The 57,161-nt window shown below is 70.5% G+C and carries 50 protein-coding genes and 4 tRNA genes (2 of these 54 only partly in view); 36 read left to right on the forward strand and 18 right to left on the reverse strand.

Going from position 1 to position 57,161, the window contains the following annotated elements; all coding sequences use genetic code 11:
- Positions 1–136: the 5' end (the start) of an ATP-binding protein gene (locus tag BXA11_RS20500; RefSeq protein WP_076436858.1), read on the reverse strand. It extends 1,298 nt beyond the left edge of the window; 136 of the gene's 1,434 nt are visible here — the first part of the coding sequence; its start codon is at positions 134–136; the stop codon falls past the left edge of the window.
- Positions 137–321: 185 nt separating this feature from the next.
- Between BXA11_RS20500 and BXA11_RS20505 the strand changes: the two genes are divergently transcribed.
- Entirely contained in the window at positions 322–1,209 is an 888-nt protein-coding gene (locus BXA11_RS20505) for a PhzF family phenazine biosynthesis protein (protein ID WP_076436860.1), read from the forward strand.
- 123 nt (positions 1,210–1,332) lie between these two features.
- Here BXA11_RS20505 and BXA11_RS20510 read toward each other — a convergent pair whose 3' ends face one another.
- Positions 1,333–2,766 (reverse strand): glycoside hydrolase family 6 protein, encoded by a 1,434-nt coding sequence (locus BXA11_RS20510; RefSeq protein WP_143734416.1) that lies wholly within the window; start codon positions 2,764–2,766, stop codon positions 1,333–1,335.
- Between the two features lie 360 nt (positions 2,767–3,126).
- On the opposite strand from BXA11_RS20510, the gene BXA11_RS20515 reads away from it, so the two are divergent.
- From BXA11_RS20515 to BXA11_RS20545, 7 genes are all read left to right on the forward strand, one after another.
- Positions 3,127–5,196, forward strand: coding sequence for a putative bifunctional diguanylate cyclase/phosphodiesterase (locus tag BXA11_RS20515; protein WP_076436989.1), 2,070 nt, complete (start codon positions 3,127–3,129; stop codon positions 5,194–5,196).
- A 283-nt stretch (positions 5,197–5,479) separates the two neighbouring features.
- Positions 5,480–5,779 (forward strand): Asp-tRNA(Asn)/Glu-tRNA(Gln) amidotransferase subunit GatC, encoded by a 300-nt coding sequence (gene gatC / locus BXA11_RS20520; protein ID WP_076436864.1) that lies wholly within the window; start codon positions 5,480–5,482, stop codon positions 5,777–5,779.
- Positions 5,776–7,266, forward strand: coding sequence for an Asp-tRNA(Asn)/Glu-tRNA(Gln) amidotransferase subunit GatA (gatA, locus tag BXA11_RS20525; RefSeq protein ID WP_076436866.1), 1,491 nt, complete (start codon positions 5,776–5,778; stop codon positions 7,264–7,266). Before gatC ends, gatA begins: the two co-directional genes overlap by 4 nt.
- Before the next feature lie 25 nt (positions 7,267–7,291).
- Positions 7,292–8,512 (forward strand): AAA family ATPase, encoded by a 1,221-nt coding sequence (locus BXA11_RS20530; RefSeq protein WP_076436868.1) that lies wholly within the window; start codon positions 7,292–7,294, stop codon positions 8,510–8,512.
- Positions 8,512–9,150 (forward strand): DUF4276 family protein, encoded by a 639-nt coding sequence (locus tag BXA11_RS20535; RefSeq protein ID WP_076436870.1) that lies wholly within the window; start codon positions 8,512–8,514, stop codon positions 9,148–9,150. Before BXA11_RS20530 ends, BXA11_RS20535 begins: the two co-directional genes overlap by 1 nt.
- Positions 9,143–10,651, forward strand: a complete 1,509-nt coding sequence (gene gatB / locus BXA11_RS20540; RefSeq protein WP_076436872.1) for an Asp-tRNA(Asn)/Glu-tRNA(Gln) amidotransferase subunit GatB — start codon at positions 9,143–9,145, stop codon at positions 10,649–10,651. Before BXA11_RS20535 ends, gatB begins: the two co-directional genes overlap by 8 nt.
- 270 nt (positions 10,652–10,921) lie before the next feature.
- Positions 10,922–12,886, forward strand: coding sequence for a VanW family protein (locus BXA11_RS20545; RefSeq protein WP_076436874.1), 1,965 nt, complete (start codon positions 10,922–10,924; stop codon positions 12,884–12,886).
- 35 nt (positions 12,887–12,921) lie between these two features.
- On the opposite strand, the gene BXA11_RS20550 is transcribed toward BXA11_RS20545, so the two are convergent.
- Entirely contained in the window at positions 12,922–14,088 is a 1,167-nt protein-coding gene (locus tag BXA11_RS20550) for a PQQ-dependent sugar dehydrogenase (RefSeq protein ID WP_076436876.1), read from the reverse strand.
- A gap of 65 nt (positions 14,089–14,153) precedes the next feature.
- Here BXA11_RS20550 and BXA11_RS20555 point away from each other — a divergent pair, with 65 nt between their 5' ends.
- From BXA11_RS20555 to ilvC, 5 genes are all read left to right on the forward strand, one after another.
- The gene (locus BXA11_RS20555; RefSeq protein WP_076436878.1) at positions 14,154–15,074 is read left to right on the forward strand and encodes a 2-hydroxyacid dehydrogenase; all 921 of its coding nucleotides are present in this window, start codon (positions 14,154–14,156) and stop codon (positions 15,072–15,074) included.
- A gap of 300 nt (positions 15,075–15,374) precedes the next feature.
- On the forward strand, positions 15,375–18,008 hold the full coding sequence (locus BXA11_RS20560; protein WP_239105089.1) for a putative bifunctional diguanylate cyclase/phosphodiesterase: 2,634 nt from the start codon (positions 15,375–15,377) through the stop codon (positions 18,006–18,008).
- 475 nt (positions 18,009–18,483) lie between these two features.
- Positions 18,484–20,289, forward strand: a complete 1,806-nt coding sequence (locus BXA11_RS20565) for an acetolactate synthase large subunit (protein WP_076436880.1) — start codon at positions 18,484–18,486, stop codon at positions 20,287–20,289.
- 55 nt (positions 20,290–20,344) lie between these two features.
- Positions 20,345–20,869, forward strand: a complete 525-nt coding sequence (ilvN, locus tag BXA11_RS20570; RefSeq protein WP_030506098.1) for an acetolactate synthase small subunit — start codon at positions 20,345–20,347, stop codon at positions 20,867–20,869.
- Between the two features lie 139 nt (positions 20,870–21,008).
- The gene (ilvC, locus tag BXA11_RS20575) at positions 21,009–22,001 is read left to right on the forward strand and encodes a ketol-acid reductoisomerase (RefSeq protein ID WP_030506097.1); all 993 of its coding nucleotides are present in this window, start codon (positions 21,009–21,011) and stop codon (positions 21,999–22,001) included.
- A gap of 72 nt (positions 22,002–22,073) precedes the next feature.
- On the opposite strand, the gene BXA11_RS43235 is transcribed toward ilvC, so the two are convergent.
- The 5 genes from BXA11_RS43235 to BXA11_RS20595 form a co-directional block, all read right to left on the reverse strand.
- Complete coding sequence (locus tag BXA11_RS43235) at positions 22,074–22,250, reverse strand: hypothetical protein (RefSeq protein WP_159454816.1); 177 nt, start codon at positions 22,248–22,250, stop codon at positions 22,074–22,076.
- Between the two features lie 9 nt (positions 22,251–22,259).
- Complete coding sequence (locus tag BXA11_RS20580) at positions 22,260–22,793, reverse strand: FHA domain-containing protein (RefSeq protein WP_076436882.1); 534 nt, start codon at positions 22,791–22,793, stop codon at positions 22,260–22,262.
- A 122-nt stretch (positions 22,794–22,915) separates the two neighbouring features.
- Positions 22,916–23,827, reverse strand: a complete 912-nt coding sequence (locus BXA11_RS20585; protein ID WP_239105090.1) for a CAP domain-containing protein — start codon at positions 23,825–23,827, stop codon at positions 22,916–22,918.
- Positions 23,828–24,162: 335 nt separating this feature from the next.
- Positions 24,163–25,605: an MFS transporter gene (locus tag BXA11_RS20590; RefSeq protein WP_083744430.1), complete on the reverse strand. Its 1,443-nt coding sequence runs from the start codon at positions 25,603–25,605 to the stop codon at positions 24,163–24,165.
- A gap of 137 nt (positions 25,606–25,742) precedes the next feature.
- Entirely contained in the window at positions 25,743–26,645 is a 903-nt protein-coding gene (locus BXA11_RS20595) for a hypothetical protein (protein ID WP_076436886.1), read from the reverse strand.
- A 361-nt stretch (positions 26,646–27,006) separates the two neighbouring features.
- Here BXA11_RS20595 and serA point away from each other — a divergent pair, with 361 nt between their 5' ends.
- The 3 genes from serA to BXA11_RS20610 all read left to right on the forward strand — a co-directional run bounded on the left by serA (position 27,007) and on the right by BXA11_RS20610 (position 31,633).
- The gene (serA, locus tag BXA11_RS20600) at positions 27,007–28,596 is read left to right on the forward strand and encodes a phosphoglycerate dehydrogenase (RefSeq protein ID WP_076436887.1); all 1,590 of its coding nucleotides are present in this window, start codon (positions 27,007–27,009) and stop codon (positions 28,594–28,596) included.
- Between the two features lie 755 nt (positions 28,597–29,351).
- Positions 29,352–30,398 (forward strand): 3-isopropylmalate dehydrogenase, encoded by a 1,047-nt coding sequence (locus tag BXA11_RS20605; RefSeq protein ID WP_076436888.1) that lies wholly within the window; start codon positions 29,352–29,354, stop codon positions 30,396–30,398.
- A 143-nt stretch (positions 30,399–30,541) separates the two neighbouring features.
- On the forward strand, positions 30,542–31,633 hold the full coding sequence (locus tag BXA11_RS20610; RefSeq protein ID WP_030506090.1) for a branched-chain amino acid aminotransferase: 1,092 nt from the start codon (positions 30,542–30,544) through the stop codon (positions 31,631–31,633).
- A 115-nt stretch (positions 31,634–31,748) separates the two neighbouring features.
- Here the strand turns inward: BXA11_RS20610 and BXA11_RS20615 are convergent, their stop codons facing one another.
- The gene (locus BXA11_RS20615; RefSeq protein WP_143734417.1) at positions 31,749–32,381 is read right to left on the reverse strand and encodes a hypothetical protein; all 633 of its coding nucleotides are present in this window, start codon (positions 32,379–32,381) and stop codon (positions 31,749–31,751) included.
- A gap of 194 nt (positions 32,382–32,575) precedes the next feature.
- Positions 32,576–33,229, reverse strand: a complete 654-nt coding sequence (locus BXA11_RS20620) for an O-methyltransferase (RefSeq protein ID WP_076436890.1) — start codon at positions 33,227–33,229, stop codon at positions 32,576–32,578.
- Positions 33,230–33,502: 273 nt separating this feature from the next.
- Between BXA11_RS20620 and cimA the strand changes: the two genes are divergently transcribed.
- The 4 genes from cimA (at position 33,503) to BXA11_RS20640 (ending at position 37,621) form a co-directional block, all read left to right on the forward strand.
- Complete coding sequence (gene cimA, locus BXA11_RS20625; RefSeq protein ID WP_030506087.1) at positions 33,503–35,077, forward strand: citramalate synthase; 1,575 nt, start codon at positions 33,503–33,505, stop codon at positions 35,075–35,077.
- 388 nt (positions 35,078–35,465) lie between these two features.
- Positions 35,466–35,849, forward strand: a complete 384-nt coding sequence (locus tag BXA11_RS20630) for a group I truncated hemoglobin (protein ID WP_083744431.1) — start codon at positions 35,466–35,468, stop codon at positions 35,847–35,849.
- Positions 35,850–36,971, forward strand: coding sequence for a globin domain-containing protein (locus BXA11_RS20635; RefSeq protein ID WP_076436894.1), 1,122 nt, complete (start codon positions 35,850–35,852; stop codon positions 36,969–36,971). It begins immediately after the preceding gene.
- On the forward strand, positions 36,968–37,621 hold the full coding sequence (locus BXA11_RS20640; RefSeq protein ID WP_076436896.1) for a DivIVA domain-containing protein: 654 nt from the start codon (positions 36,968–36,970) through the stop codon (positions 37,619–37,621). The genes BXA11_RS20635 and BXA11_RS20640 overlap by 4 nt, the downstream gene beginning before the upstream one ends.
- A 32-nt stretch (positions 37,622–37,653) precedes the next feature.
- Here the strand turns inward: BXA11_RS20640 and BXA11_RS20645 are convergent, their stop codons facing one another.
- Positions 37,654–39,324: a heparinase II/III family protein gene (locus tag BXA11_RS20645; protein WP_076436899.1), complete on the reverse strand. Its 1,671-nt coding sequence runs from the start codon at positions 39,322–39,324 to the stop codon at positions 37,654–37,656.
- 130 nt (positions 39,325–39,454) lie between these two features.
- The gene (locus BXA11_RS20650) at positions 39,455–39,895 is read right to left on the reverse strand and encodes a nuclear transport factor 2 family protein (protein WP_076436901.1); all 441 of its coding nucleotides are present in this window, start codon (positions 39,893–39,895) and stop codon (positions 39,455–39,457) included.
- Between the two features lie 90 nt (positions 39,896–39,985).
- Here BXA11_RS20650 and BXA11_RS20655 point away from each other — a divergent pair, with 90 nt between their 5' ends.
- Together BXA11_RS20655 and BXA11_RS20660 are read left to right on the forward strand one after the other, a co-directional pair.
- The gene (locus BXA11_RS20655) at positions 39,986–40,528 is read left to right on the forward strand and encodes a TetR/AcrR family transcriptional regulator (protein ID WP_076436903.1); all 543 of its coding nucleotides are present in this window, start codon (positions 39,986–39,988) and stop codon (positions 40,526–40,528) included.
- A 75-nt stretch (positions 40,529–40,603) separates the two neighbouring features.
- Positions 40,604–41,203, forward strand: a complete 600-nt coding sequence (locus tag BXA11_RS20660; protein WP_076436905.1) for an HD domain-containing protein — start codon at positions 40,604–40,606, stop codon at positions 41,201–41,203.
- Positions 41,204–41,256: 53 nt separating this feature from the next.
- Here BXA11_RS20660 and BXA11_RS44680 read toward each other — a convergent pair whose 3' ends face one another.
- Positions 41,257–41,649 (reverse strand): antibiotic biosynthesis monooxygenase family protein, encoded by a 393-nt coding sequence (locus tag BXA11_RS44680; protein ID WP_030506079.1) that lies wholly within the window; start codon positions 41,647–41,649, stop codon positions 41,257–41,259.
- Positions 41,650–41,733: 84 nt separating this feature from the next.
- On the opposite strand from BXA11_RS44680, the gene BXA11_RS20670 reads away from it, so the two are divergent.
- Positions 41,734–42,504 (forward strand): fumarylacetoacetate hydrolase family protein, encoded by a 771-nt coding sequence (locus tag BXA11_RS20670; protein ID WP_076436907.1) that lies wholly within the window; start codon positions 41,734–41,736, stop codon positions 42,502–42,504.
- A gap of 28 nt (positions 42,505–42,532) precedes the next feature.
- Entirely contained in the window at positions 42,533–43,861 is a 1,329-nt protein-coding gene (gene gltX / locus BXA11_RS20675; RefSeq protein ID WP_239105094.1) for a glutamate--tRNA ligase, read from the forward strand.
- Here the strand turns inward: gltX and BXA11_RS20680 are convergent.
- Complete coding sequence (locus BXA11_RS20680) at positions 43,758–45,107, reverse strand: MATE family efflux transporter (protein WP_076436911.1); 1,350 nt, start codon at positions 45,105–45,107, stop codon at positions 43,758–43,760. The two genes, gltX and BXA11_RS20680, sit on opposite strands and share 104 nt — an antisense overlap.
- 55 nt (positions 45,108–45,162) lie before the next feature.
- Here BXA11_RS20680 and BXA11_RS20685 point away from each other — a divergent pair, with 55 nt between their 5' ends.
- Positions 45,163–45,702, forward strand: a complete 540-nt coding sequence (locus BXA11_RS20685; protein WP_076436913.1) for a PadR family transcriptional regulator — start codon at positions 45,163–45,165, stop codon at positions 45,700–45,702.
- A gap of 3 nt (positions 45,703–45,705) precedes the next feature.
- On the opposite strand, the gene BXA11_RS20690 is transcribed toward BXA11_RS20685, so the two are convergent.
- Positions 45,706–47,688, reverse strand: a complete 1,983-nt coding sequence (locus tag BXA11_RS20690; protein WP_076436915.1) for a M3 family metallopeptidase — start codon at positions 47,686–47,688, stop codon at positions 45,706–45,708.
- A gap of 226 nt (positions 47,689–47,914) precedes the next feature.
- Here BXA11_RS20690 and BXA11_RS20695 point away from each other — a divergent pair.
- From BXA11_RS20695 to BXA11_RS20720, 6 genes are all read left to right on the forward strand, one after another.
- Positions 47,915–47,986 (forward strand) — tRNA-Gln (locus tag BXA11_RS20695).
- A 43-nt stretch (positions 47,987–48,029) separates the two neighbouring features.
- A tRNA-Glu gene (locus tag BXA11_RS20700) sits at positions 48,030–48,102 on the forward strand.
- A gap of 13 nt (positions 48,103–48,115) precedes the next feature.
- Positions 48,116–48,188 (forward strand) — tRNA-Glu (locus tag BXA11_RS20705).
- A gap of 13 nt (positions 48,189–48,201) precedes the next feature.
- Positions 48,202–48,274 (forward strand) — tRNA-Glu (locus BXA11_RS20710).
- A 358-nt stretch (positions 48,275–48,632) separates the two neighbouring features.
- Positions 48,633–49,070 (forward strand): MerR family transcriptional regulator, encoded by a 438-nt coding sequence (locus BXA11_RS20715; protein WP_076436917.1) that lies wholly within the window; start codon positions 48,633–48,635, stop codon positions 49,068–49,070.
- Positions 49,067–50,047 (forward strand): NAD-dependent epimerase/dehydratase family protein, encoded by a 981-nt coding sequence (locus BXA11_RS20720; RefSeq protein WP_076436920.1) that lies wholly within the window; start codon positions 49,067–49,069, stop codon positions 50,045–50,047. The genes BXA11_RS20715 and BXA11_RS20720 overlap by 4 nt, the downstream gene beginning before the upstream one ends.
- A 16-nt stretch (positions 50,048–50,063) precedes the next feature.
- Here the strand turns inward: BXA11_RS20720 and BXA11_RS20725 are convergent, their stop codons facing one another.
- The 3 genes from BXA11_RS20725 to BXA11_RS20735 all read right to left on the reverse strand — a co-directional run bounded on the left by BXA11_RS20725 (position 50,064) and on the right by BXA11_RS20735 (position 53,518).
- The gene (locus BXA11_RS20725) at positions 50,064–50,780 is read right to left on the reverse strand and encodes an MgtC/SapB family protein (protein ID WP_239105095.1); all 717 of its coding nucleotides are present in this window, start codon (positions 50,778–50,780) and stop codon (positions 50,064–50,066) included.
- Between the two features lie 106 nt (positions 50,781–50,886).
- Positions 50,887–52,590: a hypothetical protein gene (locus BXA11_RS20730; protein ID WP_076436922.1), complete on the reverse strand. Its 1,704-nt coding sequence runs from the start codon at positions 52,588–52,590 to the stop codon at positions 50,887–50,889.
- A gap of 211 nt (positions 52,591–52,801) precedes the next feature.
- Positions 52,802–53,518: an IclR family transcriptional regulator gene (locus BXA11_RS20735; RefSeq protein WP_030506070.1), complete on the reverse strand. Its 717-nt coding sequence runs from the start codon at positions 53,516–53,518 to the stop codon at positions 52,802–52,804.
- 140 nt (positions 53,519–53,658) lie between these two features.
- Here BXA11_RS20735 and leuC point away from each other — a divergent pair, with 140 nt between their 5' ends.
- The 5 genes from leuC to BXA11_RS20760 all read left to right on the forward strand — a co-directional run.
- Positions 53,659–55,044 carry a 3-isopropylmalate dehydratase large subunit gene (leuC, locus tag BXA11_RS20740; protein ID WP_076436924.1) on the forward strand — a complete coding sequence of 462 codons (1,386 nt, stop codon included), beginning with the start codon at positions 53,659–53,661 and terminating at the stop codon, positions 55,042–55,044.
- 32 nt (positions 55,045–55,076) lie between these two features.
- Entirely contained in the window at positions 55,077–55,664 is a 588-nt protein-coding gene (gene leuD / locus BXA11_RS20745) for a 3-isopropylmalate dehydratase small subunit (RefSeq protein WP_076436927.1), read from the forward strand.
- Positions 55,643–55,903, forward strand: coding sequence for an SCO5555 family protein (locus tag BXA11_RS20750; RefSeq protein ID WP_076436929.1), 261 nt, complete (start codon positions 55,643–55,645; stop codon positions 55,901–55,903). Before leuD ends, BXA11_RS20750 begins: the two co-directional genes overlap by 22 nt.
- Positions 55,904–55,956: 53 nt before the next feature.
- Positions 55,957–56,253, forward strand: a complete 297-nt coding sequence (locus tag BXA11_RS20755; RefSeq protein ID WP_030506067.1) for an HU family DNA-binding protein — start codon at positions 55,957–55,959, stop codon at positions 56,251–56,253.
- A gap of 225 nt (positions 56,254–56,478) precedes the next feature.
- Positions 56,479–57,161, forward strand: partial view of a SpoIIE family protein phosphatase gene (locus BXA11_RS20760; RefSeq protein WP_204053784.1) — the 5' portion only. The gene runs 1,378 nt beyond the window's last position; only the first 683 of its 2,061 coding nucleotides appear in the window; its start codon is at positions 56,479–56,481; its stop codon lies off the right edge, out of view.

Consider the following 57,161-nt stretch of genomic DNA (forward strand, 5'->3'; position numbering starts at 1 on the left):
CCAGTCGCGATTTCCCCACCCGGCGTCGACCGGTCATGATCACAGCGCTCCCGCGAGTGCCGACCGATCCCTCCGTGACGTGCCGCAACTGTCGATCAATTAGCTCAAGATCGGCGGCTCTCCCCTTGAATTCCATTGATCACTTCGATCATACGTAGAACCAATCTTACGTAGATTCGATCTTACTTTGTTGGCAGCCGGGAGGCGACCGGCGGATGGCGTCCGAAAGTGGTGGTGGGCCGCCTCCACGGCCTGGGCGCCGCCGAACGACCGGCCTTGCCTCCGGGGAACAGCGGTATCTCTTGTGCCGTTCCATGGGACATGTCGACTTCTGCCGTTCCGATAACCCCGGTCCTGCACTACGCGGCTTTCACCACCGATCCCGACGGCGGCAACCTGGCCGGAGTGGTGCTCGACGCCGCCGGGCTGGATGAGGCGGCCATGCTCGCCATCGCCGCCGAGGCGGGCCATCCGGAGACAGCTTTCCTCCGCGCGCATCCCTCGCAACCCGCCGAGAACGGCCGGACCTTCGCCGTCCGATATTTCAGCCCGAAGATGGAGGTGCCGTTCTGCGGGCACGCCACGGTGGCATCGGCGGTCGCGCTCGCGGAACGGATCGGCCCGGGTGACCTGGTCTTCGAGACGCAGGCCGGAGCCGTACCGGTCACGGTGGTGGCGGATGACAGCGGCGTGCTGTGGGCGACCCTGACCAGCGTGGAGCCGTACGTCGAGCCGGTCGGCGACCTCGACGTGGCGCAGGCGCTCGACGCGCTGAAGTGGCGGCTCGACGAACTCGATCCCGGACTGCCCCCGCGGATCGCCTTCGCGGGATCGCGCCATCTGGTCCTGGCCGCCGCGACGCGCGAGCGCCTCGCCGATCTGAACTACGACTTCTCCCGGCTCGCGCAGTACATGACCGATCGGGATCTCATCACCCTGCAACTGGTGTGGCGGGAGTCGGCGGACACCTTCCAGGTGCGTGATCCGTTCCCCGTGGGTGGAATCGTGGAGGACCCGGCCACCGGGGCCGCCGCAGCTGCTCTGGGGGCGTACCTGCGGGAGCTCGGCGAGGCTGGTCCCACCGCGGTGCTGACCCTGCACCAGGGCGTCGACATGGGACGGCCGGGCCGGCTCCGGGTGGAACTACGGGACGGGGATACCAGGGTCCGGGTGTCCGGCGCGGCGGTCCGCGTCACGGCCGGCGGCTGATCAGGCTGCCCATCTGAGCCGCAAGCACTACCGGTCGGTCGCCATGCCGGTCTTCCCTAGTGAAAACGGCGTGCCGTACGGGTGGGGAGGCCCGTACGGCACGCCTGGACTATGCGGTGGGGATCAGCTGGTGGTGCAGACCAGGGGGGACGGCGTGGACGGGGTCCCGCTGGAGCTGCCGAGGAAGCCGAACGTGGCGTTCCCGCCAGGGGCGATGTTGCCGTTCCAGTTCAGGTTCGAGGCCGTGATGCTGCCGCTGCTGCCTGTCAGGTTGGCGTTCCACGACTGGGTGATGGACTGCCCGCTGGGCATCGTCCACTTCACGGTCCAGTTGTTGATCGCCGAGTTGCCCGCGCTGGTCACGGTGACCTCACCCTGGAAGCCGCCCTGCCACGAGCTGACGACCTTGTAGACCGCCGTGCAGCCCCGGTCGCCGGTGAAGGTCGGAGAGGCCGACGGGGACGGCGACGGCGACGCGGAGGGCGAGGCCGACGGAGACGGGGAGGGCGACGGCGAGGGGGACCTGGTCGGCGACGGAGACGGCGACGGAGACGGCGAGGGGGACCTGGTCGGCGACGGCGACGGCGACGGCGAGGGGGTGTACGGGGCGGCGATCGCCAGGTCGTAGGCCCGCTGCGGCACGAACTGCCCGGCGGGGCCGATGCAGCCGTCGGACTCGCCCGGGGGCTTGACCCACAGGTACGCGGCGATCGCCGAGTCACCGGTGTTCGTCGTGCTCCAGGTGCCGGTGGCGCGGCCGGCCGGGTCACACCACTCGCTGCCCGCAGGGCCGTTGCCGTTGCGGCTGGTGTCGACCACGGCCTTCAGCCCGGACACCCCGGTGGCCGAGAGGACGCTCTTGGCGTAGGAGACCAGGCCCGAGGTGAAGCGGTAGTTGGAGACGTTGACCGAGATGCCGTCCGCGCTGTTGGCGATGTCGGCGCCGCGCAGCCGGTTGGCCATGTCGGAGGCGCCCACCCAGGCGTCGTGACCCGCGTCGAAGAAGACCTTGACGTTCGAGGAGGTGGCCTTGAACTTCTTCCCGGCGTACGCCATGGAGGCCTGGACCTCGGCCTGCTGGGAGGAGTTCATGCAGTTCGGCATGATCGACAGGGCGTCGGGCTCAAGGATGATGTAGGCGGGCCGCCCGCCGAGACCCGCGGCGACCTGGTCGATCCAGGCGCGGTACGACGAGTGGTCAGGCGCGCCGCCCGCGCTCGCGCCGCCGCAGTCGCGGTTCGGCATCTCGTACACGACCATGATCGGGATCTTGCCGGCGGAGGCGGCGGCTCCGACGTACGCGTCGACCTGGCTGCGCACGGTCGAGGGGTTGTAGCTGGCGAACCACCGGCCCTGCGGGACGGCGGCGATGCGGTCCCTGATCACCGCGGCCTTGCTGTCACCGGGGTTGGCGGCCACCCATTTGGCCGCGTTCGTCGTCGGGTCCACGTAGAAGGCGGAGTCGGCGGCCTGCGCGGCCGAGGAGGCGAGCACAGACGCTCCCACCGCGGCCGTGGCGACCACTGCGAGCACAGCCGCCGTCAATCTGCGAGACATGGAAATCTCCGTCCGGTAATGTGGGAGCGCTCCCACAGTTCTCTCGGATGGTATGGAGCCAGTGCTGGTCCAAGAAGGGCCACGCGGAGTTTGTCTGGGCGGTCAACCTAATAGGCGCAGGCGGGCGGGGGATCGGTCCTGTGGACCAGTTGAAACTTTCACCGCAACTCCGGTCAGACCGTGATATCTCCAGAAATCATGGTGACGGAGTGTGCCCAAGCGGTTTCGCGAAGTGGCCCAGAGGCCGTACCCTCCCATAGTGACCTCTTGGGGGGTTTCTTACCGATGACGCTTTCACGCGGTCTCATGCCGCTCGCCGGGGTACCTCGAGTCCTCCTGCCCGCCGTCGACCTGGGCGAAATGTCCACGCCCGTCGACACTCGGGACACCGGACCGCGCCCTGGCTCGCCCCTGTGGGCCTACCTCACGGCGGTCACCGCCGTCGGCGGCACCGCGCTGGCGATCGCGCAGGTACGGCTCGGCTTCGGCGAGCTGGGCGAGCTGGCCCGCACTCCGCTGTTCTGGATGCTGACCGTCCTGGTGGTGCTGGGCGAGCTGCGCCCGGTCATGTTCAGTTCCTCGACGCTCGTCGGGGGCACGCCGGCCTCCACGATGTTCACCTTCGCGGTGGTGATGTACCAGGGCCTGCCGACGGCGGCGCTGATGCAGGCGGTCGCCGTGGTGGTCAGCGGACTGGTGCACCGCAGGGCCTGGCATCGGGTGCTGTTCAACCTTGCCCAGGTGACCCTGGCCTGCACGGCGGCCGCGGCGGCCTTCGCCGCGTTCGGCGCGCATCCGGCGCCCTTCGCCCCCTGGACGCCCGACGGCGGGGACATCCCGGCCATCGCGCTGGCCGCGGGGGCGTACTTCGCGGTCCGCGCGATCCTGGTCTGCCAGGCGGTGGCGTTGCACGAGCGCCGGCCGCTGGGCCGGGTGATGAAGGCGTCGATCGGCCCGCAGGCCCTCGTCTACGGTGCGCTGCTCGGGCTCGCGCCGCTCGTCGTGGTCGTGATGGCGCACTCCACGGCTTTGGTGCCTCTCTTCGTCGCGCCGCTGACCGCGGTCTACTTCACCGCGACGCTCTCGCTGCGCCGCGACCACCAGGCCACCCACGACGGGCTCACCGGCCTGCCGAACCGCAAGATGCTCATCCTGCGCACCGAGGAGGCCCTGGCCGAGGCGCGCGAGCACGAGCGGGTGGGGCTGCTCCTGCTCGACCTCGACCGTTTCAAGGAGGTCAACGACACGCTCGGCCATCCCGTCGGCGACCGGCTGCTGCAGATCGTGGCCCACCGGCTCACACACAGCGTGCGGCCGGGCGACGTGGTCGCCCGGCTCGGCGGGGACGAGTTCGCGGTGCTGCTGCCGTCGATCAGGGACGCCCACGCGGCCAGGGAGGTCGCCTCGCGGCTGCGGGTCGCGCTGACCGAGCCGGTACGTCTTGAGGGCATGACCTTCGATCTCGACGCGTCGATCGGCATCGCGCTCTATCCCGACCACGCGCCGGACTTCGAACTGCTCATGCAGCGCTCCGACGTGGCGATGTACCTCGCCAAGGAGGGCCGCACCGGCGTCGAGTTCTACCTGCCGGGCAAGGACCGCAACTCGCCGGAACGGCTCAGCCTGCTCGGCGACCTGCGCCGGGCGATCGACGCCGACGAGCTGGAGCTCCACTATCAGCCCAAGGTGAGCCTGGACGACGGCAGGGTCGAGAGCGTCGAGGCGTTGCTGCGCTGGTGGCACCCGGTGCGCGGGCCGATCTCCCCCGCCGAGTTCATCCCGCTGGCCGAGCAGTCGTATCTGATGCGCGAGCTCACCCAGCACGTCATCGGCCACGCGCTGCGGCAGGCGGCCCGCTGGTGGCACGCGGGCCTCGACGTGCCGGTCTCGGTCAACGTGTCCGCCCGCGACCTGCTGGACTCGAGCCTGCCCGAGCAGCTGGAGTCCGGGCTGGAGAAGCTGGACCTGCCTCCCGAGGCCATCCGGCTGGAGGTCACCGAGCGCATCCTCATGACCGATCAGGCCTACAGCGCCGACACGATCCGCACCCTGGCCGGTCTCGGGATCCAGCTGGCCCTCGACGATTTCGGCACCGGCTACTCCTCGCTGGTCCGGCTCCAGCGGCTTCCGGTCTCCGAGGTCAAGATCGACGCGTCGTTCGTACGGCGGCTCGGGGAGTCGCCGGACGACGAGCGGATCGTCCGCTCGATCATCGATCTCGTACGGTCCCTCGGGCTGAGGTCGGTCGCCGAGGGAGTCGAGTCGCCGGAGGTCGCGACGCTGCTGCGCGAGATGGGCTGCCACGCGGGCCAGGGATGGTGGCTGGCCAAGCCCATGCCCGCGAGCGAGACGACCACGTGGTTGCGCGGCCGGCTCAGCGCGGCCTTCCGGGAGCGCGAGAACGGCGGCGCCCGCCTCGCGCCGCACTGATCAGCCGTACCCGGCGGCCCGACCGGTCAGCCGCGGTGTGTCGTAGCGCTGGGCCGCACGCGCTGGGCAGTCGTCTTGCGCCGCCGTGCCGGGCCGTCCTGCCTGCCTGTCCTGCTTGGCCGCCGGCGCCGCGCCGCACGCGCTGAGGCGCCGAAGCGCATCGGCCACGCTGCAGGAGTCGCATTAAGACCATGTGACGCGGCGTCGTCGGGTCGGCCGCGCTCGGCGACGAGCCCTAGGATGGGAAGGTCCAATCTCCATCATGAAACGGGTTCGACGACTCATGTCCGCCATAACCCGCGATGAGGTCGCTCACCTCGCCCGGCTGTCCCGGCTGGCACTGGCCGACGACGAGCTCGACCACTTCGCCGCCCAGCTCGACCAGATCGTCGGCGCCGTCGCCCGCGTCGCGGAGGTGGCGGCCGACGACATTCCGCCGTCCTCGCACGCGCTTCCGCTGGCCAACGTGTTCCGGCCCGACGACGTACGGCCCGGCCTCACGCCCGAAGGCGCCCTGTCCGGCGCGCCCGCCGTGGAGGACGACCGCTTCCGCGTGCCGCGGATCCTCGGGGAGGAAGAATGAGCCTGATTCGCAAGACCGCCGCCGAGCTCGGCGCGCTGGTCGCCTCCCGAGAGGTCACCGCCGTCGAGGTCACCCAGGCCCATCTCGACCGGATCGCCGAGGTCGACGGCCGGGTCAACGCCTTCCTGCACGTGGACGCCGAGTCCGCGCTGGCGCAGGCGCGTTCGATCGACGAGCGCATCGCCGCCGGTGAGACGCTCGGGCCGCTCGCCGGGGTGCCGATCGCGCACAAGGACGTGTTCACCACGACCGGCATGCCGACGACCGCCGGCTCGAAGATCCTCGAAGGCTGGCGCCCGCCGTACGACGCGACCGTGACCCGCCGCCTGCGCGAGGCCGGCCTGGTGATCCTCGGCAAGACCAACCTGGACGAGTTCGCCATGGGGTCGTCCACGGAGAACTCCGCGTACGGCCCGACACACAACCCCTGGGACCTCGACAGGATCCCTGGCGGTTCTTCCGGGGGTTCGTCGGCTGCGGTGTCCGCCTACGAGGCGCCGCTGTCCACCGGCACCGACACCGGCGGCTCGATCCGCCAGCCCGCCGCGGTGACCGGCATCGTCGGCATGAAGCCGACGTACGGCGGCTCGTCGCGCTACGGGCTGATCGCGTTCGCGTCCTCGCTCGACACACCCGGTCCGTTCGCGCGCAACGTGCTCGACGCGGCGCTGCTGCACGAGGCCTTCTCCGGCCACGACCCGCTCGACTCGACCTCGATCGACGCGCCGGTTCCGCCGGTCGTCGAGGCCGCGCGGAACGCCGACGTGGCGGGCATGCGGGTCGGCGTGGTCAAGGAGTTCGGCGGGGAGGGCTACCAGCCCGGCGTCCTCGCCCGGTTCAACGAGGCCGTCGAACTGCTGGAGTCCCTCGGGGCCAAGGTCGTCGAGGTCTCCTGCCCGACCTTCTCCTACGCGCTGCCCGCGTACTACCTGATCGCGCCGTCGGAGTGCTCGTCCAACCTGGCCCGGTTCGACGCCATGCGGTACGGCCTGCGCGTCGGCGACGACGGCACCCGCAGCGCCGAGGAGGTCATGGCCCTGACCCGGGCGGCCGGTTTCGGGCCCGAGGTCAAGCGGCGCATCATGCTCGGCACCTACGCCCTGTCGTCCGGCTACTACGACGCCTACTACGGGCAGGCCCAGAAGGTCCGCACGCTGATCATGCGCGACTTCGAGGCGGCGTTCCATCAGGTGGACGTGCTGGTCTCGCCGACCACGCCGACCACCGCGTTCCCGATCGGGGAGCGGGCCGACGACCCGATGGCGATGTACCTCGCCGACCTGTGCACGATCCCGACCAACCTGGCCGGCAACGCGGCGATCTCGGTGCCGTGCGGCCTGGCCGACGAGGACGGCCTGCCGGTCGGACTGCAGGTCATGGCCCCGGTCCTGGCCGACGACCGCTGCTATCGGGTCGGCGCCGCCGTGGAGAAGGCCTTCGAGAGCCGGTGGGGCGGCTCGCTGCTGTCCCGCGCGCCCGCGCTCTAGTCGCCGAGAGGAGGGGAACGGCGGCATGATCACCCGCATCGAGATCGACGGCTTCAAGTCGTTCGAGAACTTCGCGCTGGATCTGCCTCCGTTCCTCGTGCTCATCGGCACCAACGCCAGTGGCAAGTCGAACATCCTCGATGCGCTGACGTTCGTCGCGACAGCCGGGACCCGCGGTGTCGACGCCGCCGTGTCGGAGGTGCGCGGCGACGCGCGGGGACTCTTCCGCAAGCGTGGCGACGGCACCCGCGTCGACCGGATGCGTTTCGCTCTGGAACTCCTTCTCCCGGCGCAGCGCTCCTCGCCGAGCAGCCGCTGGCGTTGGGAGGTGCGATTCGCGTGGGCAGTGCCCGAAGGCGGGCTCGAAGGGATCACGATCGAGACGCAGCGGCTCGTCTCGTTGTCGTCGCCTGACCGGGTCATTCCCCTCGTGGAGGGCGAGTGGGTCGTGCGGGAGGGAAGGCCCGCGCTGGACGCCTTCTCCGGTAACCACAAGCAGGACGGGGAGATCGTACGGCGGATCAAGCTTGAGCTCACCGAGGTCAGGTCGCTGCATCTGGAAGCGGGCTCCCTGCGCGGGGCGAGCGAGCTCGGCGGACCCCGTCGCATGGACTCCACCGCCAGGAATCTTCCGAACTACCTGAGATTCCTGGCGCGTGAGACGGCATCGGAGAACAGGCCGCTTGGCGTGGTCGGTGAGATCAAGATGCACCTCGTCGGACTGGTCAGGGAGATCAGCGACTTCGAGATCGTCGAGGACGAGCGCCGAAGGGACGTCAGGCTCGAGTTCGCGTCCCCCTACGACCGGGGGCTGGACGCCGAGTTCGCCTCCGACGGCACGTTGCGCATGCTGGCCATCCTGGCGGCCTTGCACGACGGTGGAACCGCCGTCATCGAGGAGCCGGAGAACGGCGTCTTTCCGGAGAGACTCCGTCAGCTGCTCGGTCTCGCCCGGGAGTTGGTCACGGAGGAAGACGAGGCAGCGACGTCCGGCCCGGACCGGCCTCTGCAACGGCAGGCCCTGTTCACCAGTCACTCTCCAGTGGTGCTCGACGTGGTACCGCGGGAGAACATCGCGTTCCTCGACATGACCACCGTGTTGGAAGACGGGATCGCCAGCCGAGTGAGCCGGGTGCGGCGACTGCGAGAGGACGCCGGGCCGGTGCGGGTGGACGGCGAGCGGTGGCCGCGCGTGACGGATTCCGAACTCGGCAGGTTCCGGGCCGGAGTGGAGGAACCGGTCTGATGTGGAGCCTTAGCCGCGTCCTGATCAGAGAAGGGCCGTCGGACGACTGGTTCCTGCCGATCCTGCTGCGCAGGGCCCTGGAGGAACTGGTGGTCGAGTTCTTCCCAGCCTGCCGTGAGGTTCAGGAGGTGCGGCCCCTCCCGGAGGCGGGCAATCAGCATCCGGAGACGATGATCAAGACCTTGAAGGAGGAGCGGGGGACCTTCGACGTGGTTCTCTATCATCACGACGGCGCCCCACCGGCCAAGTCGCAACTCGTCCTGGGACGTATCCGGCAGGCGTACAGTGCGAGTGACCTCGGCGAGCCTCTGGTCGCGGTCGTGCCGATGAGGGAGACGGAGGCCTGGCTCCTCGCTGATCGGACAGCCCTTGTGAGAGCGCTGAATCTGCGTCGGCTCAATCGGGAACCCGTGTCCGGATCCGAGGTCGAGTCCTGCCCCGATCCCAAAGTGGTCATCGATGCGCTGCTGAGGGACGAGGCGGGGCTGAACCCGAAGAAGAAAGGCGCGCTCCGAAACTTCTATCTCTCGGTAGCGGAGAACGCCGGCATCGCTGAACTGCGGAAGGTGCCCGCCTTCCAGCAATGGTGGAATGACATGATCGAAGCATTGGAAGGACTGGGTTACCAGCATGGCTGATACCGCGACGCTCATGCCGTACGACGAGGCGCTGGAGCGCTTCGAGCCGGTGCTGGGGCTGGAGACGCACGTCGAGCTGGGCACCGCCTCGAAGATGTTCTGCGGCTGCCCGACGACCTTCGGCGCGCCGCCGAACACGCAGGTCTGCCCGGTGTGCCTGGCGCTGCCCGGCTCGCTGCCGACGGCCAACGAGAAGGCGATCGAGTCGACGATCCGGATCGGCCTCGCTCTCAACTGCACCATCGCCACGTGGTGCAGGATGGCCCGGAAGAACTACTTCTATCCGGACATGCCGAAGAACTACCAGATCAGCCAGTACGACGAGCCGCTGTGCACGGACGGCTACCTGGACGTCGAGGTGGACGGGAAGATCGTCCGCGTCGAGATCGAGCGGGTGCACCTGGAGGAGGACACCGGCAAGTCCACCCACGTCGGAGGCGCGACCGGGCGGATCCACGGGGCCGACTACTCGATCGTCGACTACAACCGGGCCGGCATCCCGCTCGTGGAGATCGTGACCAAGCCGATCGAGGGCACCGACCGGCTCGCGCCCGAGGTCGCCCGCGCGTACGTCACCGAGCTGCGCGAGGTGATGCGCTCGCTCGGCGTGTCCGATGTGCGGATGGAGCAGGGCTCGCTGCGCTGCGACGTGAACGTCTCGCTGATGCCGCGCGGCTCGTCAAAGTGGGGCACCCGTACGGAGACCAAGAACGTCAACTCGCTGCGCAGCGTCGAGCGCGCGGTCCGCGGGGAGATCGAGCGCCAGGCGGCCATCCTCGCCGAGGGCGGCCGGATCGTGCAGGAGACCCGCCACTTCCACGAGGACACGGGGCAGACGACCTCCGGGCGGTCGAAGGAAGAGGCGCAGGACTACCGCTACTTCCCCGAGCCCGACCTGCTGCCGATCGCGCCCGACCCGGCCTGGGTCGAGTCGCTGAAGGCGGCGCTGCCCGAGCTTCCGTCGGCGCGGCGCAAGCGGCTCCAGCAGGAGTGGGGCGTGTCCGACCTGGACATGGCCGCCATGCACAACGCCGACGCGATCGACCTGGTCGAGGCGACGGTGGCCGCGGGTGCTCCCGCCGCCGACGCGCGCAAGTGGTGGATGGGCGAGCTGGCCCGGCGGGCCAACGAGTCGGCCACGGCGCTCGCCGACCTGCCCATCACCCCGGCGCAGGTCGCCCGGGTGACCGAGCTGGTCGCCTCCGGCGCGCTGAACGACAAGCTGGCCCGCCAGGTGCTGGAGGGCGTGCTCGCCGGCGAGGGCGGCCCGGACGAGGTCGTGGGGAAGCGCGGCCTCCAGGTGGTCAGCGACGAGGGCGAGCTGTCGTCGATCATCGACCAGGTGCTGGCGGACAACGCCGACGCCGCGGAGAAGGTGCGCGGCGGAAAGGTCGCCGCCGTGGGCGCGCTGGTCGGCGGCGTCATGAAGGCCAGCCGGGGCAAGGCGGACGCGGGCCGGGCCCGTGAGCTGATCCTGGAGAAGCTGGGCGTCCAGGGCTAGGGAGCGCCTGACGAGCGCGCCGGGGAGTCGGGGAGAACCCGGGAAGAGCTCAGCGATGCGCCGTGAATAGCAGGGCGTGAAGAACGGCCGGTCACGGTTCCGCGTGGCCGGCCGTCGGCCTTCCCCGGCCCGCTCCGGTCAGGGCCGGCCTGGCCGCGGCCGGACCGCTCCAGGGGTTAGTGCGGAAGGTGTTACTTCGCCACATATCCAGCGGAGGGTGTTTTAGGGTTAACTGATCGTCGTTGACCTTGAGCCGGAGGAGACCGAGGCGTGCGCAACGCCGGAGCGTCCGTCGACCCGCCCACGGATCCGTCCGGGGCGGCGTCCGCGCCTCCGCGCAAACACCCGGTGCGCCGCGTCACCTCGCTGCCCCGCGGAGTCTCGGCCCTTCCCCAAGGGGTGTCGGCCGACATCTTCGCCGAACCTCCCGCTCCCGCCGCTCCGGCAGCCAAGCCGTCCGGCAACGGAAACCTGCCGCCGGCGGCTCCGCCGGTCGAGCCGTGGCGGGTCCCGGAGCGCCCGGCGCGTGAGGAACCCGTCGTCGTCTCGCCGCCGGACGCCGACCTGCTCGACCCCCTTCCGCAGGGCCGTACGCTCCGCCGTGCGCTGATCGGCCTGGCGGCGTTGGTCCTGATGCTCTATCTCGTGCCGGCCATCTCCATGGCGGGGAAGGTCCTGCCCGGCACGACCGTGCTCGGCGTGGACATCGGCGGGCAGAGCAGGACCGAGGCCGTCGACACGTTGCGCGAACGGCTGTACGCCCAGGCCAGGACGCCGATGATCGTACGGCAGGGCACGCGGCGGCTGACCGTGGACCCGCAGCAGGCCGGTCTGATGCTCGACGCCGAGGCCACGGTCCACGCCGCGCCGGGGGGCTTCCCCAGCCCGCCGGAGGTGTGGAACGCGCTGACCGGCAGCCACGAGGTGAAGCCCGTCGTGTCGGTGGACCGCCGCAAACTCGACGAGGCGGTGGACAGGTTCATCGCCGCGCCACTGGAGCGCCCGGGGCGCGAGGGCGACGTCTCGTTCGAGGGGACCACCCCGGTCCCGACCTATCCGCGGGTCGGCCATGTCATCGACAGGAGAGGGACGGCCGACCAGATCGTCAGGGGATACCTCCACCCCGAGGCCGTCGTCGTGGTGCCCACGATGCGGGATCTGCCGCACATCACCCGTGCCGAGGTGCGGCGCGCCCTGCGCTGGGCGAGGCGTGCGGTGGCCGCGCCGCTCACGCTGACCAACGGGACCGCCTCCGTCAGCCTGCCACCGGCCACATTGGCGCGGCACCTGACGTTCGCGCCCGACGGAGCGGTCCTGCGGCCGCGTTTCGACGCCGTGGCGGCGATCGCCGGCGTCGAGAGCGCGCTGGTGGACCCCGCGCGGATGGCCCGCGACGCCGCTTTCACCGTCAAGGACGGCCGGCCGGTCCTGGTGCCCGGCCGGCCGGGCGACCGGGTGGACACCGACCGCCTCGCCGCGGACGTGGCTGCCGCCCTCGACGGCGGCAGCCGTACGGTGGCCGTGTCGATCGTGAACGGCCCGCCGCGGATCACCGACGACGCGGTGCAGCGGATGGGCATCCGGGAGGAGATCGGCCGTTTCACCACCTCCTACGACTGCTGTCCCCAGAGCGCGGGCAACATCCGCACGGCCGCCGCGCTCCTCGACGGCCGCCTCGTGGAGCCGGGGGAGACGTTCTCGTTCAACGATGTCGTCGGCCCGCGCACCGCGGCCGCGGGATTCGACGGCATCGGCCCCACCATGATCCGCGGCCGGGCCGGCGCGGAGGCGGCGGGGATGACCCAGGTCGCGACGACCCTGATGAACGCCGTGATCCAGGCCGGGCTCCGGGTCGCCGAGCACACCCCGCCGGAGGTCCACGCCTCCCAACTGCCGATCGGCACCGAGGCCGCCGTGTCCTTCCCCGGCCCCGACCTGCGCTGGAGGAACGACTCGCCGTACGGCGTGCTCGTCCACGCGTCCGCCACGGGCACCTCGCTGACCGTGACGCTGTGGAGCACCAAGCGGTACGACGTGGACCTGCAGGGGCCGGTCGTCGGGCAGCGGGCCGAGTTGCCCGCCGTGACCGGTCAAGGGCCGGGCTGCGTGCCGACGCAGGGGCAGCCCGGTTTCACCGCCTCGGTGACGCGGGTGCTGCGGCAGGACGGCGAAGTGGTCTCCCGGCAGACCTTCCGCACCACCTACCACGCCCAGGCGCCGGTGGTCTGCCGCTGATCGCAGGTCAGGAGGCGCTGATCGAGAGGCGCTGCTCAGGATGAGGGCCGCACCACCAGGATCCGGTCGTCGCCGTCCCGGGGAGAGCCGCGCCCGTCTTTGTTGCTGGTGCCCACCCACAGCGTGCCGTCGGGCGCGACGGCCACCGCGCGCAGCCTGCCGTACTCGCCCGTGTACAGCGCTGCGGGACGTCCGGCGCGGCCCGAGCCGTCCACCGGCACGCGCCACAGGCGCTCGCCGCGCAGCGCCGCGGCCCACAGCGCCCCCCGGACGTACGCGAGGCCGGACGGCGACGCCTCGGCGGTCGACCAGGTGAGCAGGGGGTCGGTGTATCCGGGCCGGCCGCCCACCCCCTCGACCTCCGGCCAGCCGTAGTTGTGGCCCTTCTCGATGAGGTTGATCTCGTCGTAGGTGTTCTGGCCGAACTCGGTGGCGTACATGTGCCCCCGGTCGTCCCAGGCCATTCCCTGCACGTTGCGGTGCCCGTAGGTCCAGACGAGGGTGCCGAAGGGGTTGTCAGGGGCGGGCCTGCCGTCGGCCGTCATGCGCAGGATCTTGCCGCCCAGCGACTTCTTGTCCTGGGCCATGCCGCGTTCGCCGGTCTCTCCCGTCGAGGCGTACAGGTAGCCGTCGGGACCGAAGGCGAGGCGGCCCCCGTTGTGGATGGCCCCCTTCGGGATGCCGCTGACGAGCACCCTGCGGTCGGAGAGCCGTCCGTCGTAGCGGTAGCGGACGATCCGGTTGTCGTTCCCGGCGGTGAAGTAGACGAAAACGAAGTGGTCGGCGGCGTAGCGGGGCGAGACGGCCACGCCCAGCAGGCCGCCCTCGCCGCTCGCGGACACCCCCTCGATCACGGCGACCTCGTGGACCTGGCCGCGCGGTGTGACCCGCAGCAGCCGTGCCGACTCGCGCTCGGTCACCAGCGCGTCGCCGCCGGGCAGGAACGCGATCGCCCAGGGCACCGTAAGGCCGGTGACCAGCGTGTGCGGCGCGGCCGGGGTGGGGTTCGTCTCACCGCCGCCCGGAGTCGCACCCGCAGCGACACTCGCGGTGGCACTCGCAGTGGCACCGGCAGCGTCGCTCGCGGCGGGCAGCGGCGGGGGAGTCCTGCCCCCGCCCTCCTCGCCCTGGGCGCATGATGCGGTCGCCGCCAGAAGCGCCGCCCCCAGAAGCGCCGCGCCCACCCCATGCCTGTTCGTCATCCCTGATGACCTCCCTCACGTACCCATACTCGCTGGCGGGGCCGATGGTTCCCTAGGTTGTTCCTGTGAAGATCTGGGTCGCATCACAGGACATCGCCGACGCACTCACGGAGCTTCCCGAAGGACTCCCTGCCCTCGACTGCGCCGTGTACGACGGGCGGACCCCGCCGCCCGGCCCGCCCGAGGAGGTGGAGGTCTGGGTGCCTCCGCTGGTCCCGGTGCCGGACACCCCCGGCCTCCTGGGCCGCATGACCGGCCTCCGCCTGCTGCAGACCGTGACGGCGGGGGTCGAGCCCTACCTGCCGCACGTGCCGCCGAAGGCGGTCCTGTGCAACGCTCGCGGCGTCCACGACGCGGGCACGGCCGAGTGGGCGGTGGGCGCGATGATCGCGATGCTGCGGGAGTTCCCCGGCTTCGCGGCCGCCCAGGCCAGGCGGGAGTGGACCTACCACCACACCGGCGTCCTCGCCGACAGCACCGTGCTGATCGTCGGGTACGGCTCGATCGGCGAGGCGCTCGAACGGCGCCTGGCCGGGTTCGAGGTGGACGTCGTCCGGGTGGCGCGCACGGCCCGCGACAACGTCCACGGCCAGGACGAACTGCCCGCGCTGCTGCCCGCCGCGGACGTGGTCGTGCTCCTGGTGCCTGCCACACCGGGGACGGCCGGTCTGGTGGACGCCGAGTTCCTCGCCCGGATGAAGGACGGCGCGCTGCTGGTGAACGCCGCACGCGGGTCGGTCGTGGACGCCGGCGCGCTGCTGGCCGAGTTGCGGACGGGCAGGCTGCGGGCGGCGCTCGACGTCACCCCCGTCGAGCCGCTGCCGTCCGATCACCCGCTCTGGGCCGCGCCGGGGGTCTTCATCACCCCGCACATCGCCGGCAGCACGCCCGCGTCCGTGCGGCGTACGCGGAGGCTGGTGCGGGAACAGGTGATCCGTCATCTGACGGGCCGTCCACTCGATAACATGATCACCGGGCATTACTGACCGCTCCGTTAAGGATTCCGGAACGTGGCTGCCTCGTGACCTGGGGTGCGTACGCTGAAGCTCAGCGTGCGCGGCTGGTTATCAGATCGGTGACGACTCGCTCGTTGTCCCCCTCTCGATCAGCGGCAGTGCGCACACTGGCCATGTGACAGGGAGAGTAAAGCCGAGTCGAGAACGGGAGGGGCAGTGATGGCACACCCCACCGAATCCGGCGACGCTGACACGGCTCCGGACTCGGCCGAAACCCCGGCGGACACGACGGCCGGCGGTGGATCGGCGACAGGTGCAGAGGCGACGCGCGTGAACGTCAGGCGTGACCCCCGGGTCCCACTCACCACCGCGGCCGGACTCGGCGCGGTGGCGGTCGTCGTGGCCCTGGTCACCGGAGGCTCGGCGCCGGTCGTGACCGCGATCGCGGGGGTCGTCACCGGCCTGCTCGCGGCCGTCTCGCTGATCATGGCCGCCTCCCGCGTCGTCCCCGTCCACCGGCGCCAGCCCGGCGCGTGGCGGTGGATGGCCGCCGGGTCGCTGACCTGGCTCCTCGGCGTCGGCGTACGTCCCGTGGCCGACGGCACGCCGTTCGTGCTCACGTTCGCCGACCTGCTCATGCTCGTCGGATCGGTGCTGCTCGCGATCGGCTGCGGCATGTCCGTGAAACCACCCGCGTTCACGCGGGGGGTGATACGCCAGGGGGCCGACGCCTACCTGGGCGCGGCGTCGGTCTTCGCCGTGGCCTGGGTCGCCGTGCTCGGCCCGGCGTTCAGGAAGGCGGAGGACACCGGAGCGTTCTTCGTCGCGCTCGCGCTGCCCATGGTCTGCCTGCTCGCGACCTGCGCCGTGACACCGGCGGTGGCGGCCTCCCGGTCGGGCAACCGGGTGGTCGGGCTCACCGGCGTAGGGCTGCTCACCGCGATAACGGCGGCGGAGATGGCCACGGCCCTCGCCCGCCTCGACGGCGACACCCCACCGCTCGCGGCGGGGCTCGTCGTCCCGGCCATGCTGCTGGTCCTCGCCGTCGCCCCGTGGATGCAGGAGGTCCGGCCGGCCAGGCCGTTGCCCGCCGCGCTGACGGCCGCCACCCCGCTCGTGCTGGTCGCCGCCGCCACGCTGGTCGCCACCCTGTACGCGATCGGCAACAGCCGTGACGCCGCCCTGGTGATCGTGGCCGCCTCGGTCGTCCTCGTCCTGCTCGGCCGTCTGTTCGTGCTCCTGGTCGAGACCGCGGGCATGCGCCGCCTCGTCGACGTCGGCGAGCAGCAACTGCGCAGGCTCGCCGAGAGCACCGGCGACGTCGTTCTGGTGTGCGATCCCTGCGGGGTCATCCAGGAGGTGGGCCCCGGTCTCGAGACGACGTACGGCTACCGCCCCGACGACCTCGCCTTCCGGCCGATCTTCGACTACATCCACCCCGAGGACGTGCCGGCCGTACAGGCCCTGCTCGACCGCATGACCGACGAGGACGACGGGCCCGAACAGGAGGGCGGCACCCGCATCTCCTGCCGGTTCCGCGCCGCCGACGGCACCTGGCGGCCCACCGAGTCCGTCGCCGCCCGGCACGTACGCGACGACGACCTCGTCCTGGTCACGATCCGCGACATCAGCGACCAGGTGGCCCTGCGTAACCAGGTCACCCACCTGACCTTCCACGACGGGGTCACCGGGCTGCCCAACCGGGCCTACTTCGAGGAGCGCGCCCGGGACGTGCTCACCCGCCGCGGCGCCGGCGGGACCGCGGTGATCTTCCTGGACCTCGACGGCTTCACCTCCGTCAACGACTCCGTCGGCCATGCCAGCGGCGACCACCTGCTCGGCCAGGCCGCCCGCCGCCTGCGCTCGGCCGTACGTGCCGACGACACGCTCGCCCGGTGGGGCGGGGACGAGTTCGCGGTGCTGCTGGAGGGCGGCACGTCCGGCGCCGACGCGCAGACCGCCATCGACCTGGCCGAGCGGCTCGTCCGCGCGGTCTCGAACGAGCCGTTCCGGGTCGCGGACCGGGACATCGCGCTGACGGCCAGCGTCGGCGTGGCCTTCGCCGAGGAGGACCTGCCGCCCGGAGACCTGCTGCGCAACGCGGACGTGGCGATGTCGCGGGCCAAGGAGCTCGGCGGACGCCGGGTGGAGGTCTTCGCCACCCACATGCACGCCGACGTCCTGCGCCGCCTGGAGATCGCCTCCGACCTGCAGCGGGCGCTGCTGGAGAACCAGTTCGCGATCGAGTACCAGCCCGTGGTCGACCTGGCCACGTCGCGGGTGACCGCCGTCGAGGCGCTGGTGCGCTGGTGGCGGGGCAGCACGTTCGTGCCGCCGGAGCAGTTCCTCGGGCCCGCCGAGGACACCGGGATCATCGTGCCGCTCAGCGAGTGGATCCTGCGCGAGGCGTGCCGCGAGGTGGCGGCCTGGCGCGCGTCGTCCTGGGACATCGGGCTGGCGCTGAACCTGTCCGCGCGGCAGATCATGGCCCCGCGCTTCGTGGAGACCGTGGCGGAGGCGCTGAGCGAGAGCGGACTGCCCGCCAGCGCGCTGACCCTCGAGGTCATCGAGGAGATGCTGGTCGAGGACGCCGGGGAGATGATCAGCAGGCTGTCGGAGCTGAGGACTCTCGGCGTACGGCTGGCCATCGACGACTTCGGCACCGGCTACGCGTCGCTCGCGTTCCTGCGCCAACTGCCGGTCGACATGATCAAGATCGACCCGTCGTTCGTCTCCGGGCTCGGCAACGACGACACGCTGACCCTGCTGACGAGAACGATCGTGCAACTCGGCAACGACCTCGGCCTGATCGTCGTCGCCGAGGGCATCGAGCGTCCCGAGCAACTCGACCTGCTGCGCAAGATGGGCTGCACGCGCGGACAGGGCTATCTGGTGGCGCGCCCCATGACCGCGCGCGGCGTCGACTCCCTGATGCCGACCACGACCCTCCAGAACACCGCCTAACCCCCACCCCCCACCCACCGCCGTGATCTTGTAGTTTGTCGCATGCGAGGCCGCTACCAGGCCGTTCGGCTTTGGTGATCTTGCAGTTTTATGACGTACACTCATCCTGACCTGGGCGTTTCCTGTTCGTGATCATGCAGGTGGGACACATCGGGTCGCATGCCTCGCGGGCTGCAAGATCAGGTTTGGTGTTCGCGCTGGTCGTCGTTCCCTCTTGGGCGTTCGCGCATGATCACGAAGGCGGATTCCGCAGCTCGCCCCCGTCGCCTGCGACAAACTGCAAGATCACGGCGGGTGGGGTGTCTTGGATGGCGAGACGGGCGTCCCAGATGATTTGACGTAGAGGCGCTCCATCGGACATCGTTGTAGCCATGCATAGCGGTGGGATTCTCGTAGTACTTCGCAGGCGCGCAGCCTGACGAAGCACTAGGTCCTGCGCGCGCCCCAGCTCCGCTCAGCGGATGGGGCATTTTTTATGCCAGGAGTCACGCCAAGCAGCCCAGCAGAAGCAAGCTCAGCCACAAGGAACGAGCCGATGACCGAGAAAATGACAGGTGCCCAGGCCCTCGTGCGGGCGCTGGAGCAGGTCGGGGTCGACACGGTGTTCGGGATCCCGGGCGGGGCCATTCTCCCCGCCTACGACCCCCTCTACGACTCGACCAAGGTCCGGCACGTGCTTGTACGGCACGAGCAGGGCGCCGGCCACGCGGCCGAGGGCTACGCGCAGGCGACCGGCAGGGTCGGGGTGTGCATGGCCACCAGCGGCCCGGGAGCGACCAACCTGGTCACCCCGATCGCGGACGCCTACATGGACTCGGTGCCGATCGTGGCGATCACCGGGCAGGTGGCTTCGCCGCTGATCGGGACCGACGCCTTCCAAGAGGCCGACATCTCCGGCATCACGATGCCGATCACCAAGCACAACTTCCTGGTCACCAGCGCCGACGACATCCCGCGGACCATCGCCGAGGCGTTCCACGTCGCCTCCACCGGGCGCCCGGGGCCGGTGCTGGTGGACATCTCCAAGGACGCCCTGCAGTCCACGACCACCTTCTCCTGGCCGCCGGTCATGCAGCTGCCCGGCTACCGCCCGGTGACCCGGCCGCACTCCAAGCAGATCCGCGAGGCCGCCCGGCTGATGACCGAGGCCAAGCGGCCGGTGTTCTACGTGGGCGGCGGCGTGCACAAGGCGCACGCCTCGGCCGAGCTGCTGGAGCTGGCCGAGCTGACCGGCATCCCGGTGGTCACCACGCTGATGGCCCGGGGCACCTTCCCCGACAGCCATCCCCAGCACATGGGCATGCCCGGCATGCACGGCAGCGTCTCGGCCGTCGGCGCGCTGCAGCGCGCGGACCTGTTGATCGCGCTCGGCACCCGGTTCGACGATCGGGTCACCGGCCAGCTGTCCAGCTTCGCTCCGCACGCCAAGGTCATCCACGCCGACATCGACCCGGCGGAGATCTCCAAGAACCGCCACGCCGATGTGCCGATCGTGGGCGACTGCCGCGAGGTGATCGGGGACCTGATCACCGCAGTGCGGACCGAGCAGGCCGACGGCCGCAAGGGCGACTACAGCGAGTGGTGGCGGCTGCTCAACGGCTACAAGGAGACCTACCCGCTGGGCTACGAGGAGTTCGCCGACGGCTCGCTCGCCCCGCAGTACGTCATGGAGCGGCTGAGCGCGCTGGTCGGGGCGGACGCGATCTACGCGGCGGGCGTCGGCCAGCACCAGATGTGGGCCGCCCAGTTCATCAGGTATGAGAACCCCGGCACCTTCCTCAACTCCGGCGGCGCGGGCACGATGGGGTACGCCGTGCCGGCCGCCATGGGCGCCAAGATGGGCCGCCCGGACAAGGTCGTGTGGGCGGTCGACGGCGACGGGTGCTTCCAGATGACCAACCAGGAGCTGGCGACCTGCGCCATCGAGGGTGTGCCGATCAAGGTGGCGGTCATCAACAACGGCAACCTCGGCATGGTGCGCCAGTGGCAGACCCTGTTCTACGACGAGCGCTATTCCAACACCGATCTGCAGCGGGTCAAGCGGATTCCCGACTTCGTGAAGCTCGCCGAGGCGTACGGTTGCGTGGGCCTGCGGTGTGAGCGTCCCGAGGACGTGGACGAGACGATCCGCAAGGCCATGGAGATCAACGATGTGCCGGTGGTGGTCGACTTCGTCGTGCACCAGGACGCGATGGTCTGGCCGATGGTCGCCGCCGGGACGAGCAACGACGACATCAAGTACGCCCGCGACATGGCGCCCAACTGGGAGGGTGGAGAATGAGCCCCGCCCCCGCCCGACCCGTTCACGACCAGCAGCGCGAGGAGATGGAGCAAGCATGAGTCGCCACACGCTGTCCGTGCTGGTGGAGAACAAGCCGGGCGTGCTGGCCCGGGTCGCCGCCCTGTTCAGCCGCCGCGGGTTCAACATCGACTCGCTGGCGGTCGGCCCCACGGAGCACGACGACATCTCGCGGATGACCATCGTCGTCAACGTGGAGGACCTCCCGCTGGAGCAGGTCACCAAGCAGCTCAACAAGCTGGTCAACGTCATCAAGATCGTCGAGCTCGACAACAGCCAGTCGGTGCAGCGCGAGCTGATGTTGATCAAGGTGCGGACCGACTCCGAGAGCCGGTCGCACGTCCTCGAACTCGTGAACCTCTTCCGGGCGCGCTGCGTTGACGTGGCTCCGGACGCGGTCACGATCGAGGTCACCGGGACGACCGACAAGCTGGAGGCGTTCGTCCGGGTCCTTGAGCCGTACGGCATCAAGGAGCTCGTGCAGTCGGGCATGGTGGCCATCGGCCGCGGCGCCCGTTCCATCACCGACCGCTCGCTTCGCGCCCTCGACCGCAGCGCATAGGAGTGTCGGACAGACGCTGCCCGTCGCGAGCGTGGACCCTGGGCCACGCGCAGCGGGGCAAGATTTGTCAGACACGACGTAGCTCCCATGGCAGGCACGTCGCGACGGACAACCCGTGAAAGGCAAGCAAGTGACTGAGATCTACTACGACGACGACGCCGACCTGTCGATCATCCAGGGCCGCCACGTCGCGGTGCTGGGTTACGGCAGCCAGGGCCACGCCCACGCGCTGAGCCTGCGCGACTCGGGCGTGGACGTCCGCGTCGGCCTGCCCGAGGGCTCCAAGAGCCGGGAGAAGGTCGAGGCCGACGGGCTGCGCGTGCTGTCGCCGGGCGAGGCCGTCGAAGAGGCCGACCTCACGATGATCCTCGCGCCGGACCACATCCAGCGGCACCTGTACGCCGAGCACGTCGCGCCGAACCTCGTCGAGGGCGACGCGCTGTTCTTCGGCCACGGCCTCAACATCCGCTACGGCCTCATCGAGGCCCCGGCGGGCGTCGACGTCGCGATGGTGGCGCCGAAGGGCCCGGGCCACCTGGTCCGCCGCCAGTACTCGGCCGGCCGCGGCGTGCCCTGCCTGGTCGCCGTCGAGCGCGACGCCACCGGCAACGCCTGGCCGCTCGTGCTGTCGTACGCCAAGGGCATCGGCGGCACCCGCGCCGGCGCGCTGAAGACGACCTTCACCGAGGAGACCGAGACCGACCTGTTCGGCGAGCAGGCCGTGCTGTGCGGCGGCGTCTCCGAGCTGATCAAGGCCGGGTTCGAGACGCTGATCGAGGCCGGCTACCAGCCGGAGGTCGCCTACTTCGAGTGCCTCCACGAGATGAAGCTGATCGTGGACCTCATGTACGAGGGCGGCATCTCCAAGATGTACTGGTCGGTGTCCGACACCGCCGAGTACGGCGGCTACACCCGCGGCCCGCGCGTGGTCAACGAGGAGACCAAGAAGGAGATGCGCCGCATCCTGGACGAGATCCAGGACGGCCGCTTCGCCCGCGAGCTGGTCGAGGAGTTCGACTCCGGCCAGACCAACTTCAAGCGCTACCGCGAGGAGCTGGCGGGCCACTCGATCGAGCAGACCGGCGGCAAGCTCCGCCCGATGATGAGCTGGCTCAAGGGCGAGCAGGCCTGAGGCTCGCGAACGCTCGCATGATCGCGGCGCCGCGCCCCGCCGGAGAGGTGGGGAGCGGCGCCGCGTTGCGTTTCACGGCCCCGTCGCCGCCGTGCCGCCCATCCTGCCGCGCGGCGTCCCGCCGACCATCCGCTCCGCCTCTCCCGCGATCGGCAGGGCGGCGTACCAGGTGGGGACCCAGGGCTCCCGGGTGAGTGGCTTTCCGCGATCGCCGGTGAGCGGTGCCGGGGCGGCGATACGGAAATTCACCTGGAGCGATCAGGCCGGCATCGAGACCAGGAACACGCTGTCGCCGAACGCCACCTCGTCGCCGGCCCGCACGGATGCGGGGCCGACCAGGCGCCAGCCGTTCAGCCGGGTGCCGTTCATCGAGCCGAGGTCGACGAGCAGCCAGGAGTCGTGCTCCCGCCGCAGTTCGGCGTGCACCCGCGAGACGGTCAGGTCGGCGAGGACGAGGTCGCAGGACGAGCCGCGGCCGACCAGGTAGCGGGCCCGGCCGTCGGCGGGCAGGGCGAGCCGGGGCAGCCGCGGACGCCGCCAGGCGGACTCGATCCGGCTGCTCAGCTCCGACACGGAGGCGACGGCGTCGGTGATCCTCCTGCGCCAGCGCCCGCGGTGCGGGAGGTCGGCGACCAGCTCGTCCAACTCGGTGCGGCTGCGTGCGCGAAGCGCCAGGTCCACCCGGCCGACGAAGGTCTCCATGGACAGGCGTCCTTCGGCGGCCCGGTCGCGGAGCTCGCTGAGCGCACGCTCGCGGTCCCCGTCCGAGGCGCGAACCGGGGGAGAGCTCATGATTGGAGTATCCGCCGCAGTGGTCCGAGGTGTCCAGAAGACCGTCGTATTCCCCGCCAATCCCGGCGCGGGAGCGGGGCCGCCGGGCGTGGCGTCCCCGCTCCCTGCCGGACGGCGCGTCTCTACTGCCGGCCGAAGTCCTGGGTCCAGTACGGGCCGCCCGCGGCGACGTACCCGACCCCGATGTCGGTGTAGTTGCAGTTGAGGATGTTCTGCCGGTGTCCGGGGCTGTTCATCCAGCCCTGGACGACCGCCTGGGCCGTGCCGTAGCCCTTGGCGATGTTCTCCGCCGCCGCCCGCCAGGTGTAGCCGGCGGCCGTGATGCGGTCGGCGAAGGAGCGGCCGTCCTTTGAGGTGTGGTCGAAGTAGTCCTTGGCGGACATGTCGGCCGAGTGGGCGTACGCGGCGGTGCGCAGGCGCGGGTCGTGCTTCAGCGGGCCGCAGCCCGCCTTCGCCCGCTCGACGTTGGTGAGGCGCACCACCTCGTTCTCGATGGCGGTCCCCACGGCCGAGCCGCTCGTCGGAGAGGCGCTGGGAGCGGCGGAGGCGGGGGCGCTCGCGGGCGGAGTCGTGGCAGGGGCCGTGCTGGGGACGGCGGAGGGGGCGCCGGTGGGGACGCCGGTGGGGCTAGGGGACGAGGTAGCGGTGGGAACCGGGGTGGGGACGTCGCAGTCGAGGCGCACCGGCCGCGACCGCGACAGGTGGCCGCGGTAGTCGGTGACGACGCTGTAGTACGCACCGTCCGCGCAGGTCAGCCCGACGACGACGCGCGCGTTCCTGACCACCTTGGAGCCGCTCTTGACCACGCGGTCGGGGCCCGGCCTGCTCTTCACGATCCGGACCCGGAAACGGGCGTTGTCGATGCAACCGGCCCGCGAGCCCGCCGCGCGGATCTTGCCGTCCACGCTGACGTAGGGCTTCGCGGCGGCGACCCGGCAGCCCGCGTGCAGGGCCTCTGCTTGAGCGGGGGCCGCAGCCACGCCGACGGCCGCGACGCTCCCGAGGCACAGGACCGCTCCGAGCGCTCTGTTCACGATCATTCCTCCAGTGGGGGTTAGACGCTGGGGAAGTCGTCATTATGGTGCGCCAGAGACCGACATGTGGTGATAAATCGGTCCAAGCCCGAAAGTATCTACCTTCTCTTAAACTTCCTTTATCCCGCGTACTGCCTGAGATGTCCGATAATCCGCAGGTCAGCGGCGTGATCGGCCAGGGGACCGCCTTGAGGGGCGCTTAAGGTCGTAGACGGGCCTCCCGCGCCCCCCGTTCCAGGTGCTCTCGGCGGCTCCGGGATCGCCGCGACCGCCCGCACACCGCCTGGTCGATCACCGTGCCGACCCTGCGGGACGAGCGGATCCGCGCGATCAGCTCATTCCTCGGTGCGGAGCACTTCGCCGGGTTCGGGCTGCCCGCCGTCCTTCCCGGCGGTCTCAGCACCGGTGACGGCGGCCGCTGAGGGCGTGGTCCCGGCCCCGCCGGTGACGGCGGCGAGGCGGTCGGCGGTCAGGTCGTACCTGAGGGTCATCAGCACGCCCGCGAACGTGATCACGGCGGGCACCACGGTCACGCCGATCATCACGGCGACGTGGGCGCTGCCCGGCTGGGTCACCGGATGCTCGGGATCGGAGGAGACGAATCCCCCCGCGCTCAGCACCCACCCGTACGCGGTCGCCCCGAGCGCCGTCACCGCGTTCTCCACCGCGGTCCACAGGCCGGTGAAGACGCCGCCCCTGCGCTCGCCGCTCACCGCGCCGTCGTGGGCGATGACGTCGGCGAGCATGGAGAACTGCAGCAGTTGCAGGCCCGCGTAGCCGACGCCCACGATCATCACGCACAGGTGCGCGTACAGCTCGCCGAGCGCGGGCGTCGCGAGGATCAGCAGCGCACCGCCCGTGAACAGCGAGCCCGAAAGGATCATCGCGCCGCGCTTGTCGAGCTTGCGCGCCAGCCACACCCACAGGGGCATCGTGACCAGCATCGGCCCCACGAGCGCCGCGAAGAGCGTGGTGGTGGCGGAGGTGTCGTCGAGAGAGTAGGCGGCGAAGTAGGGCGCGCCCGCGAGCATCACGCCGGCCCCGAGCGTCTGCGCGGAGCTGAGCCCGAGGAGCCACAGGAACTGCTTGCTCGTGCGGGCGGCGGCGAGCTGCTCCCGAAGCGTCCCCTCGGACTTCTGCGGGGCCGTGAAGGGCGCGCGGGCGGTGCCGAAGAACGAGGCCAGCATCGCGACGAGCAGGATCACGCCGAAGCTGATGCCCATGGTGCGATACCCGTCGGCCGTGTCGCCGGCGATCGCCGGAGCGAGGATGCCGCTCATCGCGATCCCGACCGCGATGAGGACCATGCGCCACTGCAGCAGCGAGGTCCGCTCGTGGTAGTCGGTCGTCATCTCCGCCGGCATGGCCTTGTACGGCACCTCGTACAGCGCGTATCCGGTGGTGGCCAGCAGGAACGTGAGGCCGACGTAGGCGGCGGCGGGCGCGCCGGTGAGCGGCGGCCCGGCGAACACCAGCGCGAACGACACCGGCAGCACCGCGGCCCCGGCGAGCAGCCACGGACGGCGTGGTCCCCAGCGCGAGACCGTGCGGTCCGACCATCGGCCGACCATCGTGTTGGCGATCAGGTCCCAGGCCTTGGGCAGGAAGAGCACGACGCCCGCGAGCCCGGCGGGGACCGCGAGCACGTTGGTCATGTAGAAGAGCAGCAGCAGCCCGGGGATCGTGGCGAAGTTGGCCGTGCAGAACGAGCCGACGGCGTACCCGAGGCGAACCCCGAGGGAGACCTTCGAAGGGGACGGCGTCGCCGTGGAAACCATGGCGACATTCAAGCCGAGCAAGCGTCCGTTCGGAAGGATTCTCCGGCAACGGTTCGGCGGCTGCCCGGTGTCCCGTCGATCTCCGCCGGCCCGGTGCAGGCGCGGTGCCGGCGGAGATCGGTAACGGGGCTCCGGGCTCAGTCGCGAACGTCGGGGCAGACGACGTGCGCGCCGATCTCGATCAGGCGGCGTTCGGTGTGCGCGTCGGCGACCCTGGCCATGAGCACCGGCGCCTCGCTGGCCGCCAGTTGCGGCAGCCGGCTGCGCACCCGGCGGTGCAGTTCCTTCACGATGTCGTCGGCGGCGGAGATGTGCACCTTGACGTGCAGCATGATTCCCCACAGCCCGGCGGCCGTGCGCGCCTCGGAGATCCAGACGTGGTGGACGTAGGGATACTCCGGCAGCAGTTCGGCGACCGCCACCCGCAGCGCCGGCAGGATCGGATGACGCGTCCTGCGGTAGCCGGGGTCCACGACCTGCATCGCCCCCGACAGGTGCTGGCGGGGAGCGGGGATCCGCTGCGACGGCAGCGCGGAGGCCGCCGCCGCGACCGGGGCGGGCATCGGCGGGACGGGCGTGGCCGGCGGGGGAGCCTGCCGCGTGGCCTGCGCACGGGTCACGGTCGCCATCGCGCCCGTGGCGTACGCCGTGGGGGCGGCCGAGCCCATGGCCGACAGCGCCGGAGCGGGACCGGTGCGGGTCTGCTCCAGATAGCGCTGCAGGTCGTCGATCGGCACGGCGGCGGCAGCGGGGCCGGCCGCGTCGATCACGATCTCGCGCACGCCCGTGACGCGCTGGATGTCGAGGATGGTGCCGGCGTCGCACGCCGACAGCGAGTGGCTGCCACGGTGCCGGGCGTAGGTCGCCGGTCCCGTGTAGCCGAGCAGAACGCGTTCGCCGTTCTGTGTCGTGCCGAGCACCACGGAGCGGTCGGGGCGGACCGCCACCAGGATGCCCCACTCCGCGAGGGCCGCCAGGAGTTGCCTGGGGCTGCCATGCCGCGCGAGAACGTCGCCCAGAGAGGGGTTCCCGATGCTCATAGCCTGAACGATAGGGACTGGACCATGGCGAATCAGGCTAATCCCCAAGAATAGGTGCGATCAATACCGAGATGGGTGGCAGTCCGTATGGATCAGGCGTAGCCGGGGTACATCGACGGGCTGGGCCCGTAGGTGAGCGAGTCTCATGAATCCCCTCGGTCCCACCAGATCCTGCGGGCGGCCGGCGGCGGGACGGCGCCCGGAGCCGCGCGGATCGAGATTCCGAGACCGGGTCGTCGTGCCGTCGCGACGCCGCCGAGACCTTGGGTGTCTCGTATGCCGGGCGCTCGTGAGAGCTTTCACAAGGCCCGGATAGACTCACGTCGTCCGCGCTGTCGCACTTCACGAAGGACTCAACCCAGTGAACAAGCCCGTCGTACTTGTCGCAGAAGAGCTCTCAGAAGCGGGTCTCGCCGTGCTCGGCGCGGACTTCGAGGTCCGGCACACCGACGGCGCCGACCGATCGCAGCTCCTGCCCGCCCTCGCCGACGTGGACGCCCTGATCGTACGCAGCGCGACCCAGGTCGACGCGGAGGCCATCGCGGCGGCGCCCAAGCTGCGCGTCGTCGCCCGCGCCGGGGTGGGCCTGGACAACGTCGACGTCGAGGCCGCGACCAAGGCCGGCGTCATGGTCGTGAACGCCCCGACCTCCAACATCACCAGCGCCGCCGAGCACACGGTCGCGCTGATCCTCGCCAGCGCCCGCAACGTGGCCCAGGCGCACTCCGCGCTCAAGGGCGGCGAGTGGAAGCGCTCGAAGTACACCGGCGTCGAGCTCGACGAGAAGGTCATCGGCATCCTCGGCCTCGGCAAGATCGGCCAGCTCGTCGCGCAGCGCCTGCAGCCGTTCGGCGTCGAGATCATCGCGTACGACCCCTACCTGCAGCCGGCCCGCGCGGCGGCGATGGGCGTGCGGCTGGCGTCGCTGGAGGAGGTGCTCCAGCAGGCCGACTTCATCACGGTCCACCTGCCCAAGTCGAAGGAGACCGTCGGCCTCATCGGCGATCGCGAGCTGCACATGGTCAAGCCGAGCGTCCGGCTGATCAACGTCGCGCGTGGCGGGATCATCGACGAGAACGCCCTCTACTCCGCCCTCAAGGAGGGTCGCGTCGCGGGCGCGGGCATCGACGTGTTCGCCAAGGAGCCCTGCACCGACAGCCCGCTGTTCGAGTTCGACCAGGTCGTGGCGACGCCGCACCTCGGCGCCTCCACCCACGAGGCCCAGGAGAAGGCCGGCACGCAGGTCGCCCGCAGCGTCAAGCTGGCGCTCGCGGGCGAGTTCGTGCCCGACGCGGTGAACGTCCAGGGCGGCGCGGTCGCCGAGGACGTCAAGCCGGGCCTGCCGCTCACCGAGAAGCTCGGCCGCATCTTCACCGCGCTCGCGGGCGAGGTGGCCACCCGCCTGGACGTCGAGATCCGGGGCGAGATCTCCGCGCAGGACGTCCGGGTCCTGGAGCTGGCCGCGCTCAAGGGCGTCTTCACCGGCGTCGTCGAGGACGCGGTGACCTACGTCAACGCGCCCCTGCTGGCCAAGGACCGCGGTGTCGTGGTCGAGCTGGTCACCAGCGCGGAGAGCCCCGACTGGCGCAACGTCATCACGGTGCGCGGCGTGCTCGCCGACGGACGCACGGTCTCGGTCTCCGGCACGCTGTCCGGCCCCCGGCAGATCACCAAGATCGTCGAGGTGAACGGCTTCGCGATGGAGATCGAGCCGACCGACCACCTGGCCTTCTTCACCTACGCCGACCGCCCCGGCATCGTCGGCATCGTCGGCCGCCTGCTCGGCGAGCAGAACGTGAACATCGCGTCCATGCAGGTCTCGCGGGACGTGAAGGGCGGCAAGGCGCTCATCGCGCTGACGGTCGACACGGCGATCCCGTCCGAGGTCGTCGAGCAGATCGCGGGGGAGATCGGCGCCGACAGCGGCCGTACGGTCGACCTGGAGGACTGACGCTCCGCATCGCTTCATCGAACGGCCCGGCGCCCGCGCGCCGGGCCGTTCGTGTTTTCCCCGTGTCTTCCGCCCAGCGGACCGCGTCTCACGAAGTGAGATACTAGGTCGTCCTACGAGATTGTGGGGTACTCTCGTGATGACGAGGCGCCCCGCACTTCCACCTGCCGCGACGGGGCCTGATCAGGGCAGGCCGGCCCGTCGCGGAGCGCCGCGCCGCCGGCCTTCGGCTCGCCCGTGACGCGTGACCCGCGTTCCACCGGTGGCCGACGTACCGGATCCGCGACAGGCGGATCCCGATCTCAGCATTCCTCCGTCGAAGAGAGAATCGCCATGTACGAGATGTACCCCTGGGGTCGTTCCGAGGACGCCGAGGACGAGGCGGCCGCCGCGTTGCAGATCGCGCTCGACCGCCGCGACAACGGGGGCGTACCGCAGCGCTGACCTGGGCCGACCTGGCCTCGGCCGGCCTGGCCGGGATCGGCGGGATCGGCCACCCTCCCGGCCTGGAGCGTGCCAGCCTCGTCCGTCCCGGCCGGGCTGCGCGCCGGCGGCACCGGCCCGCGCCGCCCTGCGGCATCGGGCCGGACGCCGTGATCCTCGGGGCGCCGGCGGCCGGGCAGTCCACGGCGCGCGCGACCTCGTCTTCGGGCGTGCCCTCGCGACGGGACCCGCCTGACGCGCAGGTACGCCCACGTATGGACCGCATGGTGAGATCGTGTTCCGATCTCCGAGACAACCGGTAAGGTACACGCATGGAGTCGAGCAACATCCGCCTGGCAGTGATCCCCGGTGACGGTATCGGCACGGAGGTCGTCGCCGAAGGCCTCAAGGTCCTCAACGCCGCGGGCGTCAAGTCCGAGACCACCGAGTACGACCTCGGTGCCAAGCGCTACCACGCGACCGGGCAGACGCTTCCCGACGAGGTGCTCGACGAGCTGCGCGGCTACGACGCGATTCTGCTGGGCGCCGTCGGCGACCCGAGCGTGCCGCCCGGCGTCCTGGAGCGCGACCTGCTGCTGCGCCTGCGCTTCGAGCTCGACCACTACGTGAACCTCCGCCCGGTCAAGCTGTTCCCCGGCGTGACGACCCCGCTCGGACAGGCCCGTCCCGAGGACATCGACATGATCGTCGTCCGTGAGGGCACCGAGGGCCCGTACGCCGGCGCCGGCGGCGTGATGCGCCGCGGCACGCCGCAGGAGATCGCGACCCAGGAGTCGCTGAACACGGCTTACGGCGTCGAGCGCGTGGTGCGCTACGCCTTCGAGAGGGCCGTGGCCCGGCCGCGCCGCAAGCTGACGCTGGTCCACAAGACCAACGTGCTGACGTACGCGGGCGACCTGTGGGCGCGCACCGTCGACCGGCTCAGCCTGGAGTTCCCCGAGGTGGAGACCGACTACTGCCACGTCGACGCGGCCTCCATGTTCTTCATCAGCCAGCCGCAGCGGTTCGACGTGATCGTCACCGACAACCTGTTCGGCGACATCCTGACCGACATCGGCGCGGCGGTCGCGGGCGGCATCGGCCTGGCGGCCAGCGGCAACGTCAACCCGGCCCGCACGGCGCCGTCCATGTTCGAGCCCGTGCACGGCAGCGCGCCCGACATCGCGGGCCAGGGCAAGGCCGACCCCACCGCCACGATCCTGTCGGTCGCCATGCTCCTCGACCACCTCGGCCACGCCGAGGCGGCGGCCCGCGTCGAGCAGGCCGTGGCCGACGACCTGATCGAGCGCCAGAGCGGATGGACGGCACGCTCCACCCGCGAGATCGGCGACGACATCGCCGCCCGAGTAGCCGGCTGATTCCGGCCGCTCATCCCGACATCACGCGCATGGCGGCCCGGTATGGGCCGCCATGCGCTTTTTCATACCTGTGAAATGCCCTAGTTTTCCCTTAGCCGACTCGTCGCACAATTACTACGACGACGTAGAGAGAAGGACCTCGCATGACCACCCACCTCAGGTTCGACGTGCAGCTCAATCCGCAGGCCCGCAGTGCGGCCGAGCGCGAGCAGGTGCTGGCGAGCCCCGGCTTCGGTCAGGTCTTCACCGACCACATGGTGTCCATCGACTGGACCGAAGGGGAGGGCTGGCACGACGCGAAGCTCCAGCCGTACGGTCCGCTCGTCCTGGACCCCGCCACTTCCGTGTTCCACTACGCCCAGGAGCTGTTCGAGGGCCTCAAGGCGTACCGGCAGCCGAACGGCTCGATCGTCGCGTTCCGGCCGTACGCGAACGCGGCGCGGTTCAACCGGTCGGCGCTGCGGATGGCGATGCCGGAGCTTCCCGAGGAGGCGTTCGTCGAGTCGCTCGAACTCCTCGTGCAGACCGACCGCGACTGGGTGCCGACCGCCGAGGGCCACAGCCTCTACCTGCGTCCCTTCATGATCGCCACGCAGCCCGCCCTCGGGGTGAACCACCCCTCGCGGAGCTACAAGTACATGGTGATCGCCTCGCCCGCCGCGTCGTACTTCACCGGCGGCCTCAAGCCGGTCTCGGTCTGGCTGTCCACGGAGTACACCCGCGCGGCGCCCGGCGGCACCGGGTTCGCCAAGTGCGGCGGCAACTACGCGGCGGCGTTCGTGGCCCAGCGGCAGGCCGTCGAGGAGGGCTGCGACCAGGTCGTCTGGCTCGACGCCTTCGAGCACCGGTGGGTCGAGGAGATGGGCGGGATGAACCTGTTCTTCGTCTTCGGCGACCGCCTCGTGACCCCGGCGCTCACCGGGACGCTGCTGCCCGGCATCACCCGTGACTCGATCCTCAGCCTGGCCGCCGAGCTGGGATACACGGCGGAGGAGGGCAAGATCTCCATCGAGGAGTGGCAGGCGGGCTGCGAGTCGGGCGAGCTCACCGAGGTCTTCGCCTGCGGAACCGCCGCCGTCGTCACCCCCGTCGGCTCCGTCAAGGGCGTCGACCGGAGCTGGACCGTCGGCGACGGCACCCCCGGGCCGGTCACGATGAAGATCCGTGAGGAGCTCGTGGGCATCCAGTACGGCAGCCGCCCCGACGCCCACCACTGGATCCACAAGATCTGCTGACGGCCGCCCCGCCTCCCCCCAGGCGGGCGCCCGTCCGGTGTGCGCTCCGGAGGGGCGTGCCCGGGGGCTGGGTTCACGTAGTCGCGTTCAAGCGGTCGCGTTCAAGGGGTCGCGTTCAGCCGGTCGCGCCCGGGCAGGTCGTGCCCACCGCCAGGACGGACAGCGACACCAGCCCGTGGAGCAGGCCGGCACCCCCGCCGCCGCTCACCCCGGCCCTCGCGCCGACACTGATCAGGGAGCGCGCGGCCGGGCACGGCGCCGGCTCCGCCGCGACGGCGGGCGCGGGCGCGACGGGAGACGGCTTGGGCGTCGCGGTCACCGTGACGGTGACCGTGGGCACCGGAGTGGGCCTGGCGCCGGGCGTCCGCGCAGGCGCGGAGGGCGCCGGGCTCACGGTCGGACCGGCGACGGTCACGTGCTGGGTGATGTTGCAGACCCGGGCGCGCCGGCACAGCGCGTTCTGCACGTTCGAGGAGCCGCCCGCGGTGTTGGTGGACGTGTGCTGGTAGCCGCGGTTGTGCGTGTCGCCGGACACCGACAGCTTGTCCCTGGGCCGGTCCTGCGGGTCCTTCCCCTGGGTGGTCGCGACGTTGCGCACCGCGCGATCGGTACGGCCGTGCCCGTTGTCGGCGGCGGCCCCGAGCGGGATGACGCCGGTGACGAACACGGTCGAAGCCGATGTCCCGGCGAGAAGGAGACCGGCGATCCTGCCGGTGAGAAACGCCCCGCCGCCGCGCCGACAAGTCATTCGCCGCCCCCTGTTCGGATCAGACGCCTGGTTGCATCAGACGCTGCGTGATAAAGACGAGCCCTGGGCAAAGCGATCCGCCAATGCGAATCGCTTCGCGAGCGTACTCACCGAGGGGGCGCCGATCGTGTGTCCCGCGCCTCTATGGCGCGTTATTACGCCATCATTGCCCTACGTCCATCGAGATCCGGGGTTCAGTTCTTCCTGATGAGCGTGAGCCCGTCGGCGACGGTCAGGAGCACGCTCGTCACCCGGGAGTCGCGTGCGACGAGGTCGTTGAACTCCCGCATCGCGGGCACGTTGCCGCCGGCGGCGGGATCGGTGATGTCGCCGTGCTGGAGCGTGTTGTCCACGGCGATCAGGCCGCCGGGCCTCAGCCGGGGCAGGATCTCCTCGTAGTAGACCGGGTAGCCCGGCTTGTCGGCGTCGATGAAGGCGAAGTCGATGCTCTCGCCCGCCGGCATGGCCCGCAGCGTGTCGGCGGCCGGGCCGAGGCGCAGCTCGATGCGGTCGTCGAGGCCCGCCTTCTGCCAGTAGCGGCGGGCCACCGCCGTCCACTCCTCGCTCACGTCGCAGGCGATCAGGCGTCCGTCGGCGGGCAGGCCCCTGGCGATGCAGATCGACGAGTAGCCGGTGAAGGTCCCCACCTCCACGGCGCTCCGGGCACCGCTGAGCCGGACCAGCATGGTGAGCAGGGTGCCCTGCTCCGGCGCGATCTGCATGCTGATCCGGTCGCCCACCAGCCGGTGGGTCTCCTCGGCCAGGTCGGCGAGCAGGTCGTCGGGCGGGCTCGTGTGCGCCGCGGCGTACGCGGCGACGGCCGGTGTGGTGAACATGGCAGCCTTCATGGCATCACACTAGATCGTCGAGCCCTCTGACCTGCGCGAACACCCTCCCATATCTCGTACTATGAGATCGATGTGCCAGAGGGTGACCGGCTGTGGCAAACTGCTCAGCACCATGTACTACGGTCTGCTCATTATCGGCAGGCGCGCCGGCTGAAGGACATCGCCGGCGCGCAGACCTCTCACGTCCGTGAGGGGTCTTTTTGTTTGAGCGGCCTTCTCGGTTGGGGCCGACAAGCGCGCGGCGAGATGCAACCCCGCGAAGGAGACACAGAGATGGCCGACGATCGTTTCCACGTGTACGACACGACGCTCCGCGACGGCGCCCAGCAGGAGGGGCTGAACCTCACGGTCGCCGACAAGCTGGCCATCGCACGTCACCTGGACGGCCTCGGCGTCGGCTTCATCGAGGGCGGCTGGCCGGGCGCCAACCCCAAGGACACCGAGTTCTTCAGGCGGGCTCAGACCGAGCTCGACCTGAAGCACGCGCAGCTCGCCGCGTTCGGCGCAACCCGCCGGGCGGGCGTGAAGGCCGCCGACGATCCCCTGGTGGCCGCGCTGCGCGAATCCGGCGCGCCGATCGTGACGCTCGTGGCCAAGAGCCACGACCGCCACGTGGAACTGGCCCTCCGCACGACGCTGGAGGAGAACCTCGCGATGATCCGCGACACGGTCTCCCATCTGACGGCGGAGGGCCAGCGCGTCTTCCTCGACGCCGAGCACTTCTTCGACGGCTACCGATCCAACCCCGCGTACGCGCTGGAGGTGCTGCGCACGGCCGCGGAGGCCGGGGCGTCGGTGATCGCGCTGTGCGACACCAACGGCGGCATGCTGCCCGACGAGCTGGCCGACGTGGTGCACGAGGCGGCCGGCACCGGGGCCCGCATCGGCATCCACTGCCACGACGACACCGGCTGCGCGGTCGCCAACACGCTGGCCGCGGTGAAGGCCGGAGCCACGCACGTGCAGGGCTGCGCCAACGGGTACGGCGAGCGCTCCGGCAACGCCAACCTGTTCACGGTGGTGGCGAACCTCCAGCTCAAGCGGGGATTCGACCTCGTGCCGCCGCAGTCGCTGCGCGAGATGAGCCGCATCGCCCACGCGATCACCGAGGTCACCAACGTCACGCCGAACTCCCACCAGCCGTACGTCGGGACGTCGGCCTTCGCGCACAAGGCGGGCCTGCACGCGTCGGCGATCAAGGTGGACCCGAACCTCTACCAGCACATCGACCCCGCCGAGGTCGGCAACGACATGCGGATGCTGGTCTCCGACATGGCCGGCCGCGCCTCGGTCGAGCTGAAGGGCCGCGAGCTGGGCTACGAGCTCACCGGCGAGCAGTCCAGGCAGCTGGTCGAGCGGGTCAAGGACCTGGAGGCCAGGGGGCACACGTTCGAGGCCGCCGACGCGTCGTTCGAGCTGCTGCTGCGCGACACGGTCGACGGCGAGCACCGGCGCTACTTCACGGTGGAGTCGTGGCGGGTGATCGTCGAGCGCCGCCCCGGCGGCGACGTGGTCAGCGAGGCGACCGTCAAGCTCCACGCGAAGGGCGAGCGGATCATCGCGACTGGCGAGGGGAACGGCCCGGTCAACGCGCTCGACAGGGCGGTGCGGCTGGCGCTGGAGAAGCTGTACCCCGAGCTGGCCGGGGTCGAGCTGATCGACTTCAAGGTCCGCATCCTGGAGGGCACCCACGGCACGGACGCGGTGACCCGAGTGCTGATCACTTCGAGCGATGCGACCGGCGAGTGGGCCACGGTCGGGGTGGGCGAGAATGTCATCGAGGCGTCCTGGCAGGCGCTTGAGCAGGCGGTGACCTACGGTCTGCTTCGGGCCGGGCACAGCGCCTGACCAGCGCGAACCCTCATCCGGGCATGGTGTGGGCGACGCTCACGGTGCGCTGGTGAATGCTGTGGTTTTAGTGACATTTAGTCTAGTTGGTGCTTAGATAGGCGAAGCTCCTGAGGCGGTCTTCGCCACGATCGGCGATCCCGGCCGCGGTTCCAGCCTCAGCGCCCCGCTCTGGCTCAACGGAGGGTGAAGGCAAGAAGTATCTGCGCACCGAACCCCGTGCTGTCGCGGTGCCTGCCGCCAGGCTCTGATTGTTCTATCGGAGGCGGCCGGTGCCGTGGGAGCCGAGCGTCCGTCTGTCACCATGACCAGCCACGTGACTAGGGGAGTCCGAGAACTTTCGGCTCCCAGTCATCCCCCCGCTGGTGCACCCGGAATGGGAGGGTCTGTGATCACCTCGCCGTCTTACTATGACCAGATCGGCGGCGCACCTGTGGTGCGCGACGTCGTCGAGCGTTTCTATGAGCGCGTGCTCGGCGACGACGATCTGAAGCCGTACTTCACCGGTATCGACATGCCCAGGCTGAAGCGGCACATGGTCATGCTGCTGTGCTCGGTCCTCGGCGGCCCCGAGCCGTACGAGGGCCGTGACCTGGGCGAGGCCCACACCGGAATGGGCATCACGTCGCAGCACTACGACAAGGTGGGCGAGCACCTGTTCGCGGTCCTGCAGGACAGCGGCGTCGGCGAGGACATCCTGCGCGACGTCGGCCTCGTCCTCACCAAGGTGAAGTCGTCCATCGTCGCCGAACCCGCAGAAACGGCCGACTGAGTGGATACGCAGGCTCTCAAGGACAGCTGGCACCTTGTCTCCCGATCGGGCGACCAGGTGCCGCTGTACTTCTACTCGGTTCTTTTCCTGATGAACCCGGACGTACGGGACATGTTCCCGGTGTCGATGGCGCGTCAGCGCGACAAGCTCGTGGGCGCACTGGGCAAGGTCATCAGCAACGTCGACAGGATCGAGGAGGTCGTCCCGGTCCTGCAGCAGCTCGGCCGCGACCACCGCAAGTTCGCGGTGAACTCGACGCACTACCCCGCCGTCGGCCAGGCGCTGCTCGCCACGCTCGAGCACTTCCTGGGCGATCGGTGGACCCCTGCGCTCGCGCACGACTGGACGCAGGCCTACAACCTCGTCGCCCAAGTGATGATCGACGCCGCGAACGACTCGTCGAAGGTCTCCCCGCCCTGGTGGGAGGCGGAGATCCTCAGCCACGAGATGCGCACCCTCGGCATCGCCGTCATCCGCGCGCGGCTGAACTACCAGTACCCCTTCCGGCCGGGTCAGTCGGCGTCGATCTCCTACGCCATGCGCCCGCGCGTCTGGCGGTTCTACTCGTTCGCCAACGCGCCGCGTCAGGACAACACGATCGACCTGCACGTACGCATGGTCGACGGCGGCGTGCTCAGCTCCGCGCTCGTCATGGGCGCGCGGCGTGGCGAGATGCTGCGCGTGGGGGCGGCGGTGGGCGAACGGCTCACGCTCACCGCGGACGTCCAGGGCGACCTGCTGATGATCGCGGGCGGCACCGGCCTCGCGCCGCTCAAGGGGCTCGTGGAGCAGATCGCCTACGAGGGCCCGACGCGCAGGGTGGACCTCGTCGTCGGCGCCCGGCACTCCAGGGACCTGTACGACTACGAGGCGCTGGCCAAGATGGCCGCCGAGCACCCCTGGCTCAACGTCGTGCCGGTCGTCTCCCACGACCCCTTCTATCGGGGCACCCGCGGCTACGCCGTGGACGTCGCGCTGCAGGGATGGCGTGGTCAGCACGTCTACGTCTGCGGCTCGGAGGAGATGGCGCAGGCCACCGTCGGACGGCTGCTGGACGCCGGCGTGCCGACCGAGCAGATCCACTTCGACGAGTTCACGAGCGACAAGGGTCGGGAGTCATGACGGCAGAGACGCCTTGGGGAAGCCCGGCGAGCGAGCGCCAGCCCCTCACCCCGGATCGGGTACGCAAGCAGGACTTCACGCGCACCTCGCTCGGGCGCCGCGGCTACAGCGAGGACGAGGTGCGCTCGTTCCTCTATCGCGTCGCGGAGGACATGGCGGCCAGCGACAAGGAGAAGGCCGACCTGCGGGCGTACATCGACCGCATGAAGCAGTGGTACAAGGAACACGGCATGAACCCGGAACAGGCCGCCGCGTCCCAGACCCTGAGCGTCGACGCCATCAACATCCTGTCCCGCGCCCAGCAGACCGCCGACGCGCAGATCGCGGAGGCGGAGGACTACGCGCGCCGCATCGTGAGCCAGGCCCGCCGGCAGTACGAGGAACTCCTGATGGAGGCGCAGCGGCAGGCCGAGGAGGCCGCCAACCAGGCGGTCGGCGCCTACCGCGCCTCGGGCAACGGGCTGCAGAGCGCCGAGGCCGAGGAGCTGGAGCGCAGGATCGCCTACCTGCGCACGTTCGCGGACGTCACGCAGGTGCAGTTGCGGGCGGTCCTGGAGGGACTGGCACACGAGGTCGACAAGCTCGGCCACGTGCCGGACCAGGCCAAGCAACTGGCGGGCGGCTCCCCGTCACCCTCGGTGTACGGATAACCGCCCGCCGCCCTCCTGTCGGGGGAGGAGGTTTACGACAGCGTGCCGGAAGAGCTCGTGTGCAGCGTGACCGAACCGGCCGGGGTGTGAACGATCAGAGTGCGTCCTGAGCAGCTGACCTCCGGCCGGTCGGTTCCGGGCACCACCACGGTCAGCAGCGACTGCGCCACGGGCGAGACGATCACCGAGGCCGGTTCCCTGCGCATGTAGGCCGGCGAGACCCAGCCCTGGTAGGGCGAGGTCTGCCCGCGCACCACCCGCTGGCCGCCGACGGGCTTGCATGACGGCATCGCGAGCTGGACGATCGACGCCCTCCACTCGCCGTCGCCCACCACGACCCGTCCACCCGAGTCGGACACGACCTTCAGCCTGGGATCGAGGTGCCACAGGTTCTGGAGTTTGCCGCCGCCGCTGTCGAGCACCGCCATCACGTCCTCGCGGTGGTTCACCAGCACCGACCGCTTGCGCGGCACGCCGTACGCCTTGTCGGTGAACGTGAACGCCTGCCGGTCCTTGTGCACGGACTTGGACACCAGGGCGGTGGGGGTGTGCCCGCGGAACTTCCTGCCCACGAGGATCGGCACGTTGTGCGCCTCCGGGCTCAGCGTCCACCGCCGGTAGGGCGTGTTCTCGTACGAGACGAAGCCCGCCTCGGTGAGGATCGAGCGGCCCTGGGCGTAGTAGGTCACGCCCATGTGGTCCTCGTGGCCGTGGAACTTCAGCGCCGGCCCGAATCGGATCGAGTAGTAGGCCGACTTGGGGTCGTTCCAGGCGGTGCGGCCGAAGACGTAACCGGCGTTGAAGACCTGCACGGTCGAGGCGGCGTGGTCGAAGGCGGCCGGCTGGACGTCGGCGGGACCGTCGCCGATCGGCACCATGTAGCCGTTGGGCTGAGTGGCGGCGCTGATGTGCCGCGGCAGGCTCTCCCAGCGGATGGCCAGCGCCGCGGGAACCTTCATCTTGCAGTCCTTGATCGTGTCGACCGCCACCCTGAGCCGGTCGTGCACGTAGATGGCGTAACGCGGCGCCTGCTCGCGCAGCGCGCCCTGCCCGTCGATGTCGAGCTTCATCGACTTGACCATGCGGCTCACGGCGAGGTTCTTCCACGTCGCGTTGCCGTAGCGGCAGCCGATGCGCAGCAGGCCGATGTCCTGGTCGAGCCCGTGGTTGTGGCCGAGTTCGTAGTTCTTGGGGTCCGACAGCAGCTTCGCGTGCAGGGCCAGGCTCTTCTTCAGCCAGTCGGCCTTCACGTACCTGCTCAGGCACACCAGGGCGGGGGCGCGCAGCGCGATCGGATGCTCGGCCCAGGCGTACGGGCTGGTCGTGCGCCCGCCGTACGGGTTGTCCTCCACCCAGTCCTTGGCGATCTCCTCGGCCCTGCTGAGGTAGTCGTCCTCGCCGGTCGCCTCGTAGTCGGCCACGAGCCGGCCCATCCATCGCAGCGACTGGAACACCATCTGCCAGGACCGGTTCTTGTACGGGTCCGTGCGCCAGTTGACGTTCTCGCCCACCGTGACCGCGGGCAGGCCGAGGAAGGACAGCTTGCCGCTCATGACGTCGCCGGAGGTGGGGGTGGCGGGCAGCCAGTCCCCCTGGCATTCCGGGGTGCGGTGCGGCGCCCGTGCCTGGGCGGGGGCGGCGACGGTGAGCGCGGTCAGCGGGAGGACGGCCACCAGAGAGAGGGCTGAGAGGCGGCGGAACACGCCGGATTCCTTCCGAGATCGAATTGGGAGCCGCTCATGCTGTCCGAATTCTGGTTGTCTGGTCAAGTCACTCTGGTTACAAGTGCACAACTGCTCACAAAAGCCACCCTGAGCCGGGCCGGCCGGATCATCAGGTGCCTGCGGCCAACCCGGCGACGAGGTCGTCGACCATGTCCAAGGCGATCACGCTGTCGAGCGGGTTGGAATAGTTGCGCGACCAGGTGATCAGCCCGTCGCGCACTCTGGCGACCATGACGACCTGGGACGTGAACTGCTTGCCCGTCGCGGTGACCCGGCCCCGCAGCCGGTACTCGGCTATCACCGTCTCGGGATCGGTCGTCCGGTGAATCTCGACGTCGTCCACCGACTCGAACCTCTGGAGCCGGGCACCCGCTCTGAGATGGGCGCGGAAGGTCTCCCGGCCCTGCTCTCCTTGGGAGATGCCGGGCAGTTGGAACGGGAACTCGAAGACGGCGTCCTCGGCGAACAGATCGGCCATCTCCTCACAAGGCCCGGAGGCGGTCAGGCGGAGGAGCCGGGCGACGACGTCGTACGCGGCGAGAACAGACATGGCATACTCCCGAATTATTCGGGGCGAGTGCCCCGCTTATTTCGAAGATACGGGGCAAGCGCCCCGGTTGTCCAGGTGGAAGGAAGAGGCATGCGGGCCGATGCGCGAAGGAACAGAGCGCGGATCCTGGAGGCGGCGGGCCAGGCCTTCGCCGCCGAGGGCCTGGGCGTGTCGCTTGATGAGATAGCGCGCCGCGCGGAGGTGGGCCCGGGCACCGTTCACCGGCATTTCCCCACCAAGGAGGCGCTCTACGAGGCCGTCATCGCCAACCACCTGGAGCAACTGATCGTGCAAGCACGCGAGGCGCTGGCGGCCGACCGAGCCGGGTCGGCGTTCTTTCCCTTCCTCCGGCGGCTTGTCGGCGAGGCCGGCGCCAAGCAGGACCTCACGGACGCGCTCGCTGGAGCCGGTGTGACCCTGACCGACGCCACCCGGCAGACGGCCGTCCGCCTGCAACAGATCTTCGCCGAGCTTCTGGCCTGTGCCCAGAAGGCGGGTGTGGTGCGCAACGATGTGGACGGCGAAGACGTGCAGGCCATCGTCGTGGCCGCGGTCACCGGCGAACGCCGCCGCGCCGACCGCGCCCGCCCCGGCCGCCTTGCCGACCTCGTACTGGACGGCCTGCGCCCGTAGCGCTGGCCTGAATCGTGCGGGAAGTGGCCGTGCGGCTGCTCGCGCCCGGCCTCCGCGCTCTGCCAACCTGGAGCCATGCCGGCTCCGTTCTCAGAGACGTTCCCCGAGACACCCGCCGCGACGGCCGCGCTCGCCGTCGCCACCCGCTTCTGCCCGCCCGCGCTGCTCAACCACTCGATCAGGGCCTACCTGTGGGGCGCCGGCTACGCCCGGGCGCACGGGATCGGCTTCGACGACGAGCTGTACTACGTGTCCTCGCTGCTCCACGACATCGGGCTGACCGAGACCTTCGACAGCCATGCGGTGCCGTTCGAGGAGGCGGGGGGACGTCTCGCCTGGGTCTTCGGCATGGCCGCCGGGTGGTCGCCCGAGAGGTCCGCGCGGGCCGAGGAGATCGTCGTCGTCCACATGCGCGATCCGGTCGCCGCGTCCGAGGACCCGGAGTCGCACCTGCTGCAGGTGGCCACGTCGTGGGACGTGTCGGGACAGCGCCCCGGGGAGTTCCCGGCGGACGCCCGTGCCGCCGTGCTCGCGCGCCATCCCCGGCTCGGGTTCGGCGCGGAGTTCATCGCCGCCTTCGAGGAGCAGACGCGGCGCAAGCCGGGCTGCGCGGCGGCCTGCTCCGTCACGGAAGGCATCGGCGCCCGGATCGCCGCCAACCCGCTTGACGCCTGAACGCCCTCGCCCGCGCGAGGCCGACGGGGCGTTCGGACGTCAATGGGCCCGGCTCAGCCGTCCTGCTTGGGGCCGGTGCTCTCCACGACCTCGAACGTCCACAGCTCCGAGTCGGTCGCGGCCGGGCCGCCCTGCCCGTGCCCGTGTCCGTGCCCGTGTCCCTGGGTCTGCCCGTGTCCGTGACCCTGCGCGCCGGCCTCGGCGGCGGCCTGCGCGTGCCCCGCCTGGAACGCCCGACTCTCCTGCCAGCGCCGGAAGTCCTCCTCGCTGCGCCAGCGGGTGTAGACGAGGTAGCGGTCGCTGCCCTCCACCGGCCGCAACAGCTCGAACCACTCGAACCCGTCGGCCGACTCCACCATCCCGGCCCGGCTGGCGAACCGCTTCTCCAGCTCGCGCCGCATCTCCTCGGGCACCGTCAGCACATTGATCTTCACGACCGAAGGCACATGAACTCCCCGTAGCGCTCGACTCCAACTGTCATCAGACCACCTTAAGTACGCCACCGTGGGATACCCCACTAGGCTCGTGACGTGCGTATCGCGAGGTTCTCGATGGGCGACCAGGTCGCCTTCGGCGTGGTGGAAGAAGGCGGGCAGGTCATCGCCCGCATCGGCGGCCATCCCTTCCACGGGGTGGATTTCACCGGCGAGCGGTTCCCGGTCGCCGAGGTCCGCCTGATCGCCCCCATGCTGCCCAGCAAGATCATCGCTATCGGCAAGAACTACGCCGACCATGCCAGGGAGATGGGTGGCGAGCCCCCGGCGGAGCCGGTCGTGTTCCTCAAGCCCAACACGACCGTGATCGGGCCGTCGGAGGCGATCGCCTACCCGGGGAAGCTGTCGGAGCGGGTCGACTACGAGGGCGAGCTGGCCGTGGTGATCGGCCGGCTGTGTCGTGACGTCCCCGCCGAGCGCGCGGGCGAGGTCGTCTTCGGATACACCTGCGCCAACGACGTGACCGCACGCGACCTGCAGGCCAGGGACGGCCAGTGGACCAGGGCCAAGGGCTTCGACACGTTCTGCCCGCTCGGTCCCTGGATCGAGACCGAACTCGACCCGGCCGACCTGGCGATCACCACCACGCTCAACGGCGAGGTCAGGCAGAGCGCCCGCACCTCCCTCCTGCTGCACGACATCCCCGCGCTCATCGCGTACGTGAGCGCGGTCATGACCCTGCTGCCCGGCGACGTCATCCTGACCGGCACGCCCGCCGGGGTGGGCCCGATGTCCGTGGGCGACGAGGTCGGCGTCTCCATCGAAGGAATCGGAACTCTCACTAACCGGGTGATCTCACGTGACTAGGGTGCGCTTCGCCCCTTCGCCCACCGGCATGTTCCACGTCGGCGGCGCCCGCTCGGCGCTGTTCAACTGGGCGATCGCCGAGCAGTCCGGCGGCACGTTCGTGCTGCGCATCGAGGACACGGACGCGGCACGCAACCGGCCCGAGTGGACCGAGGGCATCATCTCGGCCCTCGCCTGGATCGGCATCAACGGCGACTCGCCGCACTTCGAGGGGCCCTACTTCCAGTCCGCCTACGAGCAGCAGCACCGCGACGCCGCGGCCAAGCTGCTCAAGGACGGCAAGGCCTACCACTGCACCTGTACGCGCGACGACGTGAAGGCCAGGACCGGCTCGGAGCACCAGGGCTACGACGGCCACTGCCGCGACCGCGGCCTGACCGAGGGCGCCGTGCGGTTCCGTACGCCCGACGAGGGCGTGACGGTCGTGGACGACAAGGTCCGCGGGCGGGTGGAGTTCCCCAACTCGGCGATGGAGGACTTCGTCATCGTTCGCGGGGACGGCTCGCCGCTGTTCATCCTCGCCAACGTCGTGGACGACATGGAGATGCGCATCAGCCATGTCGTACGGGCCGAGGAGCACCTGTCGAACACGCCCAAACAGCAGCTCCTGTGGAAGGCGCTGGGCGCGGAGCCGCCGGTCTGGGCGCACGTGCCGGTAATCGTCAACGAGAAGCGGCAGAAGCTGTCCAAGCGCCGCGACAAGGTCGCCCTGGAGTCCTACCGCGACGAGGGCTACCTCGCCGAGGCGATGGTCAACTACCTGATGCTGCTCGGCTGGGGGCCCGGCGACGACCGCGAGATCATGCCGTGGTCGGAGATGATGCCGCTGTTCCGGCTGGAGGACGTGAACCAGGCGCCGGCGTTCTTCGACGAGAAGAAGCTGCGGGCCTTCAACGGCGAGTACATCAGGGCGCTGCCCCGCGAGGTGTTCGTCGCCCGCTGCGAGCCGTGGCTCGACCCGTCGTGGGACCGCTCGGTGTTCGACCGCGTGGCCGACCTGGTGCAGACCCGGGTCGCCGTGCTGTCCGAGGTCACCGCCAACGTCGACTTCCTGTTCCTCGACGAGCCCGTCTTCGACCAGGCGTCCTGGGACAAGGCGATGAAGGCGGGCGCTGCCGAGATCCTGGCCGGGTACGCCGAGCGGCTGGAGACGGTCAGCTGGGACCCCGAGTCGCTCAAGACGGCCCTGGAGGAGGTCGGCCTCGCTCACGGGCTCAAGCTCGGCAAGGCGCAGGCCCCCGTCCGTGTGGCGATCACCGGCCGGACCGTGGGCCTGCCGCTGTTCGAGTCGATCGAGGTGCTCGGTCGCGAGCGCTCGCTCCACCGGGTGCGCGCGGCCCTCGCCAGGCTGGCCTGAGCAGGCCGAGCGACAGCGCGGCGCCGGCGGCCATGGCCAGCCAGACTCCCGTGGTGCCCATCCGGGAGCCGAGCAGGAAGGCCAGAGGCAACTGGACGGCGAAGCCCGCCAGTGTGGCCGCGAGCAGGCCGGCGCCCCGCCCGCCGGCCTGCAGCACGCCGCCGACGGCGATCAGCCCGCCGAAGGGCACGAGATAGAGCGGCATGCAGCGCAGGAACCACACGGCCTCCGCGGCCACCGCGGGATCGGCCGTGAACAGGCCCACGGCCGCCGGGGCGAGCGCGTTCAGCACGAGCGAGGCGGCCAGCCCCGCGGCCAGACCGTACAGCACCACGGGAACGGCCTGATGACGACGTGACGACGGGCCGTCCGCCTCGCCGGCGCGCGAGGTGCGGATCATCGCCGCCTGGCGGAGGGCGTAGAAGGACATCACCCCGGCCATCATGATCTTCAGGCCGATGCCGTACCCGGCGAGCGCGGCCACACCCTGCCGGCCGACGATGCCGGTCAGCGCCATGCCCACCAGCGCGCGGGCGAGGAAGTCGCCCGACATGGGCAGCCCGGTGCGCAGGATCGCCGCGGCGTCCGCGCGGTTGACCGAGCCCCGCCCCGTCCCCGTCCCCGTCCCTGTCTCCGTCCGCAGCCGCCGGACGAGCAGGAGGGCGGACACGGCCAGCGTGGCCAGGCGGGCCGCCACGGTGGCCAGCGCGGCTCCCCGCACGCCCAGGCCGAGCCCGTAGATCAGCAGCGGGTCCAGGACGATCACCAGCGCGTTGCACAGCAGGGCGGTCCGCATCGGCGTCCGGGTGTCGCCGAGTCCCTTGAAGACGCCGTCCGCGAGGTTCTGCGCGTAGAAGACCGGGATCCCGGCGAACGCCACGACGAAATAGCCCGCGGTCAGCCCCACCGTCACGGGATCGTCGGTGAACAGGCGGGCGATCGGTTCGCGCAGCAGCACGCCGGGCACCGCCACGGCCAGGGCGAAGACGCCCAGCAGCAGCCACGCCGTACGGATGACCGGGGTCAGCGGGGCACGACCGTCGCGCCGTCCGACCAGGACCGTCGTGCCCGTCCCGACGCACAGGATCACGCCGAGGGCCAGGTTCTCTGTCGTGGTGGCGATCGTGACCGCCGCGACGGCCTCGCTGCCGAGGCCGGAGACCCACAGCGTGTCGATCAAACCGACGGCCACCACGGCCGTCAGGAGTTCGACGTAGACGGGTAGGGCGAGCCTGATCAGGCGCATGCGTTCCCCTCTAATCGAGATACATCGAATAGAGGTATAACGATACGATGCCTCCGTGGCAAGCGGCGACCTGGCGTTGACGATCCTCGGGTTCCTGGACGAGGAGCCCATGCACGGATATGAGCTCAAGCAGCGGATCGCCGAGCTGAGCGGGCACGTCCGGCCGGTCAGCGACGGCGCGCTCTACCCGGCGATCGCCCGGATGGAGGCCGCCGGCCTCCTTCAGCGGCACGAGGAGGAGGGTTCGGGCGCCGCCCGGCGTCAGGTGCTCTCGATCACCGAGCGAGGCCGGGAGGAGCTGCTCAGGCGGCTGCGTGAGCCGTCCGATGTCGAGATCAGCGACCAGGCGAGGTTCTTCACGGTGCTGGCGTTCCTGTCCCGGCTGCCCGACGCCGAGGACCAGGCGCGGGTGCTGCGCCGGCGCCTGGCCTTCCTGGAGACGCCGGCGAGCTTCTTCTACCGCGGCGGAAGGCCCCTCAGGGCCGAGGAGACGCCCGATCCGTTCCGCCGCGGCATGATGCTCGTCGCCCGGGCCGTGACCGCCGCGGAGAAGGACTGGCTCCGGCAGGCCATCTCCGCGCTCACCCGGCCGTGACCGCTACAGCAGCCCGCGGCGGTCCAGCAGGGGAGTGATCTCCGGGTCGCGGCCCCGGAATTCGCGGAACGCCGTCATCGAGTCGACGCTGCCGCCCCGGGACAGCAGGGCCCGGCGGAAGGTGTCGCCGTTCTCCCGGCGCAGCCCGCCGTTCTCGTTGAACCATTCGACGGTGTCGGCGTCGAGAACCTCGCTCCAGATGTAGGAGTAGTAGCCGGCGCTGTAGCCGCTCGCCCAGATGTGGGCGAAGTACATGCTGCGGTATCGCGGCGGGACGGCCGGCAGGTCCACCCCGGCCTCACGCAGCGCCCACCTCTCGAACTCCTCCACGTCCTGCTCGCCGTCGTACGCCGTGTGCCAGGCCCAGTCGAGCAGGGTGGCGGCCAGGTATTCCAGCGTGGCGAAGCCCTGGTTGAACTTCTGCGTCTCCAGCATCCGGTCGACGAGGTCCTGCGGCATCGGCTCGCCCGTCTCGTGGTGCCGGGCGTACTCGGCCAGGATCTCCGGATGGGTCGCCCACATCTCGTTCACCTGGGAGGGGTACTCGACGAAGTCGCGCGGCACCGCCGTGCCGGAGAACCGGGGGTGGCGCACGTCGGAGAACAACCCGTGGAGCGCGTGGCCGAACTCGTGGAACATGGTGTTGACCTCGTCGAACGTCATCAGGGTCGGCTCACCCTTGACGATGTTGAGGTTGTTGACCACGACCGGCCTGGTGCCCTCCAGGCCCGACTGCTTCACCAGGCTGTTCATCCACGCCCCGCCCCGCTTGGAGGCCCTGGCGTGGAAGTCGCCGAGGAACAGGCCCAGCGGGGAGCCGTCCTCGTCGCGCACCTCGAAGACCCGCACCTCGGGGTGGTAGCCGTACAGGTCGGAGCGTTCGTGGAAGGTGACGCCGTACAGGCGCGAGGCCGCGTCGAAGACGCCCTTCTCCAGCACGGTGTTCAGCTCGAAGTACGGACGCATGCGCCTGCTGTCGATGTCGTAGCGGGCCTTGCGCACCTTCTCGGAGTAGAACGCCCAGTCCCACGGCTGGATCGGGTGGCCGGCGAGCTCCTCCAGGTCCGCCTGCTCCTTGCGCGCGTTGGCCACGGCGGGCGGCACGAGCCGGTCGAGCATCTCGGTGACCGCCCCCGTCGTGCCCGCCGTCTGGTCGGCCAGGACGTACTCCGCGTGGTTCTCGTAGCCCAGCAGCCGTGCGCGCTCCCGGCGCAGGACCGCGATCTCCTTGATCAGTTCGGCGTTGGCCACGCCGCGCCCGATCGAGGCCCGGTGAATGCGCTCACGCAGGGACCGGTTGGTCAGCTCGGCCAGGGTGGGCTGCCCGGTGGGCAGGACCAGCGTGATCAGATACTTGCCGTCCAGCCCGCGCTCCCTGGCCTGGTCGGCGAGCCCCTGGATCGCGTCCTGCGACAGCCCGTCGAGTTCGGCGACGTCCTCGACCACCACCGCCCGCTCGTTGGTGTCGGCGAGCAGGTTCTGCTGGAACGCCGTCCCCAGGGCCGACAACCGCTCGTTGATCTCCCTGAGCCTGGCCTGGTCCTGCGGGCCCAGCGTGGCGCCCGCACGGGTGAAGTCGGTGAGGTAGCGCTTCAGCAGCCACGCCTGCTCCTCGTCGGCCGTCTCGACCGCCTGGATGCGCGCGAAGAGCGTGGCGTTGAGGTGGATCGCGTCGGCGTGCTTGGCGAGCTTCGGCGTGACGTCCTTCTGGATCTCCTGGACGCCCGGCGTCGTGTCGGAGGACGCCTGGTTGAAGAACACCGCGGAGACCCGTTCGAGCAGGGCGCCGGACCTCTCCAGCGCCTCGATGGTGTTCTCGAAGGTCGGGGGCTCCGGGTTCTCGGCGATCGCCTCGACCTCCGCGAGCTGTTCGGCCATGCCCTGCTCGAACGCCGGCCCGTAGTGCTCCTCCCTGATCTCCTCGAAGGGGGGCAGCCCGTAGGGCAGGGTGCTCGGGCTGAGGAAGGGGTTCGCGGCCGTGGTCATGGCTGGCGGCTCCTCACGTGGTGCTGACGTTTCCCCCAGCCTCGCACAGGAGGATCCGGCCCTGCGCGCAGGAGGAGCGGCCTCCTCCATCAGGGGGATCGGCCCTGCGTACGGGCGATCGGATCACGAGATCGCGAGGCGCGCCGCAATCGTTTTGGTAGTGGGTCGCAAGCTGGGCTATTCTTTCGGAGTCGCAAGCGAGAGCCGCGAGGCCCCCGCAAGCAGATGGGGTATGGGGTAATTGGCAGCCCGACGGATTCTGGCTCCGTTAGTCTAGGTTCGAGTCCTGGTACCCCAGCTGGATCCCCCCAAGGGATTCTGCTGGAAACAGCGCAGTGCAAGGTCCCGTCGTCTAGTGGCCTAGGACGCCGCCCTCTCAAGGCGGTAACGGCGGTTCGAATCCGCTCGGGACTACTTCACTGCACTCGGCTCCGTCGTCTAGTGGCCTAGGACGCCGCCCTCTCAAGGCGGTAACGGCGGTTCGAATCCGCTCGGGACTACTTCACTGCACTCGGCTCCGTCGTCTAGTGGCCTAGGACGCCGCCCTCTCAAGGCGGTAGCGCCGGTTCGAATCCGGTCGGGGCTACATCATCGAAGACCCTCGGCACTTCCCCGTGCCGGGGGTTTTTGCCGTTCAAGGACGCCGCGCCCTGCTCATGGCCCGCTGCGCGGGCGCGACTCCGGTCGGGGGCTGCTTCATCATCGGAAACCCTCGGCACTTCCCCGTGCCGGGGGTTTTTGCCGTTCATGGACGCCGCGCCCTGCTCATGGCCCGCTGCGCGGGCGCGACTCCGGTCGGGGGCTGCTTCATCATCGAAGACCCTCGGCACTTCCCCGTGCCGGGGGTTTTTGCCGTTCATGGACGCCGCGCCCTGCTCATGGGCCGTTGGCCCTGCTCTGGCGTGTTTGACTTCAAGCGCTTGAAGTGTGGTCTGCTGCCTGACATGGCAACCATCACCATCCAGGACGTTTCCCGGCGCAGCGGGCTGAGCGAGCCGACGCTGCGCTACTACGAAGACGTCGGGCTGATCGGCCCGATCGACCGCGACGAGAACAGCGGGCACCGCCGTTACCGCGACGAGGACCTCGATGTGATCGAGGCACTGGCCTGTCTGCGCACGGCCGGCGTGGGTATCGGGGACATGCGCGCCTACCTGGCCAACCGCGCACGCGGGCGGGCGGCGGCGGCCGAGCAGCGTGATCTGCTGCTTCGTCACGCAGAGCGCATCGCGGCCGAGATCGCCGCCCAGCAGGTGCGGCTCGGCTATCTGCGCGAGAAGGCGGCGTTGTGGGACGCCCGCGACCGTGGTGACACCGTGGCGGAGGCCGAGGCGACGCAGCGTCTCGTGGACACGGTCGGTCGCTTGAGGGGGCTGCTATGAGCCGGGTTCTGGTCACCGGCGGGGCCGGCTACGTGGGCACGCAGCTGATCGCGGCGCTGCTGCGGGCCGGGCGATCCGTGCGCGCGACCGTGCGTTCGACGGCACGCGAGGCCGGTCTGCGGGCCGCGGTGCGCCGCGGCGACGCCGACGACGCCGGCCTGGAGATCGTAGCCGCGGACCTGACGGCCGACGACGAGTGGGCCGCCGCGGTGGCCGGGTGCGACGAGGTCCATCACGTCGCCTCGCCCTTCCCGGCCGTCCAGCCCGAGGATCCCGGCGAGCTGATCGTCCCTGCCCGCGAGGGTACGCTGCGGGTGCTGCGCGCCGCGCGCGACGCGGGTGCCCGGCGCGTCGTGCTCACCTCGTCCTTCGCCGCGGTCGGATACACGCCGAAGCCGGGCGCCGAGTTCACCGAGGCCGACTGGACCGATCCTGACACCCCGGGACTGGCGCCCTACCCGCGTTCCAAGGCGATCGCCGAGCGGGCCGCGTGGGACCTGATGGAGCGTGAGGGCGGCGACACCGAGCTCGTCGTGGTCAACCCGACGTTCATCCTCGGGCCCATCCTGGCGACCGCGCCGGGCTCCTCCGTGCAGCTGATCAAGGCGATGCTCGACGGGACGATGACCGTCGCGCCCCGCCGGCGCTTCGGCATCGTCGACGTGCGCGATGTGGCCGACCTGCACATCCGCGCCATGGCCGCGCCCGAGGCCGCAGGCAAGCGCTACCTGGCGGTCGCCGACGGCCCGGCGCTGAGCTTCCTGGAGGTGGCTGAGATCCTGCGCCGGCGGCTCGGCCCGTTCGCCGCGCGCGTTCCCACACAGGAGGCGCCCGGGATCGATCCGCCGCGACCGATCATCCACAACGATCGGGCCCGCGACGAACTCGCATGGCGTCCGCGCCCCGCCGAGACGGCGATCGTGCAGACAGCGGAGAGCCTGCGCGACCTCGGACTGGTGGGGACTGCGAAAGCGTGAGGCTCTCGGACCCCGGCTAAAGGTGCTCGGCGTCGGCGCAGGCGACGGTGAGCACGCCCTCCGTCTCGGCCAGCCTGCTCGTGAGGTCCGCGATCGAGCCCGGGCCGTGGATCAGCAGGGTGACCGTGACCGTGCCGGCCTCCTGGCTCGTGCCGCGCTGTTCAAGCGACACTTCGTCGACCACGAAACGCAGGCCCGTGCACTCGGCCAGGGCCCGGCGCAGCACGCCCCGGCCGTCCGCGTACGACAGGCGCAGTCGCGACTGGGCGTGCTTGGAGCGGGGGAGGCGGGCGGCCAGCGGGGTGAGCCCCAGCATCACGACGAAGTTCCCCGCCGTGGCCAGGACGGCGAGCAGCCAGAGGCCGGCTCCCGCGGCCATGCCTACTCCGGCGGTGAGCCACACGGCGGCGGCGGTGGTCAGCCCCTTGACCGCGTCGCGGCGTACGAAGATCAGCCCGCCGCCGATGAAGCCGATGCCGGAGACGATCTGGGCCGCCACCCGCGACGGGTCGAGCACCACGGAGTCGCCGAGGATGTCGGAGAAGCCGTGCTTGGACACGAGCATGAACAACGCGGCGCCGAACCCCACCAGCGTGTGGGTGCGCAGCCCGGCGCTCTTCTGCCGGATCTCCCGCTCCAGCCCGATGGCCGCCGACAGCACGAGCGCGAGGGCGAGATCGACGGCCGGCTGCCACCACGCCACAGCGCTCACCACGGGTGAGAACGGGGTCACGCGACCAGACTAAGTCCGCGCGCCCGGGTCGGTCATCCTGACGTGACGGCAGCGGCGGCGAGGCCGGGGCGGCGGTGTCCGCCGCCACCCCGGCCTCGCCGAGCCGCTAGTGTCCCGACCGCGCCTTGAACAGCGCCCGCTTGGCGGCCTTGACCACCTGCTTGTCCGGGTGGGTCTCGCCGATGAGGTCCAGCAGCTCCTCGATGTGGGGGTGGTGGACCTTCCAGATCACGTCGAGCAGCCCGATGAGGGTCTGCGCCGGGCCGATGTCGTGCAGGCTGGACACGAACTCCGGCCGGCCGAGTCCGGCGGAGATCGTCCACATGTCGAGGATCAGCCAGTGGGTGTCGGCCTGGGTCGGCTCCGGGGCGTCCTCGACGTCCATCTGGGTCAGGTGCGTCGCGGCGTACGGCCGCAGCGACGGCTCCTTCAGCGCCTCCTGCCAGGCGGGGATGGCGGCCTCGCCCAGGGAGCCCACCAGGCTGGCGGCCTGGACCCGCACGAGGGCGTCCGCCTCCTCCTCGGCGGCGGCTTCGAGCAGCTCGGCGGCGGCCCGCGCCGGGTCGCGCATGGCGAGCCAGGCGGCGAACTCCTCGTCGGCCTCCTCCTCGGACATGTCGGCGCTGAACGACAGCAGGTCGAGCGCGGTCATCGCGTCGATAGCGGGACGGGCGTCGATCTCGATGTCCTCGTCGTCCAGCAGGTGGACGAGGCCCTCCGTGCCGAGCGGCGTCAGGGTCACCGCCTCGCCCTCGACCGTGACCATGCCGTAGCCGGTCAGCCAGGCGAGCACGGAGGCGAGCGGGTCGCCGGCCGCGGCCCAGGCGTCGGCGCCCAGGTCGTCGTACTCCGCCGCGGCCTCGGCCAGCTCCTCGCGCAGCGAGGGCACCGGCCGCGTGCCGCCGGCCAGCAGCACGCGGATCAGCAGCGCGCGGGTCAGGCCGGACAGGGCCAGCGTGAGGTCGTCGTCGTCAAGCTCAGGGTCGCCGTAGTCGAGCGAGTGGAGGCCGAGCATCCAGGCGTCCAGGACGTCGTCGTCGTCCTCGAAGGGCCAGGCGGCGGTGTCGGAGTCCACGCTGACCGTGTCGTCGCCGTCGGGGGCGAGGAACTCCAGGTCGATCGCGAGGTTCCACAGGTTCCAGATGTTGCGCGCGTCGGGCAGGCCGAGCGTGCGCACCGCCTCGTCCACCTCGGATTCGGTGAGCAGCGTCTCCTCGCCCACCTTGCGCCCGGTGCCGACCCACAGCGCCAGGTCGCGGGCCTGCGCGATGAGCGTCACCCCGCGGGCCGCCTCGGCCAGCTCGTTGTCAGGACGCAGCCTGATCGTGGGCAGGGCGCCGATCTCGTCGGCGAACGGCTCGAAGTCGCCGAGGCCCTCGTCGGCCTCGTCCTCGTCGAGCTCGTCCTCCTCCTCGTCCCAGTCGCGCTCGGCGATGGCGTCCTCCATCGCGTCCACGAAGTCGTCCTCGACCTCGTCGAGCTCCGCGAGCAGGGTCTCCAGGGTCGCCGAGCCCGGCGAGAGCCGCCCGGTGGACGACAGGAAGGTCAGATAGGCCCGGACGGCGGGGACCATGCCGTCCGCGGCGGCGTCGGGGTCCTCGACCACCTGGGGCATGCGCTCCAGCAGGACCGTGCGCAGGTCGCCGCGCTTCCACAGCCCGACGTCGTTGCGGGCGATCAGCCGATGCCACAGGGCGACGGGGCCCACGAGGTCGGGGTCGCTGCCGGGTGCGTTGTCCGGCGCCCAGAGGATGAATTCTTGGAGCAGGGGACGCAGTTCAGCGGCGGCTGCCTCGATGCGGTCTGTCACCCCGCCAGCCTAGTGCCGCGACCGCCAGGATTTGCCCGGAAGAAGCGGTGTTCGAAGTGGTGCATCGCGAGGCGGAGGAGGAGCTCGCGGCGGAGCCTGCGAGTGATCTTCGCGGGTGGGCGGCGGCGCGGCGAGGCGCCGCTCCGGGTGACGCCACGGGGGCGAACACCGGCGGGAGGGGCGCCAGGACTGCCGGGACGCCGCTCTCCGATCAGTTCGCGCGGCGCATGGCTTCGGTTATCCGCTCGGCGGCCGCGACGACGGGGGCGGCGTGCATCCGGCCGGGCGTACGGGTCAGCCGCTCTATGGGACCGGACACGGAGACCGCGGCGATCACCTTGCCGCCCGCGCCGCGGATGGGCGCGGAGACGCTCGCCACCCCCTGCTCGCGCTCGCCGACGCTGTGCGCCCAGCCCCTCCTGCGTACGCTCGCGAGCGTGGCGGCGGTGAACTTCGCCCCCCGCAGGCCGCGGTGGAGCCGGTCGGGCTCCTCCCAGGCGAGCAGTATCTGCGCGGCGGAGCCCGCGGTCATGGGCAGCGCGGAGCCGACCGGCACCGTGTCGCGCAGTCCGCTGGCGCGCTCTGCGGCGGCCACGCAGACCCGCTCGTCGCCCTGGCGCCGGTAAAGTTGAGCGCTCTCTCCGGTGAGGTCGCGAAGATGAGTGAGCACCGGGCCGGCGACGGCCAGCAACCGGTCCTCGCCCGCCGCCGTGGACAGTTCCGACAGGCGGGGCCCGAGGATGAACCGGCCCTGCGTGTCGCGGGAGACGATGCGGTGGTGCTCCAGCGCGACGGCGAGCCGGTGGGCCGTCGGCCTGGCCAGGCCGGTCGCCTGGACGAGCTGTGCCAGGGAAGCGGGGCCCGCCTCCAGGGCGTTGAGTACGAGAACCGCCTTGTCGAGTACTCCGACCCCGCTAGAGTTGTCCATACCCCGATACTGCCGTCTCGCCATACGAGATGCAAACGCAATGTTGGGCAACAGCAGATACAGTGTCCATATCCCGATATTTCCGTCTCATCATGAGAGACACGACCGCGGGGGTCTGAACGCGAGGAGGCGTCACAACCATGGGTCGCACACTGGCTGAGAAAGTCTGGGAGCAGCACGTCGTACGCCGTGCCGAAGGCGAACCCGACCTGCTCTACATCGACCTGCACCTCATCCACGAGGTGACCAGCCCGCAGGCGTTCGACGGCCTGCGCATGGCCGCCCGCACCGTGCGTCGCCCCGAGCTCACGATCGCCACCGAGGACCACAACGTCCCGACCGTGCTCGGGCCGATCTCCGACCCGGTGTCGCGCACGCAGGTCGAGACGCTGCGCAAGAACGCCGCGGAGTTCGGCATCCGCCTGCACCCGATGGGCGACGCCGGTCAGGGCGTGGTGCACATCATCGGCCCGCAGTTCGGGCTGACCCAGCCCGGCATGACGATCGTCTGCGGCGACTCGCACACCTCGACCCACGGGGCGTTCGGCGCCATCGCGTTCGGCATCGGGACCTCCGAGGTCGAGCACGTGCTGGCCACCCAGACGCTGCCCGCCTACCGGCCCAAGACGATGGCCATCGAGGTCAAGGGCGAGCTGCCGGTCGGCGTGACCGCCAAGGACCTGATCCTCGCGATCATCGCGAAGATCGGCACCGGCGGCGGCCAGGGCTACATCGTCGAGTACCGCGGCGAGGCCGTGCGCAAGCTCTCCATGGAGGGCCGCATGACCGTCTGCAACATGTCGATCGAGGCCGGCGCGCGGGCGGGCATGATCGCCCCCGACGAGACCACGTTCGAGTACCTGCGCGGCCGTCCCCACGCACCCGAGGGCGAGTCCTGGGACCGGGCCGTCGAGTACTGGAAGACGCTGCGCACCGACGACGACGCCGAGTTCGACAAGGTCGTGGAGATCGACGCCTCGACCCTCACGCCGTTCGTCACGTGGGGCACCAACCCGGGCCAGGGCGCGCCGCTCGGCTCCGCCGTGCCGGCGCCCGAGCAGTTCGGCGACCCGGTCGAGCGGTCCGCCGCCGAGCGGGCGCTGGAGTACATGGGCCTGACCGCGGGCACGCCGCTGCGCGAGATCCAGGTGGACACCGTCTTCGTCGGCTCCTGCACCAACGGCCGGATCGAGGACCTGCGCGCGGCCGCCGAGATCCTGCGGGGCCGCAAGGTCGTCACCCGTACGCTGATCGTCCCGGGCTCCATGGGGGTCAAGAAGGCGGCCGAGGAGGAGGGCCTCCACGAGGTCTTCAAAGCGGCGGGGGCCGAGTGGCGCGAGGCCGGCTGCTCGATGTGCCTGGGCATGAACCCCGACACCCTGAAGCCGGGCGAGCGCAGCGCCTCGACCTCCAACCGCAACTTCGAGGGCCGCCAGGGCAAGGGCGGGCGCACTCACCTGGTCTCGCCGCAGGTGGCGGCCGCGACCGCGGTGACCGGCCGGCTGACCGCCCCCGCCGACCTCTAGTCCGCCCGCCCCAGTCCCAGGAAGAGATCATCATGGATGCCTTCACCACTCACACCGGCCGGGCCGTGCCGCTGCGCCGCAGCAACGTGGACACCGACCAGATCATCCCGGCGGTCTGGCTTAAGCAGGTCAGCCGTACGGGCTTCGAGAAGGGCCTGTTCGCCGCCTGGCGCGAGGACCCGTCCTTCGTGCTGAACGACCCGGTGTACGAGGGCGCGTCGATCCTGGTGTCCGGGCCCGACTTCGGCACCGGCTCCTCGCGTGAGCACGCCGTCTGGGCCCTCCAGCAGTACGGCTTCCGCGTCGTGATCGCCTCGCGGTTCGGCGACATCTTCCGCAACAACTCCACGAAGATGGGCCTGCTGCCGGTCATCCTGCCCGAGGACGTGGTCGAGCGCCTGCAGGACGCGGCCGAGGCCGACCCGAAGACGGAGATCACCGTCGACCTGGCGGAGCGCCAGGTGCGGTCGGGCGACCTGGTGGCCTCGTTCGAGATCGACGACTACACCCGCTGGCGGCTGATGGAGGGCCTCGACGACATCGGGCTGACCCTGCGTCACGCGGACGCCATCGAGGAGTACGAGAATGGACGGCAGCCATGGCTGCCGACGACTGTCTGAACGATCCTCAGACCCGAGATGAGCTGCTGGCGCGGCGACTGCGTGATGCGCATCGCCGCGTCAGAGCGTTAGCCTTACCACAGGAGGAGCAGGCCCGCCTGGCGCGACGGCTGCTTGCTATCTGTGACGTGGCAAAGCGGGACATAGCCCATGCGGCCGCCCGGCTGGACGCCTTCATCGCCTATCTGGACGGCACATTCGACACGCCGAGCAGGCGAAACATGCCCCCCGGTGATTGAAGTCCCGCGACCTCGTCCCCTAATTTCAAGCGCGTAAGGGGGAGGAAACCGAAATGAACAAGAAAGAACTCGTCGACGCGATCACGGATCGTGTCGGCGACAAGAAGACGGCGACCGAAGCCGTCAACGCCGTCCTCGACGCCATCCAGAGCGCTGTCGCGGGCGGGGACAAGGTCTCGATCACCGGATTCGGGGCCTTCGAGATGGTGCACAAGCCGGCCCGCACGGCCCGCAACCCTTCCACCGGGGATCCGATCAAGGTGGAGGAGAGCTGGGCGCCCAGGTTCCGGCCTGGTGCGGACTTCAAGGAGCAGGTCAACGCGGGTGGGAAGGCTGCCAAGAAGAAGTAGCCGGCCCCATCCCGCACCAGTGGACGGCGCTCGGAGCCCCCGGGCGCCGTTCGTCGTTTCCCGGCCGGTGCCGCAGCCGCACGGGGCCGCGGCTCCCCTGTCTGACCTGGGTAAACGCGTGTAATCTCAGGTAAGCGAGTCGTAGGGCGCGTATGCGGGGGACCCCTCGATCACGTGCACACGGTCAGTCCGGGGGAACAAGTAGTGCAAGTCGGTCAAGGTCCTGTGACACAAGCAGGGCGAAAACGCGCGTCCAACCAGGTGCCGCTGGACGTGTTCGACCAGGCGCCGGTCGCGGTCCTGGTGACCGGCGGGAAAGAGCATCGGCTGCTCTACGCGAACGACGCCTTCCGGTGGATGTTCGGGGACCGGACGGTACGGGCGCCGGTGCGGGAGACCTTCGGCGACCTCGTGGGGCAGGACACCTTTGCCGTGTTCGACAAGGTGCTGGCGACGGGGGAGACGGCGCGTCTCGACGACGTCCGCGTGACCGCGGACAGGGGCGACGGACCACACGAGCGTCTCTTCCGGATGAGCCTTTCCCGCGTGCCCCTGCAGCATGGTGAGTGGGGACTGCTGGCGGTGGTCCACGAGGTCACGGCGCAGATGGCCGCCACGCGGCGGATGCGCGCCATGGAGAAGGAGCTGCGCCGCTTCCGGCGCCGCTACCAGAGCATCATGTGGGCGGGCACCCACGGGGTGTGGGTGACCGGCCCGCACGGCGAGTCCAGAGAAAGCTACGGCTGGCAGCGGCTGACGGGACAGACGCCGGAGGAGAGTCTCGGCCGCGGCTGGATGCGTGCCCTGCACCCCGAGGACCGTGTGCACGCCGAGGAGTGGTGGGACAAGGCCTCCGAACAGGCGGTCTCGCCCTACGAGGTGACCTACCGCGTCCGCACCCGCGACGG

Source organism: Microbispora rosea (assembly GCF_900156315.1).
Lineage (GTDB): Bacteria > Actinomycetota > Actinomycetes > Streptosporangiales > Streptosporangiaceae > Microbispora > Microbispora rosea.

Bases quoted from the DNA above. Each gene is read 5' to 3' on its own strand.
- BXA11_RS20590 (WP_083744430.1), bottom strand. From the start codon at position 25,605: ATGGTTTCCACGGCGACGCCGTCCCCTTCGAAGGTCTCCCTCGGGGTT.
- BXA11_RS20735 (WP_030506070.1), bottom strand. From the start codon at position 53,518: ATGGACAACTCTAGCGGGGTCGGAGTACTCGACAAGGCGGTTCTCGTA.
- BXA11_RS20505 (WP_076436860.1), top strand. From the start codon at position 322: ATGTCGACTTCTGCCGTTCCGATAACCCCGGTCCTGCACTACGCGGCT.
- BXA11_RS20720 (WP_076436920.1), top strand. From the start codon at position 49,067: ATGAGCCGGGTTCTGGTCACCGGCGGGGCCGGCTACGTGGGCACGCAG.
- leuD (WP_076436927.1), top strand. From the start codon at position 55,077: ATGGATGCCTTCACCACTCACACCGGCCGGGCCGTGCCGCTGCGCCGC.
- ilvN (WP_030506098.1), top strand. From the start codon at position 20,345: ATGAGTCGCCACACGCTGTCCGTGCTGGTGGAGAACAAGCCGGGCGTG.
- leuC (WP_076436924.1), top strand. From the start codon at position 53,659: ATGGGTCGCACACTGGCTGAGAAAGTCTGGGAGCAGCACGTCGTACGC.
- BXA11_RS20580 (WP_076436882.1), bottom strand. From the start codon at position 22,793: ATGAGCTCTCCCCCGGTTCGCGCCTCGGACGGGGACCGCGAGCGTGCG.
- BXA11_RS20615 (WP_143734417.1), bottom strand. From the start codon at position 32,381: ATGACTTGTCGGCGCGGCGGCGGGGCGTTTCTCACCGGCAGGATCGCC.
- gltX (WP_239105094.1), top strand. From the start codon at position 42,533: ATGTTCCACGTCGGCGGCGCCCGCTCGGCGCTGTTCAACTGGGCGATC.
- BXA11_RS20680 (WP_076436911.1), bottom strand. From the start codon at position 45,107: ATGCGCCTGATCAGGCTCGCCCTACCCGTCTACGTCGAACTCCTGACG.
- BXA11_RS20715 (WP_076436917.1), top strand. From the start codon at position 48,633: ATGGCAACCATCACCATCCAGGACGTTTCCCGGCGCAGCGGGCTGAGC.
- BXA11_RS20550 (WP_076436876.1), bottom strand. From the start codon at position 14,088: ATGACGAACAGGCATGGGGTGGGCGCGGCGCTTCTGGGGGCGGCGCTT.
- BXA11_RS20750 (WP_076436929.1), top strand. From the start codon at position 55,643: ATGGCTGCCGACGACTGTCTGAACGATCCTCAGACCCGAGATGAGCTG.
- BXA11_RS20655 (WP_076436903.1), top strand. From the start codon at position 39,986: ATGCGGGCCGATGCGCGAAGGAACAGAGCGCGGATCCTGGAGGCGGCG.
- BXA11_RS20650 (WP_076436901.1), bottom strand. From the start codon at position 39,895: ATGTCTGTTCTCGCCGCGTACGACGTCGTCGCCCGGCTCCTCCGCCTG.
- BXA11_RS20640 (WP_076436896.1), top strand. From the start codon at position 36,968: ATGACGGCAGAGACGCCTTGGGGAAGCCCGGCGAGCGAGCGCCAGCCC.
- BXA11_RS20510 (WP_143734416.1), bottom strand. From the start codon at position 2,766: ATGTCTCGCAGATTGACGGCGGCTGTGCTCGCAGTGGTCGCCACGGCC.
- BXA11_RS20605 (WP_076436888.1), top strand. From the start codon at position 29,352: ATGGAGTCGAGCAACATCCGCCTGGCAGTGATCCCCGGTGACGGTATC.
- BXA11_RS20690 (WP_076436915.1), bottom strand. From the start codon at position 47,688: ATGACCACGGCCGCGAACCCCTTCCTCAGCCCGAGCACCCTGCCCTAC.
- BXA11_RS20660 (WP_076436905.1), top strand. From the start codon at position 40,604: ATGCCGGCTCCGTTCTCAGAGACGTTCCCCGAGACACCCGCCGCGACG.
- gatC (WP_076436864.1), top strand. From the start codon at position 5,480: ATGTCCGCCATAACCCGCGATGAGGTCGCTCACCTCGCCCGGCTGTCC.
- BXA11_RS20595 (WP_076436886.1), bottom strand. From the start codon at position 26,645: ATGAGCATCGGGAACCCCTCTCTGGGCGACGTTCTCGCGCGGCATGGC.
- BXA11_RS20530 (WP_076436868.1), top strand. From the start codon at position 7,292: ATGATCACCCGCATCGAGATCGACGGCTTCAAGTCGTTCGAGAACTTC.
- cimA (WP_030506087.1), top strand. From the start codon at position 33,503: ATGGCCGACGATCGTTTCCACGTGTACGACACGACGCTCCGCGACGGC.
- BXA11_RS20610 (WP_030506090.1), top strand. From the start codon at position 30,542: ATGACCACCCACCTCAGGTTCGACGTGCAGCTCAATCCGCAGGCCCGC.
- gatB (WP_076436872.1), top strand. From the start codon at position 9,143: ATGGCTGATACCGCGACGCTCATGCCGTACGACGAGGCGCTGGAGCGC.
- BXA11_RS20565 (WP_076436880.1), top strand. From the start codon at position 18,484: ATGCCAGGAGTCACGCCAAGCAGCCCAGCAGAAGCAAGCTCAGCCACA.
- BXA11_RS20515 (WP_076436989.1), top strand. From the start codon at position 3,127: ATGTCCACGCCCGTCGACACTCGGGACACCGGACCGCGCCCTGGCTCG.
- BXA11_RS20535 (WP_076436870.1), top strand. From the start codon at position 8,512: ATGTGGAGCCTTAGCCGCGTCCTGATCAGAGAAGGGCCGTCGGACGAC.
- gatA (WP_076436866.1), top strand. From the start codon at position 5,776: ATGAGCCTGATTCGCAAGACCGCCGCCGAGCTCGGCGCGCTGGTCGCC.
- BXA11_RS20620 (WP_076436890.1), bottom strand. From the start codon at position 33,229: ATGAAGGCTGCCATGTTCACCACACCGGCCGTCGCCGCGTACGCCGCG.
- BXA11_RS20755 (WP_030506067.1), top strand. From the start codon at position 55,957: ATGAACAAGAAAGAACTCGTCGACGCGATCACGGATCGTGTCGGCGAC.